Origin of the sequence: Pseudomonas sp. Irchel 3A5 (assembly GCF_900187575.1) — a bacterium.
Classification (GTDB): domain Bacteria; phylum Pseudomonadota; class Gammaproteobacteria; order Pseudomonadales; family Pseudomonadaceae; genus Aquipseudomonas; species Aquipseudomonas folii.
On the sequence record NZ_FYDU01000025.1, the window covers coordinates 1 to 48,878 of the forward strand.

Genomic DNA, 48,878 nt, shown 5'->3' on the forward strand with positions numbered 1-48,878 from the left:
TGAGTAATTCAATTCAACGACCAGGCGAATAGCCTCGGCTTTTTCTTCGGCTGTAACGACCCGAAATCCCATGATGCTTCCTTAGGTTGATACTCCTACATCATGGTCCATAAATATTGAGCCACAATAAGGGTTGCTGTTGGAGCGAGGCTTGCCCGCGAAGAACGATAACGCGGTGCTTCTGACCTACAGAGTCCTCCTACAGGGAGTTGCATTTCTCCATTGCGGCCGCGATATGGCGTCTATCTATTTTTAGCTGCCGCATAGGCCTCACTACGCTCTCGCTTCCCAACCGCCACAACAGTAACAACCACCCGATTATCTTCGACCCGATACACCAGTCGATAACCTGCGCTGCGCAGCTTGATCTTGTAGTGGTCCGGCATGCCATGCAGAGCGTCTGCCGAGATTCTTGGCAGGCCGAGTCGCTCTCGAAGCTTCTTCTTCAACTGGTCACGAATTGTATGGCCCAGCTTTTCCCACTCTTTCAATGCTGATGGCAGAAACTCAAGCTTAAAGGTCATCAATGTCCACCGGCATGGGCTTCTCATGTCGGCGCGACTTAATAAGGTCGGCTAGGTCAAGGTCATCAAGACGCTCCATCATCGCCTCGAATATTTCTGCCGGAACCATATACCCCATCACCTTGTTGTGGTTAAGGACCGCGACAGGCAATCCGTGGGCACCGCTCAGTACGGCGGAAGGATTTTTCTTCAGTTCGGATACGCTGACCGCAATATCCGCCAAAATATTTTGCATGATTTGGTACTCCAGTTTGGTCGATATTTTGGTCTTTATCCGGTCTTTGTGCAACAGGGTTAATGATTCCTTGCCTCTGATAAATTCCTTCATTCGATAGAGACGGTCGTCACAAGTAACCTTGATCTGCGACAATCCCCGCCTTTGCACCTTTCAAAAAGACCCTGCGCACCTGATGACCGATCAAACGCCCTCGATTGACCAACTCCTGAAGAACCTCGACCACGCGATGATCAGCGATCGTCATCGCTTGCGCCGCCAGTTGCATGAGCTGCGCAAGAAGCCCGATGAGGCGAAGCTGGCGCAGTGGGTGGCGAAGGTGCAGGCGTCGTGTGCTCAGGTGACGGCGCGGCGTGAAAGCGTGCCGGTGATTCGTTACGACGACAGCCTGCCGATTGCCGCCAAGCGTGACGAAATCAAAGACGCACTGCTGAAGCATCAGGTGCTGATCATTGCCGGTGAGACCGGGTCGGGTAAAACCACTCAGTTGCCAAAGATCTGTCTGGAAATCGGTCGTGGGCAACACGGTCTGATTGGCCACACCCAGCCACGTCGAATCGCGGCGCGCAGTGTCGGCAGTCGCGTCGCGGAAGAGCTGGGAACGCCATTGGGCGCGCTGGTCGGTTACCAGGTGCGGTTCGAAGACCAGAGCGACAGCAGCACCCTGATCAAGCTGATGACCGACGGTATTCTGCTGGCCGAAACCCAGCATGACCGCTTTCTTGAGCGCTACGACACGATCATCGTCGACGAAGCTCACGAACGCAGCCTCAACATCGACTTCCTGCTCGGTTACCTGAAAACCTTGCTGCCCCGTCGCCCGGACCTGAAAGTCATCATCACGTCGGCGACCATCGACTTGCAGCGGTTTTCCGAGCACTTCAACGACGCGCCTATCGTCGAAGTTTCCGGTCGGACGTTCCCGGTGGAAACCTGGTATCGCCCGTTGACCTCCCAGCAGGACGAAGAGGGCAACAGCGTTGAAGATGACCTGACGGTTGATCAGGCGATTCTGGCGACGCTGGACGAGCTGGCCGCTTTCGAACGCAGCGAACGCAAGAGCCCCGGCGATGTGCTGGTGTTCCTGCCCGGCGAGCGTGAAATCCGTGACGCTGCAGAAATGCTGCGCAAGGCGCAGCTCAAACACACCGAGATTCTGCCGCTGTATGCGCGCCTGTCGCCTGCCGAGCAGCAGCGCATATTCCAGTCACATCCAGGACGGCGTGTTGTACTGGCGACCAACGTCGCGGAAACTTCGCTGACCGTACCGGGCATCCGTTACGTGATCGACACCGGGACCGCGCGCATCAGCCGTTACAGCTATCGCGCCAAGGTTCAGCGTTTGCCCATCGAGGCCGTTTCCCAGGCCAGCGCCAACCAGCGTAAAGGTCGTTGCGGCCGGGTCGAGCCGGGCCTCTGCGTGCGGCTGTACAGCGAAGAAGATTTCAACGGGCGACCGGAATTTACCGATCCGGAAATCCTGCGCACCAACCTCGCCGCGGTAATCCTGCAGATGCTGCATCTGCGCCTGGGCGAGATCACTGACTTCCCATTCATTGAGCCACCAGACGGCAAAGCCATCAGCGACGGCTTCAATCTGTTGCAGGAGCTGTCGGCGGTTAATCGCGAAAATCAACTGACGCCGCTGGGCCGCCAGTTGGCGCGCTTGCCGGTGGACCCGCGCATGGGGCGCATGTTGCTGGAAGCAGCAAAGCAGGGCAGTTTGCAGGAAGTGTTGATCGTTGCCAGCGCCATGTCCGTGCAGGACGTGCGCGAACGTCCGCCAGAGCGTCAGCAAGCGGCGGATCAGGCTCACGCCCAATGGAAAGACGCCGACTCGGACTTCGCCGGGCTGGTCAATCTGTGGCGTGGTTTTGAAGAGCAGCGCCAGGCCTTGACCGCCAGCCCGCTGCGCAACTGGTGCCGTCGCAACTTCCTCAATTACCTGCGTCTGCGTGAATGGCGCGACGCCCATCGGCAATTGGGTCTGATCTGTCGCGACCTGCAACTGACGGTCAACAAAGAGCCCGCCGACTACCCGAAATTCCACAAGGCGATTCTCTCCGGCTTGCTCAGTCAGATCGGGCAGAAAGCCGACGAAGGCGATTACCTTGGCGCACGGCAACGGCGCTTCTGGATTCACCCGTCGTCCGGGCTGGGCAAGAAGCGTCCGCAATGGTTGATGACCGCTGAACTGGTGGAAACCACCAAGCTCTATGCGCGGATGGTCGCCAAGATTGATTCCGACTGGATCGAGCCGCTGGCCGGGCATTTGATCAAGAAGAACCACTTCGAGCCGCATTGGGAAAAGAAGCGCGGCCAGGTCGTGGCATTTGAACAGATCACCTTGTTTGGCCTGATTGTGGTCGGTCGTCGGCCGGTGCACTACGGACCGATTGATCCAGTGGTGTCCCGCGAGCTGTTCATCCGCGAAGGGCTGGTGCGTGGCGAGATCAACTCTCGCGCCAAGTGCCTGAGCGCCAATACCCGGTTGCTGGAAACCCTCGACGAGCTGGAAGCCAAAGCGCGCCGCCGTGACATTCTGGCCGACGAAGACACGCTTTACGGCTTCTACGAAGCACGAATTCCTGCCGAGATTCATCAAGCCGCGACCTTCGATCACTGGTACAAGACGGAAAGTCAGAAGAACCCGCAATTGTTGATCATGCGTGAAGAGGACGTGTTGGCCCGCGAGGCCAATGAAGTCACCGCGGCGTACTACCCGGATACCCTCAAACTGGGCGATCTGACCCTGCCGCTGACCTATCACTTCGAGCCCAATCATCCTCGTGATGGTGTGACCGTGCGTGTGCCTGCGCCGTTGTTGCTGTCGTTGCCCGCCGAGCGCCTGGAATGGTTAGTGCCGGGTTTGCTGGAAACCAAGTGCATCGCGCTGGTCCGCAACCTGCCCAAGGCGATTCGCAAGAACTTCGTGCCGGTGCCGGACTTTATCAAGGCCGCGTTGCAGCGCATTACCTTTGGCGAAGGTTCTTTGCCTCAGGCGCTGGGCCGCGAATTGCTGCGTATGACCGGTGCGCGAGTCAGTGACGAGGCTTGGGCTGAAGCCGCGCAGCAGCTCGAAAGTCACCTGAAAATGAATCTGGAAATTGTCGACGGCAATGGCAAATTCCTCGGCGAAGGCCGTGAGCTGGACGAATTGACTGCACGCTTCGCCGAGGCCAGTCAGGCTGCTTTGGCAGTGCCGCAGTCAGCGAAAAGCCAACAGCCGGTGGAAGCGAAAGTCTTCGCGCCGGTGGCGGAAAAAACCCAGCAGAATATTGCCGGGCTTTCCATGACGGTTTACCCGGCGCTGGTGGAAGAGTCGGGCACGGTCAAGGAAGGGCGCTTCTCGACGTCCGCCGAAGCCGAATATCAGCATCGCCGTGCCTTGCAGCGTCTCCTGCTGCAGCAACTGGCAGAACCGGCCAAGTTCCTGCGCAGTAAGCTGCCGGGGCAGACCGAACTGGCATTGCTGTATCGCGAGTTGGGACGCATCGACGCGCTGGTCGAAGACATTCTGCTGGCCAGCCTTGACAGCTGCGTGCTGGAAGGCGAGGACAATTTGCCCCGTGACGGTGCCGGGCTGCTGGCATTGGCCGAACGCAAGCGCGGCGCATGGACAGAACACGCCGAACGTCTGGCGAAGCTGACTCTGGATATTCTCAAGCTCTGGCACGGTCTGCAAAAGCGTTTCAAGGGCAAGATCAATTTGGCCGAGGCGGTCGCGCTCAATGACATCAAGTCCCAGCTGGGGCAGTTGGTCTATCCGGGCTTCGTTCGCGAAACCCCGGCGCAGTGGCTCAAAGAGCTGCCGCGCTATTTGAAAGCCATCGAAATGCGTTTGGAGAAACTTCCGGGTCAGGTTCAGAAAGACCGGGTCTGGAGCATCGAGCTCGCCGGGCTTTGGGCCCAATACCAGGCCCGCGCCAGCAAACACGCCCAGGAAGGCAAGCGCGACCCGGAGTTGACCGCCTATCGCTGGTGGCTGGAGGAATACCGCGTATCGCTGTTCGCCCAGCAACTGGGGACCAGAATGCCGGTGTCCGACAAACGCCTGAGCAAGCAGTGGTCGCAGGTGGAGGGGTAGGCCGTTCAAACGGATGTCTGTAGGAGCTCACGAGCAACGCGAGGCAGCGATGACGGTGTGTCAGGCAAATCGCGATCGCTGCCTCGCGGTGCTCGTGAGCTCCTACAGGTCTTCTGTTCAAACTCCCCAATATAGGGGCCGATATGGCACACTTCGGCTCTTGAACCCCTGAGCGTTGCCAAAGCTTGTCCGCACCAAGGGTGTTTTACCGTTTTGCATTGGTACGTCGGTCCACAAAAAAAGTGGGCCGCCGCCATGCCCGAGCAGGTCGTTACCTGCATTGATCAATAAGAGAGGAACGACCGTGCACAACGTCGTCATCAGCGGCACAGGCCTGTACACCCCGGCCAACAGCATTTCCAACGAAGAGCTGGTGCAGTCTTTCAATACCTGGGTTGCTCACTTCAACAGCGAAAACGCTGCCGCCATCGAGCGTGGCGAAGTGGAGGCGCTGACGGAATCCAGCGCCGCCTTCATCGAAAAGGCCTCGGGTATCAAAAGCCGCTTTGTCATGGACAAGGACGGCATCCTCGACCCGCACCGCATGAAGCCGCGCTTGCCCGAGCGGTCCAACGATGAATGGTCGATCCTCTGCCAGATGGGTGTTGCTGCCGCTGAACAAGCCTTGCAACGTGCGGGCAAAACCGCTGCCGATGTCGACGGTGTCATTGTTGCCTGCTCGAACCTGCAGCGTGCTTACCCGGCGATTTCCATCGAAATTCAGGCAGCATTGGGCGTTCAGGGTTTCGGCTTTGACATGAACGTCGCCTGCTCGTCGGCAACCTTCGGTATTCAGGCGGCAAGCAACAGCGTGCAACTGGGGCAGGCTCGCTCCGTATTGGTGATCAGCCCGGAAATCTGCACGGCGCACCTCAATTTCCGTGATCGCGACAGCCACTTCATCTTCGGTGACGCCGCCACCGCTGTGCTGGTTGAGCGTGCCGATCTGGCCACGTCGGCGCATCAGTTCGATATTCTCGGGACCAAGTTGCTGACCAGCTTTTCCAACAATATTCGCAACAACTTCGGCTTCCTCAACCGTACGGCAGAAGAGGGCGAGGGCGCGCCCGACAAACTGTTCGTACAGGAAGGCCGCAAGGTGTTTCGTGAAGTCTGCCCGATGGTCGCCGAACTGGTGGGCGCACACTTGCAGGAAAACAGCCTGAACGTCAGCGATGTGCAGCGCTTCTGGCTGCATCAGGCCAACCTCAGCATGAACCATTTGATCGTCAAAAAACTCCTGGGCCGCGATGCCTCGGTCGAAGAAGCACCGGTGATCCTCGACACTTATGCAAACACCAGCTCGGCGGGTTCGGTGATCGCGTTTCACACCTATCAGGATGATCTGCCAAGCGGCGCGCTAGGCGTACTGAGTTCGTTTGGTGCGGGTTATTCGATTGGCAGCGTGATTCTGCGCAAGCGTTGATCGTATTGGCCGAATCGACATTGCTAGCGGGTCATAGCCCGTTAGCAGGTCAATGCCGCTGGCACCTCAAAAAAAAGCTGATGTGATACATGGCTATCTCACCGGCTTGAATCCGATCAATACCTTGTATGGCTTCCTAGCCAGTCATACAAGGTACTCAATATGTCTGCCAATCAAAGCCAGACCCATGAACCACGCAGCGATTCTCTACCCTTCGACTCGGGGCATCTGAACCAGCAATTGCTCAAGACACGCCTGCCAGCCTGGTTTTATAACGCGCCGCGAGAGCTGCGCGAAGCCTTGCGGCGAAGTCTGTTACAGGGCCAGTTTTCTCGCCGGGCCGTGGAACCACTACGCACCAGGCTCCTCCCCGTAGAGCAGTTTGCCAGGCCTTTGCTGGAGCAGGCGCTGTACAAACGCTTCAACGTGCAACTGGACGTCACCGCTCACCAACTGGTGACTATGCGCTACGAAGAAGTGTCGCCTCTACGACGACTCGCGCCCTTCAAACAAACCTTGCTGGAGGCGGCGTTACACAACTTCGAAGAGTCTGAGGCCAACCCCGGTTATTTTCAGCCGGGTTCGGCGCTGCTGCCGGTTGATGGCCTGCAACTGCAGTTGGTAGAGGGCACGGGGACCAAGGGGACCGCTCCTCGTTTCAGGTATGAATATAGGGGCGTGCTCGCTATCAAGCCGGAGCCGTTCGCCGAGCTGTGTCACGGCCTGGACCTGGGGGGCAAATATCAGGCTCATCTGGATAGCGTGTTCAAACCTGTGCCCAGCTCAGGCCAAACCCGGGAGGCAGCGGCACAGGCGGTTGCCGAAGCGTTCATGAACTGTGAGCGTGATGCACTGGAAGTATTGGCACACATCGCAAGAATGAAAAAACACCTCAGTGCAGCGGCCTGGCAAATGCTCCAACAGATGGTGAAAACCAATGGCGAGCCGCGTTGGGACGGGCAGCCAGTACGATATCGCCAGTTGCACATGCTCGGCGACCGGACCTTCGAAGGCAGCCCGCTGTACGGCGCGTTACTGATCGAGCTGGATATACCTGACGTCGAGAACGGCCCGTGTGTGGTGTACATGCCGGGCGAACCCGAGCATCCGCTCAAGGAATATCCGTCACTGATGGCGCTGCTGGTGGTGCTGCGGCGCAAACTTCTGGACAAGGAGTACCAGCAGTACTTCCGCCGATTCGTCAGTCTGCGTCACAGCCAGCATTTTTTCACCCGGCTCAATGAGCGCCTGACGCCCCTCAGCCGGGTAGAGGGCAGCAGCCTGCTCAAGCCCCTGTATGAATATCGCTTCAACCCGGCTGCTGATCTGGCGTTAGAGGCCCAGGACGTCGGTCAGCCCCCTTTCGAAATGCTTTATGAGCATCTGCGCAGCAAGACGTATGACGATTCGCGGCGGGTTGCCGTTCCATCACGCGACGAAGACCAAAATGCGCGTCAGCGACGAATGCAATATTTCGAATCGCAAGGCCTGAACCTGCTCAATGTCATGGGTTTTTTCGTTCCCGTACTGGGTGAAGTGATGAGCGTCCTGGCTGCGGGGCAGTTATTGCACGAAGTCTTTTTTGCTGTTGAAGAGTGGCGCCATGGAGACCTCAACGAAGCGTTGGATCATCTGTTCGAAATTGCTGAAAACCTCGCGAGCGTTGCGGTATCGGGCGCGGCGACGGGTATCAGGCCGCAGCTTGAGCCCTCGGGATTCATCGAAAGCCTGACACCTGTGACGTTGCGCAACGGTCAGACTCGGCTCTGGAAACCCGAGCTGACACATTTCGCCCATGAGATTGCCCTGCCTGCCGGGTTGCCGGCCGATTCTCATCGCCGTATTGAAGCGCTGGGTAAAACCTGGCTGACGCTGGCGGGGCGTCACTATCGGATTGAATTGGACGCCGCTCTGCAGCAATGGCGCGTCAGGCATCCTCATGACATCCAACGCCACGGCCCTGTGGTTGAACACCATGGCGGTGGCTGCTGGCGCAGCGAGTTTGAGAACCCTTTGGGCTGGGATGAGATCACGGCGTTCAGGCGGCTGGGGACTGCCGAGCAATCCTTGACTGATGAAGGCATGCACAACGCGCTGAACATAACTGGTGCTGATGAAGCGTTGGTGCGTCAGGTGCATGTGGAGAGGATGCGGTCGCCCGCGCTGCTCAATGACTGCGCACAGCGTCTGTTGATTGATCAGCAGATTGACCATTGCATCCAGGCCATGCGGAGCGGCCACCTTTACCAGGTTGTCACGCCCAACATCGAGCCCTGGATCAAGCTACTGGCAGGTGCACCCCGTTGGCCGACAGGGCGCGCGTTGCGCTTGATTGATACGCAAGGCGCTGAGGTGGCCAGGTGGGGCGTAGTGAACGAGGCAGCGTCCTCGGTGATCGATATCACGTGGCAATCGGGTGGCCTGGACACCTTGCTGCGCACCGTGGCCGATGGGCTGGAACCCCATGAGTTGCAGGCCTTGCTGGACACTCGCATGACGCAGACAACTGTGTGGGTTCAACGACTGGCCAGTTACCTGGCTCAGTGCGCCGAAATGGACCGGGCCCAGCTATTGGAAGACATCTATGCCGTGCCAAACCGCTCCAGCGACCCACACGTGAATGTGGTGCAACGGGACTTCCAGACGGTTCCTGTTGTGGTTGCCAACGAACTGCTCAGCACTGCCAACACTGTGCAGTTGCAACGCATGACTGAGTCAGGTCGACTGCCGCTGGAAATTGCAGAGCATGCTCGGGAGTATGTGCAGCAATTACGGGTAAACCGCACCAACGAAGGATTTTACCTGGAGGCTACGGCCAACCCGGATACCGCCAAAGTGGGCCTGCAATTGCTTGAGCATTTGCCGGGCTGGCCGGGGGGCATCGCCATTGAATTGCGCCAGGACAGCGCTGCGGGTGAGTTGCTCGACAGTATGGGCAACCATCAGACCGCTCAGGTACAACTGACCATTGCCAAAACCTCGTCAGGTTATCTGTGCCTGGGCGGTGAGGGGACTCCTGATGCTCTGTTTTTCGATGCATTACTCAGGGCGCTGCCTGACTCGGTGCGCAGTCGTATCGGTTTGTCGTCCACTGCAACCGAGCAGCATCTACGCAGGTTATTAGGCGACCTGGCCGTGACCCGGCGCGAAACAGTGGCAGACATTCTCGATCTGCAAGCGATCAAACCAGGCTTTAAATGGCCTTTGCGTCTGGCCGATGGTCGTGTGGGGTACCCGTTGAGCGGTCGCTTGCGCGGCTTGTTCAATCGGCTTGGATTAGCGGCATCGCGCTACAGTCCCGAACTTGCAGTGAAAAGTCTGTTCCCCCGGTTTACCGACGAACAGGTCAGCGCATTCCTTGCCGACCTACGCCGCGAGCACCTGGGCTCATCCGCACAACTGAACCTGTTCCTGAAGCAGCGCCTCGATGAAATGGCGGCCGAATACAAGGTTCTGAAAACGACCCTGTCTAGCTGGGTCGATGAAATGCCCACTTCGTCCTCGATGCACTCGGCGAGAGTCGTGGCGGCGGATCGTCTGCGCCGTTGCTGGACCCGGATTGGCACGTTAATGCATGGCGAGGGTGGCGAAGTCCTCGGCTATAGTCTTGACCTCTGTGACCTGACGATAGGCCGACTCCCAAGGATTTCCGCCCGCTTCGACCACGTGGCATTTTTGACCCTGAAAAATACCTACCTGACGAACGCTCAGGTTGACGTATTCCTTGGCCTTTTCAAAAATCTGGTTTACCTGAGCTTGCAACGCAATCGCCTCTTCACGTTGCCAGCCGCTGTCGGCGGACTGAGTCGCCTCAAGCGATTATGGTTGAGCCACAACCCCCTGACGCTCAATGCCGAAAGTCTCGGGCATCTGCAGCGCCTGCGCCAACTGCATTTACTGGATCTCAATTACTGCCCTCTGGACCCCAATGTGAGTTTTGCCGGGATCCACCCGTTGCGCTGTCTGCTATTACGCTCGACCGGCATCAATTGGGTGCCTGAGCATGTGTTGGACTGGCCTGAACTGACCGAACTGGACCTGCGCGAAAACCAGATATCCACCTTGTCTCTGGATGTTTTGCGCAGGTTGGACCGCGTGGGACTGCGTGCACGACTCCATGACAATCCTCTGAGTGCGGTGACGCTGGAGCGAGCCGATAACGCATTGGGCGCCTATGCTCAAACCCGTCTGGGCTTGAACAACACACGGCGCCATGCCTCGCTGCTGTTGCCGACCGATACGCCATGGTTTGTCCGCGTTGAGAACAACGTGCCGCAGACACGCCTCCAGCAATGGATTGATTTGGCGACAATTCCGGAGTCTTCGGACTTTTTCCGGATTCTGAACGATCTGGCCCTGTCCGCCGACTTTGTCGGACACCGTGAGGCGCTCATCCAGCGGGTATGGGGGCTGCTTGATGCTGCGTCCGCCAATAGTGAGTTACGCGAGCAGTTGTTCAGCTTTGCGGCCCATCCGCGAACCTGTGGTGACGGCATCAGCATCATTTTTAGTGAGCTGGAAATCCAGGTTCTGATCTTTAACATCAAGACGTCCACGTCCAGAGCCAGGCAGCCTGTGCAACTGTTCAAACTGGCCAGAGGCCTTGATCGTCTGGATGAGCTGGAAAAGATCGCTCAAGCAGATATTGCTGCCCGATTACTCAGGGGGGAAACCGTCGATCAGGCCGAAGTCAGGCTTGGATATCGAGTGGGGTTGGCAAAGGCGCTGGAGTTACCGGCTCAGCCCCGCAGTATGCTTTTCAGTAACCTGTCAGGTGTGACCCCGGCCAGACTTGCCATAGCGCAGCGGCAAATTCTCGACAGAGAGCGCACGTCGGCGTTCATGCAGTCACTGATCGAGCGCGATTTCTGGATGGACTATCTGCAAGAGCATTTCGCAGCGAAGTTTGCGTCGGTGAAGGACCCCTTTGTGGAAAGAATCGTCGCGCTGGATAGTCGTGAAGAATCACTCCTGTCTGATCAGCAGTATCTGGACGAAGTGGCAACCATCACCCAAGAGCGCCGTGAGGCTGTTGAGGGTCTTGCGATAAGGTTGTCTGAGGCTGTTGCGGATCAGGTCCTGGAAGAGGCAGGGGTACAAAGCGTTGTTCGCTTGGCTGAGCCCGCTACGGCGCAGGAGTAAAAAACAGCCCGGCCTTGCCCTGGCGAACGGATGATGGGGATCGCCAGGGCAATGTCGAGCTGTCAGACGTCTGTAAGCCCCGAGCTAGAGCCTTTGTGTGGGCAGTGGATGAACATTGTCGACTGATGGGGGATACTGCTGCGTCGCTCGATCCAGTTGGGGAAGTCCGTATGCCCGTCCAGATATCTACCCTTGAAAACGTCGTGCCTGCCCAATGGGACGCACTGGTTCCGGGTGGTCAGCCGTTCGTGCGCCATGCCTTTCTCAGTGCGCTGGAAGACAGCGGCAGCCTCGGGCCGCGCTCTGGCTGGCAGGCTGAACACCTGCTCAATTACCAGAACGGTGAACTGGTTGCGGCAATGCCCGCTTATCGCAAGTGGCACTCCTATGGTGAGTACGTGTTCGATCACAGTTGGGCCGATGCGTGTCGTCGCGCGGGCATCGCGTATTACCCCAAACTGCTGGTGGCGGTGCCGTTCAGCCCGGTGAGTGGCGCAAGGATTCTGTCGGCGTCGCCTGAGGCCGGTATTGAATTGCTCAACGCGGTGCCCGGACATCTCCAGGACCAGCAGCTGTCCAGTGCACACGTTAATTTCACCGATCCCTTGGCCGATGCGTTTCTGGACGAGCAGCCTGGCTGGCTGCAGCGGTATGGCTGCCAGTTTCATTGGCAGAACCGTGGCTACCGGGATTTTCAGGATTTCCTCGACGTGCTGAGTTCGCGCAAGCGCAAGCAGATGCGCAAGGAACGTGAGCAGGTGGCGGGGCAGGGCATCGAGTTTGACTGGCTCGAAGGCCATCAGTTAAGCGAGCTGCTGTGGGATTTTGTTTACGCCTGCTATTCCAATACCTACGAGGTGCGCGGGCAATCGCCGTATCTGACGCGTGAGTTTTTCAGCCTGTTGGCGCAGCGCATGCCTGAGGCCATTCGGGTGGTGTTGGCGCGACAGGGCTCACGGCCGGTGGCCATGGCGTTCAGCTTGTTGGGCGGTGACAGTTTTTACGGGCGCTATTGGGGATGTCTGGCGGAGTTCGACCGCCTGCACTTCGAGACGTGCTTCTATCAGGGCATGGACTACGCCATTGCTCACGGGCTGAAACGCTTCGATGCCGGAGCACAAGGTGAGCACAAATTGATTCGCGGCTTCGAACCGGTGATCACTCGCTCATGGCACTACTTGACCCATGAAGGGCTGAAGGACGCGGTGAGTGATTTTCTTGATCAGGAAAGGGTTGGCATCCTGGCCTATGCCGAAGATGCCAAAGGGGCGCTGCCGTATCGGCAGGTTTGATAGGCCAGACCTGTGCAAGCCGAGCGTGTGTTGTCCGCAAATGACGTGGGACCGGCTTTAGCCGGGAAAGCGATGTTTCTGACGACACATTTCAGTGATTGTCAGTGCCTCCTCTCGGCTAAAGCCGGTCCCACGTCATTGCGCCAATACCTGAAATTGCGCAGACCAAACTCGGCTCTCATCAAACAAAATGCAACCTACTGGATTGAAATGCATTTTCTGCAGGCGCTGCCGAAGGCTGCGAAGCATTCATCCTGACGCACCGCGATCGCAGCCTTCGGCAGCGCCTACAGGTCGATGTTTGCCGCGAGACAGCGCGGTGCCATGGGCACCGGGGCAGCCTCAATCAATTCCCACAAACCCACCCGTCTGATGTTGCCACAGCCGTGCATACAACCCACCGTGGGCCAGCAGTTCAGCATGGGTGCCGCTTTCAGCAATGCGGCCGTTTTCCAGCACGACCAGCCGGTCCATTCGGGCAATGGTCGACAGGCGGTGGGCGATGGCGATCACGGTCTTGCCCTGCATCAGGGTTTCCAGACTTTCCTGAATGGCTGCTTCGACTTCCGAGTCCAGTGCCGAAGTGGCCTCGTCCATGATCAGAATCGGCGCGTCCTTGAGCAGCACCCGGGCGATAGCGATACGTTGGCGTTGACCACCTGACAGCTTCACACCACGTTCCCCCACCTGAGCATCAAAGCCCTCGCGGCCTTCGGAGTCCGTCAGCAGCGGGATGAACTCATCCGCCCGAGCCTTGCGTACCGCTTCCCAGAGTTGCTCGTCAGTCGCCTCCGGTTTGCCGTACAACAAGTTGTCGCGAATCGAGCGATGCAGCAGCGAGGTGTCTTGAGTGATCATGCCGATCTGTTCGCGCAGGCTCTCCTGAGACACATGGGAAATGTCCTGACCGTCGATCAGGATCTGTCCGCCCTGTACGTCGTACATGCGCAACAGCAGGTTGACCAGCGTTGACTTGCCTGCACCCGACGGCCCGATCAGGCCAATCTTCTCGCCGGGTTTGATGTCCAGGTTCAGGCCATGGATGATCCCGTTACCGTTGCCATAGTGGAAATCCACACCGTCGAACTTCACGCCGCCCTTTTCCACGTTCAGGCGCGGTGCAGGCTTGCGATCGGTGACGCTGACCGGTTGGGAAATACTCGCCAGACCGTCCTGGACCATACCGATATTTTCGAAGATGCCGTTGACCACCCACATGATCCAGCCGGACATATTGACGATACGAATCGCCAGACCGGTAGCCAGTGCAATGGCGCCGACCGAGATCAGGGACTGGGTCCACAGCCACAGCGCCAGGCCGGTGGTGGTAACGATCAGCACCCCGTTCATGCTGGTAATCACCGTATCCATGGCGGTCACCACGCGACCGGCCAGTTGGGTTTTTTCGGTCTGCTCGACGATCGCTTCCCGGGCGTACTGTTGTTCGTAATTGGTATGAGCGAACAGCTTAAGGGTGGTGATGTTGGTGTAGCCGTCAACGATACGCCCCATGAGTTTGGAGCGTGCATCGGAGGACACCACCGAGCGTTCTTTCACGCGGGGGACGAAGTAGCAGAGCGCGGCGATATAGGCAGCAATCCACGCCAGCAGCGGGATCATCAGGCGCCAGTCTGCTTCGGCGAACAACACCAGGGCGCTGATGGCGTAGATCAACACGTGCCAGAGGGCATCCACGGCCTGAACGGCAGAGTCGCGCAATGAGTTGCCGGTTTGCATGATGCGTTGAGCGATGCGCCCGGCGAAGTCGTTCTGGAAGAAACGAACGCTCTGCTTGAGCACGTAGCTGTGGTTCTGCCAGCGAATCATGCTGGTCATGCCGGGGCTGATGGTCTGATGCACGAGCAGGTCGTGCAGACCGACGAAAATCGGTCGTAACAGCAGGGCAACCACGGCCATCCAGATGAGCTCATTGGCGTGGATGCTGAAAAAGTCTTTGTCGGGCGTGCCCTGGGCCAGATCGATGATTCGGCTCAGGTAACTGAACATCGCGACTTCGATCAATGCGCCAATCAAGCCGACTACCAGCAAGGCTGCAAAGCTTGGCCAGACCTGGCGCAGGTAGTAGATGTAAAAGGCTAGAACGGTATTGGGCGGGGCATCGGTGGGGGCGTCACGGAAGATATCGATCAGTTTTTCGAAACGACGATAGAACATTGGCAATGATGCCCACGAGTTAGGCGGGCTCTCCTTACTGAGCGGATATTCCCTTGATCGGACCGCACGAAATCAGGAATGCTTAAACTGATTTCATGCGGTGCGTCTGAGTTTATTCGACGCGCTTGGCAGACTTGATATAGATCGGGTCGAGAGGGACGTTCTGCATGCCTTGCTTGTTGCCGGACTGGGCGTTGACGATCTGGTCGACGACGTCCATACCCTTGACCACTTTGCCGAACACGGCGTAACCGAAATCGCGCACGCCGTTGTCGAGCATGGCGTTGTCGGCAGTGTTGATGAAGAACTGGCTGGTGGCCGAATTGACCTGCGAGGTGCGCGCCATGGCAACGGTGCCACGCACGTTATGCAGGCCGTTGTTGGCTTCGTTCTTGATCGGGTCTTTGGTCGGCTTCTGCTGCATTTGCGCAGTGAAACCACCGCCCTGGGCCATGAAGCCCGGGATCACACGGTGGAAAATCGTGTTGTTGTAGAAGTTGCTGTCGACGTAGCCCAGGAAGTTCGCGGTGCTGATCGGAGCCTTCTGGTCTTCGAGCTGGATTTCAATCGCGCCGAAGCTGGTGTCGAGCACGACGCGGGTCGGCTTGGCAGGTGTTGCAGCCATGAGGTTAGCGGCGAACAGCACGGAGCAGGCGGCGATGACGATTTTTTTCAGCATGGGTCAGTTGATCCTGATTGATGGTTTCGACTGCGATCGATAATGCAGACACATGAAGCGATGCAGGCTGCAAGGTAATCACGTTTGGCTTTTTTTGCCCAGCGTGAAAGCGCTTTAGGCGTTCACGTCAGGCGGGTGCGGAATCGATGAATTCCAGGGCGATACGGTTGAACTGCTCCGGGTGCTCAAGCGGTGTGGCGTGACGCGAGTCTTTGATGACCACCAGTCGCGCGTTCGGGATCAGCCCTACGTATGCCTCTTTAAGCGCGACCGGTGTGTAATCCCGATCGGCACTGATCACCAGTGTAGGGCAGGTAATGCGCGACAGCTTGTGCTCGACGCCCCAACCGACGATTGCATCAAAGCTGGCCAGATAAGCGCGTTTGTCGTTGTTCGCAAAGCGTTCGGCCATGAGGCGGCGTAAATGCGCATGCTCGGGTTTGGGGAACAGGTTGTGGCTGACCGCGTTACCCAGGGTGCGCATGCCCAGCAGCCGCGCCAGCACCCAGCGCTTGGCGTACTGCCAGACGTCGTTGGCGCTGCGCACTTTGACCTGGGGCGCACTGTTGACGATGCACAGGCTTTTCAGCAAGTGAGGATGATTGACCGCCAACTGGAAGCCGATCATCCCGCCCATGGACAGCCCGAGTACATGCACCTGGCCCAGATTGAGATGCTCGATCAGCGCTTCGACGTCGGCACTGAAACCACGAATGCTGTAACGCTCCCGAGGCTTGTCGGAGCGCCCGTGACCGCGCATGTCCATGGCAATGACACGATAACGAGCAGCAAACGCCGGGATCTGATATTCCCAGTCCCGGCAGCTCGAGCCCAGCCCATGCAGCAACAGCAGGGGTGTGCCCTGGCCATATTCTTCGTAATGCAGTGAGCAGCCATCATGTTCGAAATGGGCCATGGACAGGTCCTTGTCAGGCTTGTTGGGGGGCGGCGAAAGCGGCGGTTAGCGGCGCGGTGTCAAAGGTACGAATCAATTCGATGAGAATCTGCGTCGCGGGCCCCAGTGGTTTGTCTTTGCTGGAGTAAAGATAGAAGGTCGGGTTGCGACTGCCACCTTTGTCCATCGGCAATGCCTTGAGTACACCTTCACGCAGTTCGCGCTCGATCATGTGACGCGGCAACCAGGCAAAGCCTAGACCACTGCTGACAAAAGTCGCAGCGGTCGCCAGGCTGCCGACCGTCCAGCGCTGCTCAGCGCCCAGCCAGCCGACGTCTCGGGGTTGCTGACGGCCGGAATCGCGGATCACTACTTGCAGCTGACTTTCCAGATCCTGAAAATTCAGCTCGCGGTGCAGTTGATGCAGCGGGTGTTCCGGGTGGGCAACGGCGACGAATTCCACGCTGCTCATTTCATTGCCCAGATAACCGGGAATACTGAAACCGCTGATCGCCAGATCGGCTACGCCTTCGAGCAATACTTCTTCTACCCCTGACAGCACCTCTTCCCGCAGCCTGACTCGGCAGCCACGGCTTTGCGGCATGAATGCGGTCAGTGCGCGGACCAATCGCGCGTTGGGATACGCGGCATCCACCACCAGTCGCACTTCGGCTTCCCAGCCTTGCTCCATGTGATGGGCAAGGTCTTCGAGTTGGCTGGCTTGTTTGACCAACTGTCGGGAGCGGCGTAACAGGACGCCGCCCGCTTCGGTCAGCACGGCCTTGCGCCCGTCGATGCGTAACAGCGGCACCCCAAGCTGCTCTTGCATGCGCGCAACCGTGTAGCTAACGGACGATTGCGAACGGTGCAGCACATCGGCTGCCTGGGCGAAGCCGCCATGATCGACCACGGCCTGCAAGGTTCGCCATTGATCGAGAGTGACGCGGGGGGCTTTCATGTGATGCTCCTCTTTTGCTGCGCTTTATCCTAATCTGCAATCCCTTCTGGAGACTGCCGATGAACAGAATCTGTTGTGTGTTGCTGGCGCTGTTGCCATTGACGGTTTGGGCCTACCCCATCGAGGTAGAAAAAAGCTACGAGGGCGTTCAGGTCGACTACACCGCCCACGATACTTTTCACGACACCGGGTCCATCACCGTGAACAACTACGGCGACGTCGACGCCAGGTGCAACGTGGTATTTCGCAACGGCCCCGAAGCCCCGCGTACCCGCCGTATCACCGTCGCCGCGAAAAAAAGCACCGACGTGACCGCCAAGTTCAACCGCAGCATCATCAAGCTGCGCATCAGTCTTACCTGCAAAGCCGAGTAACCGCCAACACCCGATTTTTTGAATTGGAATGCATCCCCTGTGGGAGCGGTGCTTGCCCGCGATAAGGCTGGACGCAGTTTACTTTGGATCGCGTCCAGCCTTATCGCGAGCAAGCTCGGCTCCCACAGGGATTTGGCGCCTGAGAAAAAGTTGCAGTTCCACATCGAAACCCGCAGTTCCAATATGTGCTGCATGACAGCGTGATCCCAGAGTAAACGAGCTTTAGGACAAAACAAATTATTAGATGTTTTGTAGCAGGTTTTTACGCTTTTTAATCGATATGGCCATGTTTACTCTTCACTCCATCGAACACATCTTCTTCGTTGGAGCCATACATCATGTCCCGCGTACTCATCATCGAAAGCAGCGCCCGTCAGCAAGACTCGGTTTCCCGCCAACTGACTCAACAGTTCATCGGTCAGTGGCAAACCGCGCATCCGGCTGATCAAGTGACGGTTCGTGATCTGGCCGCAGATCCGGTGCCGCACCTGGATTCGACATTGCTGGGTGGCTGGATGAAGCCCGCCGATCAGCGCTCGGCGCCCGAGCAGGCAGCACTGAAGCGCTCTGACGTGCTGACCGACGAGCTAGTCGCAGCTGACGTCCTGGTACTCGCCGCACCGATGTACAACTTCGCAATCCCCAGCACCCTCAAAGCCTGGCTGGATCATGTGCTGCGTGCCGGTGTGACCTTCAAATACGGCGAAACCGGTCCTCAGGGGCTGCTGGTCGGCAAACGCGCCATTGTCCTCACGGCTCGCGGCGGTATCTATGCCGGTAGCAGCCTGGATCATCAGGAACCGTATTTGCGTCAGGTACTGGCATTCATCGGCATCCACGACGTGACCTTCATCCACGCTGAAGGTTTGAACATGGGCGGTGACTTCGTTGAGAAGGGCATGAATCAGGCCATCGCCAGACTGGCTCAGGTGGCCTGATCTGAAGTATCGCTGCACGCTTTTTTGAACCGACTCCCCTTGGCACCTCCCGCTCCTGGGTGCATGGCCCGATAGACCCCCGGATAGGGTGGTCATCGGGCTTTTTTCTTTGGCGCGTTGTTCCGCGGTGACTTCGTCTGAATTGCATTTCCTGTTTTCCGGCATTTTGACTAGACTCGGTTGTTAGCTGAATCGATTAATCCGATTCAGCCTGATGCTGCAGCGAATCCAATAATTCCAATAAGGACTACCCCAATGAAACCTCTTGCCTGGCTTTTCGGCCTCAGCGCAATTGCCGTCGCTACACAGGCTGCCGCGTGGGACTACGTGCTGCTCGACACCGACAAGCCCGCCCGGAATCAGCAAATCACCAGCGCCCAACTCGGGGTCAAAACCGACAAACCGTTTTCCATCACAATGCGCACCCTGCATGGCGGACGGCAGGAAGGTGTCAGCGTGATTGATATCGACAACGGCACAATGAAGCTTTCGGTGGTGCCCACTCGTGGCATGAACGTGCTGCAAGCGTCTGTGGGTGACGTGCGCATGGGCTGGGATTCGCCAGTAAAAGACATCGTCAATCCGGCCTTTATCGAACTCAATGGCCGTGGCGGCCTGGGCTGGCTGGAAGGGTTCAACGAGCTGGTGACTCGCTGCGGGTATGAATGGGTCGGGCATCCGGGCGTGGATAACGGCGAACTGCTGACCCTTCACGGCCGCGCGGCCAACATTCCGGCCAGTAAAGTGACGTTGCACATCGATGAGAAGCCGCCGTTTGCCATCCGTCTCAAAGGCGAATTGAAAGAACAGGCGTTCAAGAAGGTCGACTTCTCGGTGCAGACCGAGCTGGTGACTGATGCCGGTAGCACGCGCTTCACCCTCAACGACACGTTGACCAACAACGGTGACTACCCGAAGGAATATCAGGCGCTGTATCACAGCAACTTCAGCACGCCGTTCCTGGAGCAGGGCGCTCGTTTCGAGGCGCCGGTGAAACAAGTGTCGCCGTTCAACGAGAAGGCCAAGGGTGACCTTGCCGACTGGCAAACCTACCGTGCCCCAACCCCTGACTACGACGAAACCGTTTACAACGTGGTGCCTTATGGCGATGCCAAGGGCGAGACCCTTGCTGTCCTGCATAACAAGGGCGGTAGCCTGGGCGTGTCACTGGGCTTCAATACCCAGCAGTTGCCGGTGTTCTCACTGTGGAAAAACACCGACACCCAAGGTCAGGGTTACGTGACCGGTCTGGAGCCGGGCACCAGCTTCTCCTACAACCGCCGCTACCAACGCCCGCTGAATCTGGTGCCGACCATTGCTCCAAAAGAGCAGCGTCAGTTCCAGATCAGCTACAGCTTGTTGGCGGATAAGGCTGCAGTCGATACCGCGCTGGGCAAGGTCAAGGATATTCAGGCGGGGCGTGCGACTGAGGTGCGTCAGGAGCCGTTGGTGGATTTGAGTAAGGAGTAAGTCTGTTCAGGCGGGCAGATGTTTCTTCTGTAGCGGCGACTGCTTCGTCTTCGCCGCTGCGCTGTCTCACGGCAAGCTCGGTTCCATGTGGGAGCGGTGCTTGCCCGCGATAAGAACACCGCGATTTGTCCTCCGACCGCGCCGCCCTTATCGCGGGCAAGCACCGCTCCCACAAAAAAACCGTATTTATTCAGTGAGTTATATTTTGTTTGATAGGCACGCCCGAGCTACATGAATTGAATTTGCCCGTGCTTTATGGACACCGCTGACACCAACCCGTTAAGGTCGCCGCCTTCAACGGGGGAGCATTCATGGTTTATCTACTTATCGTGACGCTGATTCAGGCGTTTTCATTCAGCCTGATCGGCGTTTTTCTGGCAGGGCATGTCGATAGCTACTTCGCCGTGCTGATCCGCGTCGTATTGGCGGGGCTGGTATTTATTCCGCTGACTCAGTGGCGACGGGTAGAGCCGGGTTTCATGCGTGGCATGCTGGTCATCGGCGCGCTGCAATTCGGCATCACTTACGTGTGCCTGTACCTGAGCTTCCGGGTGCTGACCGTGCCGGAAGTCCTGCTGTTTACCATCCTCACCCCGTTACACGTCACGCTGATCGAAGATGCTCTCAACCGGCGCTTCAACCCGTGGGCTTTGGTGGCTGCACTGGTTGCCGTGCTGGGTGCAGGCGTGATTCGTTGGGACGGTATCGACGGCAACTTCCTTGGCGGTTTCCTGTTGCTGCAAGTGGCCAACTTCACCTACGCCGCAGGCCAGGTGCTGTACAAACATCTGGTCGCCCGCTACCCCAGTGACCTGCCGCACTACCGGCGCTTCGGCTACTTCTACCTGGGTGCATTAATCATTGCCTTGCCCGCGTTCCTGATGTTCGGCAACCCGCAACGTCTGCCGGACGCAACGGATCAATGGGCAGTGCTGCTGTTCCTCGGGTTTTGCTCCACGGCGCTGGGCATGTATTGGTGGAACAAAGGAGCGTGCCTGGTCAACGGCGGCACGCTGGCAGTGTTCAACGTTCTGCATGTGCCGGTCGGGCTGCTGATCAATCTGCTGATCTGGAATCAGGACGAGCCGCTGGGGCGCCTGGCTTTTGGCGGGGTACTGATTCTGTTGTCGTTGTGGGTTAGTCGGCTGGGAGCAAAAAAGGCAGTAGCGTAGGTTTCTGTAGGAGCTGCCGAAGGCTGCGATGGCGGAGTGTCAGAACGAATGCTTTCGCAGCCTTCGGCAGCTCCTACAGAATGATTACTCAGGTCTTCGCCAACCCCACCCGCATATCCGACCCACTCGGCTGTTGATAAACCCCCAGCCCGAAGTCCGGCAGCACCGCCAGCAGGTAATCGAAAACATCACCCTGAATGCGCTCGTAGTCGGCCCATACGGTGGTGCGGGTGAAGCAGTAGATTTCCAGCGGTACACCTTGGGACGTAGCTTCCAGCTGGCGGACCATGCAGGTCATGTCCGGGTGGATATCGGGATGGCTTTTCAGGTAGGCCAGCGCATAAGCGCGGAAGGTGCCGATGTTGGTCATGCGTCGACGGTTGGCGGATAGCGCTGCGACGTTGCCCTGAGCCTGATTCCAGGCGAGCAACTCGGCCTGTTTGCGGCTGATGTAGTCGGTCAGCAGGTGCACCTGGCTGAGCTGCTGTTCTTCGTCATCGCGCACGAAACGTACGCCGCTGGCGTCGATGAACAGGCTGCGCTTGATGCGTCGTCCGCCGGATTGCTGCATGCCGCGCCAGTTTCTGAACGACTCCGACATCAGGCGCCAGGTCGGGATGGAAACAATGGTCTTGTCAAAGTTCTGCACCTTGACCGTGTGCAGAGTGATGTCGACGACATCGCCGTCGGCGCCGACCTGCGGCATTTCGATCCAGTCGCCCACCCGCAGCATGTCATTACTGGTCAGTTGCACGCTGGCCACGAACGACAGCAACGTATCCTTGTAGACCAACAGAATCACGGCCGACATGGCGCCCAGACCCGAAAGCAGCAATAACGGCGAGCGGTCGATCAAAGTGGCAACGATGATGATTGCGGCAAAGATATACAGAATCATCTTCGCCAGTTGCACGTAGCCCTTGATCGAGCGGGTACGGGCGTGAGTGGTGCGAGCGTAGATATCGAGCAGGGCGTTCAGCAGCGTACCAATGGCCAGCGTCATGAACAGAATGGTGAACGCCAGCGCGATGTTGCCGATGACGTTCTGACCCGTCTTGCTGAGGTCGGGCACCAGGTTCAGACCGAACTGGATAACCAGCGACGGGACCATTTGCGCCAGCCGATGAAAGACCTTGTTGTGGCGAAGGTCGTTGACCCAGTGCAAGGCGGGTTGGCGGCCGAGTATTTTTGTGGCGTGAAGAATCAGAAAGCGCGCCAGTCGACCAGCGACCAGTGCAACGACCAATAGCAACAGCAGGCCAAGACTCGCATGCAGGACGGGATGTTGATCCAGAACCGCCCAGAGGTCCTGGGCGCGGCGCCATAACGATTGAATATCCATAGGTGATCTTAAAATCCGGTAGAGAAAAGCGCCGCAATTAGAACATTCATGAGCCTGGTAAAGGGTTACGTTGGAAAATTGCGTAACAAAATCAGCCATTGGTGGTAAAGAAACTCGGCTCGGGCGGCCGAAACCGTTACGCTATGCGCCGTATTTTTGTATTTCGTCGAGGTAACACCCGTGTTTTCCCAATTCGCCCTGCATGAACGCCTGCTTAAAGCCGTGGCCGAGCTTAAATTCGTCGAGCCCACGCCAGTGCAAGCTGCAGCCATACCTCTGGCGCTGGAAGGGCGTGATCTGCGGGTGACGGCGCAAACCGGTAGCGGCAAGACTGCTGCATTTGTATTACCAATCCTCAATCGCCTGATGGGCCCGGCCAAGGTTCGCGTCGACATTCGTGCCGTGATCCTGCTGCCGACCCGAGAGCTGGCGCAGCAGACCCTCAAGGAAGTTGAGCGTTTCTCGCAGTTCACGTTCATCAAGTCCGGCCTGATCACCGGCGGTGAAGACTTCAAGGTGCAGGCCGCCATGCTGCGCAAGGTGCCGGATATCCTGATCGGCACCCCAGGCCGTTTGCTGGAGCAACTGAACGCCGGCAACCTGGACCTGAAGAACGTTGAAGTGCTGGTTCTCGACGAAGCTGACCGCATGCTGGACATGGGTTTCTCCGAAGACGTCGAGCGTCTGGCGAATGAATGCGCCAATCGTCAACAGACCCTGCTGTTCTCGGCCACTACCGGCGGTGCCGGCCTGCGCGAGATGATCGGCAAGGTGCTGAATAATCCGCAGCACCTGCAAGTCAACAGCGTCAGCGAACTGGCCTCCGGTACGCGTCAGCAGATCATCACCGCTGACCACAACAGCCACAAGGAACAGATCGTCCACTGGCTGCTGGCCAACGAGACGTATCAGAAGGCGATCATCTTCACGAATACCAAGGCTCTGGCCGACCGTCTTTATGGCCGTCTGGTAGCGCTGGATTACAAAGCCTTCGTGTTGCACGGCGACAAGGATCAGAAAGACCGCAAGGCCGCTATCGACCGTCTGAAGCAGGGCGGCACCAAGGTGCTGGTTGCGACCGACGTCGCCGCTCGTGGTCTGGACGTTGAAGGCCTGGATCTGGTGATCAACTTCGACATGCCGCGCAGCGGCGATGATTACGTTCACCGTATTGGCCGTACTGGCCGTGCGGGTGCAGAAGGCCTTGCCATCTCGTTGATCTGCCACGGCGACTGGAACTTGATGTCCAGCGTCGAGCGCTACCTCAAGCAGACCTTCGAGCGTCGCACCATCAAGGAAGTCAAAGGCAGCTACGGCGGGCCGAAGAAGGTCAAGGCGTCAGGCAAAGCCGTTGGCGTGAAGAAGAAAAAGACCGACGCCAAGGGCGACAAGAAGAAAACCGGTGCCAAGGCTCCGACCAAGCGCAAAATCGCTAACCGACCGAAGACCGACGCGTTGTCGCTGGTCAGCAAAGACGGCATGGCCCCGCTTAAAAAGCGCAAGACTGAAACCCCTGCGGCTGAGTAACACGCCCGCAATTCTCTCGTAGGAGCGGCTTTAGCCGCGAGATCTGTTCTCCCGGCTGAAGCCGGTCCTGCGCTGAGAGTTCTCGCCCACATTCTCCCCCATCCAACCACCACCGGGCTGCTTAGGCTGAACGGGGCGCGTCAGCACCTGTCACATTTTTAGCTGCAAGCCTGATGGCTGGACGTCACGAGCCATTCACCCATGTTGACTGGAGGTAATAACAATGGACAAACCTTATGACTGGGATCTCGTTGAGCGCCTGTTGCACGAAGTGCAGAACAGCGCTGACGACACCTTCAAACCCCGTGAGTACGCAGAGGAGCACGCTGCGGCATCAGCCGCAGTGGGTGAGCCGGTGGCAAATCTGGATCACCTGAAGGCAGTTGCCAGTGAATACGAGAAACTGCTGCTGGATCGCGGATTCATCCAGTCACGTCCGGAAGCAGAGGGCGGGAACGGCGAAAACTTTGTGCTGACCCCGCGTGGCGCACAGTTGCTGGCGTTGATCGACAGCAGCATCCCCGGTAATGACCACCCGCGTCAGGTACAGGATGAGCAGCAGGACGCTCTGGATCCGGCAACCTTTGAAGAGGTTGCGGCCAAAGCGCAGATTGCTTGAGGTTAAGAATGTTATGAAGATTCTGTAGGAGCGCACGAGCAACGCGAGGCCGCGAATGCGGTTATCAGGCAGACCGCTATCGCTGCCTCGCGTTGCTCGTGAGCTCCTACAGGTAATGATTACCCTGCCTTGACCGCCTTCAAACAGCTCAAATCCGTAAAGTCTTTCCTGGTATCGGCAATCTTGCTCAACAAGCGCTGGCGTTGTTCAGGTGTGCTCTGCGCCATCAGGTCCACGAGCAACGAGATAGCTGCCTGTTCGGTCTGGTCGTAAGCCTCGCGATACTCAGGCGTCCAGAACGTCTCGCGATCCTGCAGCAGTTTGGCGATTCTGTTGGAAAAGTCTGGCGCTTTGCGATCCTGCACCGTCGCAACAAACCGCTTCTGCCAACTGGCCCGGTTATCAAGCCACGCCCGGTTCTGTTCGCCGAGCGATTCCGACCAACTCTGAATGCGTTGCAGCTGTGCGGCGTTGAGTTTACCCATCCACGGACTCAGGCGTTTTTCCATGCGTTCGGCACGGTCGCTGATCTGTTTGGGCACTGGCTCTTTAAGGTATTCATTCTCACGCTTGCGCTGATCCTTGGCGAAGGCGTTCTGCATTTCCAGCACCTGCTTATCGTCCAGTTGGGCGAGCAGTTCGACGGCCGACGGGGTGATCTGTCGTGAAATCTGCCCAATCGCCAGCTTGGCCTCATCGGTGCGTGCCTGCAGTTCATCTGGCGTGACCTGATTGGTTTCAACCATGCGTTGCAGGCGGTCCAGCCATCCCAGATAACCCGGCAACTGAGTGGTGCAGTGCCAGCTCAAATGCTCTTTGAGGCGCTCATCGAACCAGTCTTTTTGCGCTGCGTTCATCTCCAGATAGTCGCTGAGCGACCAGGGAATGATGATGTCGAGATTGCGGTATGCCAGCCCCACGCGGGTACAACCGCCAAGAATGACCACGGCCATCAACAATGATATGAAGGCTTTGAACGGGGTGCGCATAACGACTCCTCAATGGACCTGCCTGTTTGTGTAGAGCGGGTCAGAGAGTAGCAGTTCACTGCATTAGAAGAATGAGCGCACGGCCTTGAGGGTCAGAGTACCTTCGCAGTTGGGATTATGTCCGCTGTAAGCGCTGCAGCCGTCACCGGTCAGGCTTGAGCCGCTGTAGATCAGGTTCATGTCGACACCCAGCCAGGGACGCGACAGATTCAGCGACCAGTCATTGAAACTAGTGACCATGCTGCCATCCGAAATTTGCTGCGGCGCATCGTATTGATGATTGGCGTACTGCATGCGAACGCCCAGTCCCAGCTGTTCGATTCCGCCCAGATCGACGATCAGGGTGCTGTCACGACGCCCTATGTCGTTGCTGAAGGCTGCGCCGATGCGGCTGTCGAGAATGCGCAGGCCAGCATAAAACTCGTGGGTATCGATCTGGCTGGTGTCCGGGTAGCTGTAGCGGATCATGCCCAACTCGTAGCCAAGGGTCTGGTCGAACGGCTTTTTGAATCCCATGTAGGAATCCAGTTCCAGCGTGCTGTCCTCGGTAACGCCAGCATTGGGCGTCCACTGGCCGAAATAGAAGCCACTGTCGTGGGTCAGGTCCAGCCCGCCATGGAATGAACCCGAGCCACTCTGGGTCACCAGGCCTTGCGCCATGCTGCGCGTAGGGGATGTACCCAATTTCAGGCTGAAGTCGCCCAATTCCCGCTCAATCAACTGGGCGGAGGCATGCTGACAAACAAGCAGGGCGCTTACAGAAAGCGCGTAATGGCGAAAATTGAGCATCGTGCTCACTCCTTCATGTTACGGAGGGGGCAGGTTGAAATGGCCAAAGGCCCAGTAGGAACAACAGGGGAGCCGCGATCTAGAGCCTCGCAGCATACCTACGAAAGTCGTAGAGCGAACACCGTTCGTCGATCCACAGAAGAATCAGTTCGAGGCGGTCGCTCGAGCCGAGGGAATAATCAAGCCGCGAATGACCACCAAAGCCTGATCGAACGAAGGGTAGCCACTCTTGGCAACATCCAGTTCAGCGTACTCGGCGCGGTATTCTTCGGACTTCTTCTGATCCGTCATACTGAGCTGTTGGGATAGCAGCGCAATTGCCAGCGGGTGCTTGTGTCTCGCGGCATCCTCCAGCAATTCGATCACCCGGGGCTGGTCTGACTGTTGGCGAATCAACAGCACCGCAAGGTAAAACTCGGCTTCACCCGACGCATCATTCACGCCCGCACGGCGAAGCATGGCTTCGGCCAGTTCGTAATTCTCCCGGTCGGCTTCACTGATCAACAGCTTGGCTTGCAGCATGTCGTTCTGATACAGCAAATGCTCTGCACGACAGTCGCTGCCGGAAGGGTGGCCGCCATCTGGAACCGTGTTGCAATTGTGAGACGCGCAACCTGTCAGGTAAATCAGTGCGCCGAACAGCATCCAGTTCTTCATTCGTGCATTCCGCAAAAGGCTGGCTTCAAGACATCATCCTGCCCGTCGTCGAGCGACTAGGCAATGGGGCCTTGCAGTCAGGATGAAACGGGTGTGTGCAGCGAAGCTTAGCAAGCTCTGGCGCCTTGAGAGCCAAGACGCATAGAGATCGATAACTGGAGCGGGGGGGAATTACTTTTTGCCGAGGGTGATCTGTTTGGACGGGCCGAAAGTCTGGCCGCTGACGCCTTTGGCAATCTGCTGGATTTCGCCACCGGACTTGAGGAAAGCAGCAATCTGGGCGTTGATCGAGTCGCTCGTTTCAACGGCTGGAGCTGGCTTGGCTTTCGAGTTGGATGCTTTTACACGCATGGCTGCCATTAACCTATATAAACTTGATACGGCCAGCAATGGTACACGAATGGCTTGACAATTGCTTGGGAAATATCCCCTTGAACACCGGGTTAAATCAGCCCGGCTCAAGCCTTAAATAATTAATGATATCGAGCTAAGCAGTTGTTTTGATTCATAAGTTATTTTCAAAATTAATTCTCTTCACTTGAAAAGCGCACCGTTAAAACCGCTGCTCATCTGACGAATGGAGCGACTGAGGGGCTCATGGCCATCAGGCAAATATTTGATTTTTCTTGTCTTTTTGAGCGCCCGGTGCAGCGACATTCTGCGCCAGCATCATCGCCTGCAAACTCGGGTAGAATGCCGCCCACGTAATGAGGGTATTTGCACATGGCTTTAATCGGGCGTTACAACAGCTTGCAAGTGGTTAAACACACTAACTTCGGTCTGTATCTGGATGGCGGGGCGGACGGCGAAATTTTGCTGCCCAATCGTTATATTCCCAAAGATATTCCCAGCGAAGATGAAGACTGGCTCAACGTTTTCATTTATCTGGACAGCGAAGACAAGCTGCTGGCTACTACAGAAAAACCCAAGGTTCAGGTCGGTGAGTTCGCCAGCCTGAAGGTGGTTGAAGTCAACAGTATCGGCGTGTTCCTGGACTGGGGCCTGCCCAAGGACTTGCTGCTGCCGTACTCCGAAGAGAAGCGCACGTTGCAGGCCGGTGATTATTGCGTGGTGCATGTCTATCTGGACAAACACACCCGCCGCATCACCGCGACTGCACGTCTGGACCGCTACCTGGACAAGACACCGGCCAGCTACAGTGTCGGCCAGGAAGTCGACCTGTTGGTGGCTGAAGCGACCGATATGGGCTTCAAGGCAATCATCAACAACAAGCACTGGGGCCTGATTCACAAGAATGAAGTCTTCAAGTTCATGCGCGCCGGCAAGCAGGAAAAGGGCTACATCAAGGAAGTCCGTACGGATGGCAACATCAGCCTGAGTCTTCAGCCAGTGGGCGAGCAAGCTGCCAGCAGCCTGAACAGCAAGATCCTCGGCAAGCTCAGGGACAATAACGGCGTATTGCCGGTCAGCGACAAGAGCGATCCGCAAGTGATCAGTAACCTCTTCGGCGTCAGCAAAGGCAACTTCAAAAAAGCCATTGGCGCGTTGTACAAGCAGGGCCAGATCGTGATCCACGCAGACCGCATCGAGCTGGTCTGACGTTCATCGGTTAAAGCAGGGACGATGGATCGTTCCTGCCTGGTCTGGGGTCCAACCCGTCAACGCTCATCGGGGCGCTTCGCGCACTGCGGGCCCACTCAGACAAGGACGCCTTTCATGAAAAGAACCCTTACGGCTTACTTCAGTATCTTGCTGACCTTTTTGATACTGGACGGCATCTGGTTAGGTGTGTTGATGGGGCCGAGTTATCGGGCATGGCTGGGGCCATTGATGCTCGACAAACCGGTGATTGCCCCTGCCGTGGTTTTTTACCTGCTTTACGCCTTTGGCTTGCTCGTCCTGGCGGTTCAGTCAGGGCTGCGTCGCAACAGCATCAGCCATGCGGCTAAACGAAGCGGACTTGTTGGGCTGGTGGCTTACGGCACCTATGACCTGACCAACTGGGCCACGCTGCAAGGCTGGCCTGCGCAGTTGGCGTTGGTGGATCTGGCGTGGGGGACGTTTGCGTCGGCGGTTGCGGGGACGGTGGGCTTTCTGGTTGCCAGGCGGTTTGCTTGATGTCTGGCGCAGAACTGGACTGAAATGCTGCCTGATTGTGGGAGCGGTGCTTGCCCGCGATAAGGCTGGACGCGGTTCGCATTAGAACTGAGGTTTCCTTATCGCGGGCAAGCACCGCTCCCACAGGATTTAGGTCGCCCGCGGACCTCTATCAAGCTAGGGCTGCAGGAAGTCCGCGAAGCTCAGATTCGCACCCAGCGGCCTTACATCCTTCAGGTAGGAATCCTTGTCCGCGCTCAACTCCAGGCTGACGGTGGATTTGCGCTGACCTTTATTGCGAATCACAAGACCCTCCATGTGATCCCGCAGGAATACAGTGGTGACTTTCAGGTGCAGTAACTGATCGCTGCTCGGCGTGTACAGCAGCAGATGCATCCATTCGTACTGACCCACCGCCAGGCGCGGCACGGGCAGGTCGAACCACCAGATGTTCTTGTTGGTGTTCAAGGTTGCGAAGTGGGTGTTGTTGGTACCCAGCACGGCACCGCCCAGTTCCTGGTTTCGGCGTGCGATGGCCTGCTTTTTATCGAATTTCATAATGTTCCTGCGGATCGTTGTCTTCAGCGCGACGAGCGTTGGCCCGGTGCAGCCGGATTGCGTTGCGCATTCTCGTGGGTTGCTGTGCAAACTTAAAGGCAAAGTTTCTCGACTCCCGGATTTACAGGCCAGCAGGCAAGCCGACGAACGGCTACGACGCTGGTGAAAATAGTTGAAACTCCCCGCAAATGAGTCAGGTCAACCATTACGTCGAGGCGATGACCTCTCATTGATTCTGCGGAGTAAGACCTATGAGCAGCACTGGCGATAAAGTTAAAGGCATGGCTAACGAAGCAGTCGGTAACGTCAAGCAAGGCGTGGGTAAGGCGACCGACAACACCAAACTGAAAGCTGAAGGCAAGGCCCAGGAAGTCAAAGGCGAAGCCCAGCAGGCCAAAGGCAAGGCCAAAGACGCAGTGAAAAAAGGCGTCGATAAGGCGTGAGCATGACTTCCCGAGGTGATCTCGGGAGTTGATGTTTGAATAACGGCCATCTTCGGATGGCCGTTATCATTTTCAGCGTCTGGAAATTAAGGTTTTGAAACCTTTTTCAGGCCGTTCAGTCCACTGAATTAAGGTAAAAAGCCCGTATCTGCGAACAGCTTGTGTGAGAGGCGCAGTGCCCATCAATGTGAATGTGTAAGCTGCGTCAGTTATGTAGCGAAGGAGACGCCATGATTTTCCCGGAATTGCGCCAACTGCCACTGGGCAAGGTGATGGTCCGTACGGTTAGCGAATTTCTCGATGACGAGATGTCCACCTACGCGTCAGCGTTGGCCTACCAGATGTTGTTTTCGCTGTTTCCTTTCCTGCTGTTTCTGATTGCCCTGATCGGTTTTCTGCACCTGCCGGATTTCTTTTCCTGGCTGCGCTTGCAGTCAGAGCTCGTCCTGCCGCCTCAGGCACTGGAGCAGGTCAACCCGGTGATCGATCAGTTGCAACAATCCAAAGGCGGGTTGCTCTCGATCGGTATCGTCATCGCGTTGTGGACGGCTTCGGCTGGCGTGCGCTTGATGATGAGTGCGATGAACGCCGCCTACGACGTGGTTGAAGCTCGCCCGGTCTGGAAGCGCATTCCGCTGTCGGTGGCGTACACCATCGGTATCGCCATGATGATGCTGGCGGTGGCCGCGTTGATGGTCACAGGGCCGCAGGTCATGAACTGGATTGCCGCGCAAATCGGCATGGAAGACTTCATCGTCACGCTCTGGACCATCCTGCGTTGGCCGCTGATCGTCATGCTGCTCATGGTGGCCGTGGCATTGATTTATTACGTCATGCCGGATGTCAAACAGGAGTTCCGCTTTATCACCCCAGGCTCTGTGTTGGCGGTTGTGGTGTGGATCCTCGCCTCGTTGGGATTCGGTTATTACGTCAAGACATTTGCTGACTACAACGCCATGTACGGCAGCATCGGGGCAATCATCGTCCTGCTGCTGTATTTCTACATTTCTGCAGCGGTGCTGTTGCTGGGCGCGGAGATGAATGCGGTGGTCGAGCACATGTCTGCTGAAGGCAAGGACAAGGGCGAAAAAGTCGAAGGTGATGGTGCAATTGAGTCGACAGAGAAGCAGCACGTTTCCGGTTTAGGTCGTGATCATTCTCTGCCACTGCCTGCCAAGGCCGGGGAATCCTGAGCCGGACTGTGGCAGCATGACGTTTTTTCCTTACGGAGCCCGGCCCGCATGATCCGCCCCATTTTGAAGATGGGTGATGAGCGTCTCTTGCGCATCGCCCCACCAGTGCCTCAATCGATGTTCGGCAGCGCCGAGCTCAAAGCCCTGATCGCCGACATGTTTGAAACTATGGAAAGCGTCGGCGGTGTCGGTCTGGCGGCTCCGCAGATTGGCGTTGACCTGCAATTGGTGATTTTCGGTTTTGAGCGCAACGAGCGCTACCCGGACGCTGAAGCCGTGCCGCAAACGATCTTGCTCAATCCGGTGATCACACCATTGCATCCGGCCGTTGAAGAGGGCTGGGAAGGGTGTCTGTCCGTGCCGGGCTTGCGTGGCGCGGTCAACCGCTTTCAAAGTATTCGCTACGAAGGCTTTGATCCGGACGGCCAGCCGATCCGGCGCGAAGCCCTCGGCTTTCACGCCCGCGTGGTGCAGCACGAATGCGATCACCTGATTGGCCGCCTTTACCCTTCGCGCATTACCGATTTCAGCAAGTTCGGGTTTATGGATGTGATGTTTCCGGATATGGATCCGAATGCGGATGAGTGAGCCTTTGGTAGGCGCGATCCTCTGAATTGAAATGCCTTCTCCCTGTAGGATCGCACGAGCACCGTGAGGCCGCGATGGCGGTATATCAAGCAGGACGCCATCGCGGCCTCGCGTTGCTCGTGCGCTCCTACAGGTCAATGTCTACCGCACCCAGCGCATGGCTACCAGATCTTTGGTCCGCTGATACTGCGCCAGCTTGTCCGCCAGCATCGGCGGTAAATCTGTTGTGGGCGTAAACCCTGATCGCTCGTAAAACCTCGTCAGGTCCGGATGGCAAAACAGCCAGACCGGCCCGTTCAGCGCCTCCAGCGATTTGGCGATCAAGGTTTTTGCAATCGCCTGCCCTCGCCACTGCGGCGCCACGAACAGTCCAGTCAACCAATGTCCTTCAGCCACCTGATTAAGACTCAGTGCGCCGATGATTTCCGGATGCCGTGCCACCCACATCTGTGCTGCACCGGACGAACGCATTGGCGAGCGATGGGCGCGGTAGAACTTGTCCAGCAGGGGCTGGCAGAGCGTCGAAAGCGGGCAGAATTCAATCTCGGACATGGGGCAGGGCGCACTTCAGAGGGGCGGCGGGAATGGCCGGGTATCATAGCGTCGAATGGGTGTATAACAGAGGTCAGATCCTTGACCCTGGAGCATGCATCATGAGCAAAGGTATGGATTCAAAGAAAGCCGCGAAGAAAAAGCCCGCCAAGACCGCCGACGAAAAACGCGCTGACAAAAAAGCCAAGAAATCCGATACCGGGCTTTTTGGGCATTGACCCGAGCGGCTGAAGATGATCATTTGTTCGGAGCTGAAAAAAAACTGTGGGAGCGGTGCTTGCCCGCGATAAGGCTGGACGCAATTTACTTTGGACCGTGTTGTTCTTATCGCGGGCAAGCACCGCTCCCACAGGAATGCGTTCCACTTAAGCATTTGTGGTGTTTGCGACGCGTCTCCGGTTGCTCATAGGCCATTGTTTATTCGCTTCCTGCGCATGCTCCGCATTTTTCATCTATGGTTGGCTCAACCGTTTTGACCGGATTTACCATGATTCAGGGTTTCGCCGAATTATCGATGTACACCGCACCAGAGCGCGTTGCGCAGGCCAGTGAGGCTTGGCTGGCGCGGATCTTTGAAGTGCTCGGCGCGCAGCGTTTGCACGGCGCGCTCGATCTGCCAGAGCTCTGGCTATCCAATCAGTTACTGCTCGCACAGACCTGCGGTTATCCGTTGATGACACTGTTGCGCGGCAAGGTTCGACTGATCGGGCGGCCTGTCTATGAATTGCCCAACAGCGCCGATGGCCTGCATTGCAGCCTGCTGATGGTGCGGGCTGATGACCCTCGACGCTCGCTCGAGGACTTTTTCGGCAGCCACGGCCTCGTCAACAGTGAAGACTCCAACTCAGGCATGAATCTGTTGCGTCACACCCTTGCACCGCTCCAGCAAAACGGGCGGTTTTTCTCGCAAGTGTCCCTTACCGGTGGCCATCGCCACAGCCTGCGCTGGCTCAAGGAGCGGCGGGGTGATATTGCCGCCATCGACAGCGTGACCTTTGACTATCTGGCCCGTGATGCCAGCGAAGAAGTCAGTGGCTTGCGTATCCTGACGCGCACTGCACATGGCCCATGCCTGCCCTTCATCACGGCGTTGAGCGTTGATGTCGCTCAGGCCGAAGTCATCCGTCACGCCATGAATCAGGCCTTGTCGGACTTGCCGGATGTCGCACAGGCGCTGGCGATCAGTCAGGTATTGGCAGCCCATGAAGATGATTATCAGATATTGCTCGACTATGAACGTCAGGCGGGCGAGCAAGGGCTGCCTTCATTAACTTTTTAAGGTAGGAGCCAACTTGTTGGCGAGAGGGGCCTGACGCGATTCTTCAGATGCGCCGCCTCGCGAACAAGTTCGCTCCTACCCAGGGATTGCGCGTTTTTTGAAGGTAGGAGCCAACTTGTTGGCGAGAGGGTCTGAAGCGATTCTTCAGATGCGCCGCCTCGCGAACAAGTTCGCTCCTACCAAGGGATTGCGCATTTTTTTGAAGGTAGGAGCCAACTTGTTGGCGAGAGGGCCTGACGCGATTCTTCAGATGCGCCGCCTCGCGAACAAGTTCGCTCCTACCCAGGGATTGCGCGTTTTTTGAAGGTAGGAGCGAACTTGTTCGCGAGAGGGTCCTGACGCGAATCTTCCGGCACGTCGCCTGGACATGAGTACAACTTATGGTCGTCTTGAGATGTCGTACCTTTCAACCCTACATATCACTGTATTCCCATTCAGGCCGGGCCCGGCCATTCAGAGGTGACCATGACATCAATCAGAACCCTGCTCGGCTGTTCGCTCCTGGCCCTTGGCCTGTTGGGTCAGCCTGCAGTGGCGGCGGAAAAGACCGCACCGATCAACTTCGGCGACATCACGTGGGAAAGCGGCAGCCTGATCACAGAGATCCTGCGCACCATCGTCGAGAAAGGTTATGGCTACCCCACTGACACGTTGCCGGGTAGCACGGTGAGCCTGGAAGCCGCCCTGGCGAAAAACGATATTCAGGTCATCGGCGAGGAATGGGCCGGGCGCAGTCCTGCCTGGGTCAAGGCAGAAGCTGAAGGCAAGGTGCACGGTCTTGGCAACATCGTCAAAGGCGCGACCGAAGGGTGGTGGGTGCCGGAGTTCGTGATCAAGGGCGATCCGGCCAAAGGCATCAAGCCGCTGGCCCCGGACCTCAAGTCGGTGGCTGACTTGCCACGCTATAAAGACGTCTTCAAAGACCCGGAGTCGCCGGACAAGGGCCGTTTTCTCAACAGTCCCACTGGTTGGACGTCAGAAATCGTCAACACCCAGAAGCTCAAGGCTTATGGCCTGAACGACAGCTTCGTGAACTTCCGGACCGGTTCGGGCGCGGCGCTGGATGCCGAGGTCAGCTCTTCGATTCATCGCGGCAAGCCTGTCCTGTTTTACTACTGGTCGCCGACTCCGCTGCTGGGCCGCTTCAAGCTGATCAAGCTGGAAGAGCCGCCGTTCGACGCCGAAGCCTGGAAAACCCTGGCCGACGCCAACAACCCGAGTCCACGAGGCACGCGTTCACTGGAGCCGCGCCTGAGCATTGGCGTCTCGGACGCATTCCACAAACAGTATCCTGACCTTGTCGCGTTCTTCGAAAAAGTCGACCTGCCGATTGATCTGCTCAACCAGACCCTGGGACAGATGAGCGAAAAACGTCAGCAGCCCAAAGAGGTTGCCCAGTTGTTCCTCAAGCAGCATCCTGAAGTCTGGAAGTCCTGGGTGCCCGCTGAAGTGGCCGGAAAGGTCAGCAACGGCTTGTGAACATCTGCGCTCCAGGCAGAATCCGGAAAGGCTGATGGTTGAGCCATGAAGACTGATGTTGTTCTACAGACGGAGCGCATGACTCTGCGCCAGCTAAGCAGCGCAGATGTGCTGCCAATGGCGCAGATCCTCAGTGATCCTGAGGTTATGCGTTATTCGGTGCGGGGTATTCTCAGCGAGAGCGCAACGGCTGAATTCGTTGACTGGTCTTCGCAATCCTATGCGCTTCACGGTTTTGGGCCGTGGGCGGTGGTCGAAACAGCCAGCGGTGTGCTGATGGGATTTTGTGCGCTGAATCAGGAGACCGTCGACGGCGCGGAAGAAGTGGAGATTGGCTATCGCCTGGCACCGCAGTTCTGGGGGCGAGGCCTGGCCACTGAAATAGTCCGTGCGACCCTGACCTACGGCTTCGAACGCTTGGAGCTGCCCTCGATCATTGCCATCGTACAGCCCGCCAACGTTGCTTCCGTGCGCGTGATTCAGAAGGTGGGTTTCAACGCATTTGTTTACAGCCAGTACCACCGGTTGGGCGTCAAAATCTATCGCTTGAACCGGGAGGAATGGTTGACGGAGGAGGCTTCATGACCCTGCACAAGTCGGTTGCCGGCAACCTGTTTTTTGTCTTGCTTCTTGGCCTTTGGACAAGTGTTGAACAGAGTGCCCAGGCTTCGGAGGTGGAAGACAGCGCGTTGTCGTATGTCGAAGACCGACACTTGGGCGAAAGCCTTGGCTGGCTGGGCTATCAGGTCGCTTCGCGTACTGCTACGTTCGGCAGCATCGTCGAATCGGTTGGCAAAACGCAGGCGCAAGAGCTGGTCAAGGATGAGTTGCAGCGGTTGCAGCCGCAGTTCCAGTCGCAATGGGATCGCAACATGGCTGCCGCCTATGCGCAGTCCTTCAGCGCTGATGAATTGCGCGCACTCAACCGCGGCGACAACGAACCACAGCTGGCCAATAAACTCCGGGCCAAACAGAATGACGTCGGTACCGACATGAAGGCGCGCTCGGCCGACCTGCTCAAGGAGTTTGTTTCGCAAGCGCTGAATAGCGCTATGGCAAGGCTGCCACAATGATGCACATTACTTTTTTTCAGACTCAGGCAACGAGGTAGAACCATGGACCCATTCATGCAGGCCGCAATCGACGAAGCTCAACTGGGGCTGGCCGAGGGCGGTATTCCCATCGGTTCGGTTATCGTTCATGACGGTCAGATCATTGGCCGCGGTCATAATCGTCGTGTTCAGGAAGGCAGCGCCATCAAGCACGGGGAAATGGACGCGCTGGAAAATGCCGGTCGCCAGCCTGCCAGGGTGTATCGCGACGCCGTGCTCTACACGACACTGTCACCTTGCTCGATGTGCAGCGGGGCGATTCTGCTGTACGGCATCCGGAAAGTTATCGTCGGTGAAAACCAGACGTTCATGGGCGAAGAAGAACTGCTGCGCTCGCGTGGAGTGAATGTCGAGGTGATCGACAACCACACCTGCGTCGACATGATGAAAGGCTTCATCGCCAGCAAGCCTGAACTGTGGAATGAGGATATTGGGGAGTAGGGCGCTGCTGCCCCTCACCAACAAGATGCAATCACCTGATTTGGAATGCTTTTCTGTAGGAGCTTACGAGCACCGCGAGGCAGCGATGCGGTCTGTCTGATATACCGCCATCGCGGCCTCGCGGTGCTCGTGCGCTCCTACAAGTCCAATCTTTACTGCGAGACAGCGTTGCGTCGTCGACGGGGCGGGACGTCCGACAGGGGGGCTTTTACTCGTCGGCCACCTTCGCCACCCCAAACAGCGAAACCTGCAGTTCTCCATTGTGCTCTTCCAGCCTTACGGGTGCCGTTCCGCCCGGCATGTTGACCCGAACCAATCCTGATTCCACCAAACCGGCATGCCAGGCAGCGCTGGCCACGGCGCTGGCGCTGGTGCCCGAGGAGGCTGTGGGGCCTTCGCCGCGTTCGAAGACCCGGGCCATGACTTGATTGGCGGACTGCACCCACGCCCATTGCAAGTTCACGCCGGCCGGGCAAGGCTCGCCGGTGCCGAGTTCACCTTTGGCAAAGGCGATGCGCGTCAACGCTGCGTTCAATGCTGATTCATGCAGCGCATCGAACGACGGCAAGTCTGCTTGATCATTCACCAGCGTGACGCAATGCGGATTGCCAATGCGCACGAAAACGCTGTGATCCCACTGGGCGTTAATCTGCGCCAAAGGCTTTACCCGACTGACCGTGCGATGGTTGAGCTGCACGGGCTCCAGACTGTCGCCAGGCGCGCCAACCGTCTGCGGCCCGAAAGCCGGATTTCCAAGTGCCAGCCAGAAACCATGCTCGCCATTCACCGAAGCCGGCTCTACCTGAGTGCTGACCGGCGTGGCTGTGCCGTGGTTATCGTGATGAACCCTCAGTTCAAAGCCTTGCGAACCGGCATAAGCAGTGTCGGTCAGGAACCGGGCGAAGATGGTCATGCCGTTGCCGCTGCGTTCGGCCAGCGTGCCGTCAGTGTTGATGATCAACAGGTCAAATGGCGCTGCCTGCTGAAAAGGACCGAGCAATAACCCATCCGAACGATGCGCCTTTGCGCCAGGCGGGCGGGTGCCTTCTGGCCAGTTGCATAAGGCATGCACTGCTGCGGTGGCCCACTGGTCTCGATTCAACGCTGCATCGGCCGCGTTTTCAGCAATCGCGATGCCCCGTTCGCGCAAGGTTTGAGGCGTGCAGACGATATAGATATTGCCGCGTGCGTCGTAAATCTGACTCATGAGCGGTTCACAGTTTGTTTAAAAACAACCATTGAGAAGCAGCGCCGAGTACCGAAGCAAGCTTTTTGATGAAACAGATGCTTTTGTATGAGTGGTTCCTGTCTGGAACGATGCTAATCTCGTTGAATTCATTAGTGGCAATCTGATCACTTTTAGGGTCAGCGTTGGAGGAATACGGATGTCGGTGCAGTTACGCAATAACGTCAGGGTCACGGGGGAGGGGCCTGCAACCCTCGTTTTTTCCCATGGCTTCGGTTGCGACCAGAACATGTGGCGGTTCATGGCGCCGTATTTCGCCGAGCGTTTCAAGGTGGTGGTGTACGACCTGGTTGGCAACGGCCAGTCGGATCTGTCTGCCTACTACAAACGCAAGTACGACTCCCTGGATGGCTACGCCAGCGATTTGCTCGAAGTCGTCAAGGAATTTGCCGGGCCAGGCCCGGTGATCCATGTCGGCCATTCGGTCGGCTCGATGATTGGCGCGGTCGCAGACCTGCGCGACCCCGGCCACTTCGCGGCTCACGTCATGGTCGGCCCGTCGCCGTGCTACATCAACGACGGTGACTATGTGGGCGGTTTCACCCGGCAAGACATCGTTACCCTGCTCAGCACACTGGCGGCCAACTATTTCGGATGGGCCAGCACCATGGCACCAGCCATCATGGGGGCTCCATCGCAACCTGAGCTGAGCGAGGAATTGACCCAGAGTTTCTGTCGCACCAACCCGGAAGTTTCCCAGCAGTTCGCCCGCGTCACGTTCACGGCGGATAACCGCAAGGATGTGGCGCAGTTGCCCACCAAAACCCTGGTATTGCAGTGCAATCAGGATTTTATCGCGCCACTCGATGTGGGGGATTATCTGCAGCGGGTGATGCCTGACTGCACGCTGAGGGTCATCGATAACATTGGCCATTGCCCGCACATGAGTAATCCTGATGCGTGTATTGCCGCGATGGATGAGTTCTTCGGCGCGTCTGGAGTGGTGCCTCTTGTCGGTTGACGTCGAGTTGAGCGCTGACAGCGATCTGCTGTTCGAGGGCGCCGCCTGTGGTCTGCTGCTGACTCGCGAGGACGGCACGATCCTGCGAGCCAATAAGACGTTCTGCCTGTGGATTGGCACCGAGTCGGCGAGTCTGACCGGGACCCGTTTCCAGGATCTGATGAGCGTGGGGGACAGGATTTTCCAGCAGACCCATTGGGGGCCCTTGCTGGTCATGCGGGGCTCCGTGTCGGAGATCAAACTCGATCTGGTGGGGCCTGATGGTCAGGCCATGACCATGATGCTCAACGCCATACGTCGGGAAACGCCTGAGGGCGTGGTGCATCATCTGTCCCTGATGAGCGGCGAGGAGCGCAATAAATATCAGCGCGAACTGGCCGAGACTCGTCAGGCGGCTGAAGAAATGCTGTTGCAGCAACTGGCCTCACAAAAGGAACTGTCCTCGGTGCAGAACCGGCTACGGCTGGCCCAGACCGAAGCGGACATTCGAGCCACGTTCGCCGAACAGATGGTGGCCATCGTCAGTCACGACCTGCGCAATCCGTTGGCCGCGATCAAGATGGCGGCCGGGCTGATCGGGCTGGAACCGCTCAGCGAGAAACAACAGCGCAGCCTCGGGCTGGTGAATCAATCGGTAGGGCGTGCGCAGCGTTTGATTGTCGACCTGCTGGACTTTACTCAGGCGCGGGTGGGTAGCGGTATTTCCGTGCTGCCCCAACCGGTGCAACTGCATGAAGTGATTGCTGCGAGCGTGGCGGAACAGCGGCTGTTATTTCCCCGCCGCGTGCTGATCCATGAGTGTATCGGCGAGGGCCTGTGTACGGCTGACGCCGACCGGCTGTTCGAGCTGGTGGATAATCTGGTGAGCAACGCCGTGGCTTATGGCTCGGCGACTGGGGTCATCACGATCACGTCGGCATTCGACCCTCAGTGGATCCGGATCGCGGTGCATAACGTCGGTCCGCCGATACCGCCGGAGCGGCTTGAGGGCCTTTTCGAACCGATGCCCCACGGCGTGGCCGATGATGATCCGAGTCGCAGTATCGGCCTTGGCCTGTTTATCGTCCGCGAAATCGCCCGCGCCCATTGGGGCGACGTCAGCGTTACCTCCAACGCCGAGGAGGGCACGACCTTCACCATCAACCTGGCGCGGCCGGTGAGTTGATACGGTGCTTGGCAGTCTCTGACAGTGCTCTGTATCGCGGTAAAAATGGGATCTGTAGGAGCTCACGAGCAACGCGAGGCAGCGATAGCGGTTTGTCTGACACTCCGCCATCGCTGGCCTCGTAACCTCGGTGAGCTCCTACAAAAGCGCATTTCCACTCAGTAAGTTATGGTTTTGATAGCCCCTTGCTCGTCCCTCGTGGGTGCCAATCAAACCCACACCGTCATCCACGTCGACACCAGCAGCAACAGCGCCATGCTTCGGTTGAAGCGTTGCATGCCTTCTGGCGACCGGCAAAACCGTGCAGCGCTGACGCCCAGCCAGGCCCACGCCGTCATGCAGGGGATCGCGATCAGGAAGAACATCAGCGACAGGTAAACCACGCGCATACCTCTGTCGGCTTCGGTCCCGGCGAAAACGCTGACCACCGCCAAGGCCATCATCCACGTCTTTGGGTTGACCAGTTGCAGGCTGGCGGCACCGAGCAGACCCAGTCGGGCGCCCTTACTGTCTGTGGCATTTTTATTGTTCATGGCGTTCGGATCGATAGCTGCGGCCGGGGCTTTGAAAATCTGCCAGGCCATCCAGCTCAGCCAGGCAATACCCACCCACGACATTGCAGTCTGAATATCCTGATGCCGGGCCAACACATCGCCAATGCCGGTGCCGACCAGCAAAACCAGCGCCGCCGCGCCGCCACAGGCACCTAGCACGATAGGCGCGACGACAGCCCAGCCGTGCCGCGAGCTATGGGTCATGACCAGAATATTGGTCGGGCCGGGGGTGATGGATGACACGAAGGCAAACAGTACGAAGGGCAAAAACGTGTCCATGGAGCGCTCACTGGTGATTGATCGTCAGTCGATCATCGCCATTGGCGGTTCCTCAGTCTGGAAGGTTTGAGCAACGTTTGCGGTAATCGGCCGGGGTCATTCGGTAAGCACGCTGAAACCAGCGCCCCAGATGGCTTTGGTCGGCAAAACCCAGCGCGGCCGCGACTTGAGCAGGAGATTGGCCGCCTGCCAGCAGCCGTCTTGCCTTGGCCAGTCGCAGCTGAATCAGGTAGGCGTGCGGGGCGATGCCGAAGGCCGCCTTGAACGCTCGGGTCAGCCGGAACCGATCAACCCCTGTCACGCGCGCCAGATCATCCAGACCGATATCGTGGCTGGCGTGGCTGTGGAGAAAGTCGCGGGCTATCTGCGCCACCCGTGGCAAACGCGGGTCGGGCGAGACCTGAGTACGCCAGCGCAGATGGCGAGTCAGGTTCGACAGCAGGTCATCCAGCGCAGTCTGGCGCACGATGCGCAGCTCGGCACCGTGCAGCGTCTGGAATGCCGTGGCGGTGGCAGTGGCCAGACGCGTGTCATCGGCCTGCGTGTCTGCGAAACTGATCTGACAGTCAGCCGGCGTCTGTTCGAACAGCGAACGCAATTCCCGGTCCAGCCACATCGGGTCCACATACAGGGTGAGGTAGGTGAAGCCTTCTGGGGCTGGCGCGTCCCCGTCGTGGATTTCGCCGGGCTCAAGCAGGAAGATCCGCCCGGGTGTGCTGACATAGCGTTTTCGTCTGCAATGGAATTGCTGCACGCCCTGTTCGGTGATGCCCACCAGATAGCTGTCATGCCAATGCGGATCGTAGGCATGACCCTCAAAATGCGCGCGAATCGTCTCGATGCCGGACTCGCTGTCCTGCTTCAGATCGATCCAGTTGCTGTTGGTCATGGCAAGGTCCTGTTAGCGCGGTGTTACGGGGCAGTGCAGTTGATCAATTGTCATTCTGAAAGATTTTCGCCAGATGATGCGCTGATGTCTGGAAGATTTGTGCAAGTCAGGCTTATTGTTGTTGTCAGGCACAGTTCCCGACTCTCTGTTTTACGGTCATGGCATCGGGCCGCTACAATGCCGCCGATTTTCTCACTTTCACGTTGATGACAGGAACGCCATGAGGCAGACCATTGCCGAAGATGTCGCATTAATCAGCCGAATCAGTGCGGTTCCCGCCATGCTTCAGGTGATCAGCGAAACCACAGGCATGGGGTTCGCTGCCGTTGCGCGCGTGACCGATACTTCATGGACCGCCTGCGCGGTGCTCGACAAGCTGAATTTCGGCCTCAAGCCCGGTGGCGAGTTAGAGCTGACCACCACTATATGCCACGAAATTCAGTCCTCCCATCTGCATGAGCCGGTGATCATTGATCACGTCAGTGAAGATGATCACTATCGTTCGCACCATACGCCCCGGATTTATCAGTTCGAAAGCTATATTGCCGTACCGGTATTCCTGTCCGACGGATCGTTTTTCGGCACCATCTGTGCGCTGGACCCCAAACCTGCCCAGCTAAAGTCCACAGCCATCGAGGCATTGATGACCTCGTTCGCACGGTTGTTGGCGATTCAGATCGAGGCCGAGGAAAATCTGGAACAGGTCAGGGCCGATCTGCGAGCCGAACGCGAAGTGGCAGAGTGGCGTGAGCAGTTCATTGCCGTGCTGGGCCATGACCTGCGCAATCCGTTGTTTGCGATTACTGCCAGCGCCGAGCTGCTGTTACGGCGGTCTCTGGATGAAAAGTCCGAAAGAATCGCGGGTCACATCCTCACCTCTGGACGGCGCGCCTCACAGTTGGTGGACGACGTGCTGGATTTTGCCCGGGGCCGGTTGGGGCATGGTATTCCGCTGAGCCTGCATGAGTGCGGGGATCTGGGCGCAGCGCTCAGCCATGTGGTTTCCGAAGTCCAGCGTGTGCATCCGGCACGCTCTATTCGATCCTCTATTGGCGTCCTCGACAGCATTCGTTGTGACCGCGAGCGGCTGGCGCAACTGCTGTCCAATCTGGTCGCCAACGCAATTTCCCACGGTGACAATGACGGGGTTGTGGAGGTAGCCGCCCGGGTTGAAGCGGGGCACTTCCTGATGGCAGTCACTAACCAGGGCGTGCCGATCCCCGAAGACGTTTTGCCCCATCTCTTCCAGCCTTATTCGCGGCCCGGAGCTGAAGAACCTCAGGCCGGGCTTGGTCTTGGCCTTTACATTTCCAGCCAGATCGCGCTGGCCCATGGCGGCATGCTGACGGTGCATTCCAGCCATGAAGACGGCACGACATTCACCTTCCGCATGCCGTTGAGCTGACTCACGGCAGCAGTTCGAAACGACTGCTGGCCAGGCATTCGCCGTTGATCAGAACGTCCAGTTCATGCACTCCCGGGTAATGCACCCGGGTGGTGAAATTACGCACCTGAAGTCTGCGCGCCACGGTCACTGACTCGCCGGGCCCGAGCTCAAGCGTCTTGAGCTTGAAGACCTTGGCAGAGGTACCGCCAGACTTCTTCACGTAATGAATCGCGTAATCGATGATCAGCCGTTGGCTTTGTTCGGCGGTCGACGTCACTTGGAACGACAGGCTCAGGTCGTCACCCAGACGAATCGTGCCGGGAGTAACGCTGATCAGCTCGACACGCACCTGAGGCTTGTGTCCGGCACCCATGATCGTCAGCGCGCGGCGATCACCTTTTTTGATCAGCGAGCGCAGTGCGTGGCGGGCGATCCAGGCGGTATGCGGGTTTTCCAGCGACCAGCCTTCGATTTGCGCGAGTACCCAGTCGGGGTTGTCCTTGGTGATGTCATTCAGGTGATTGGCCACCGACTTGCGCACATACAGGCTGCTGTCAGCCTTGAGGTTGTCGAGGATCGGCAGCACTGGCGTCGGGTCGACCATCAGCGTCTCAAGACGGAATGACCACGGCAGCCGCGGCCGACTGCCTTCGCTGGCCAGTCTGCGTACGTGTTCATTTTCGTCCAGTGCCCAGCCTTGCATGACCAGCAGCGCACGCTGGAAATCCAGACGCAGGAAGTGCCGCACCGCAAACTCCGATGAGCCAAAGGTCGTGAAGAACTTCAACGCCTGCATCGAGCGCTCGAAGTCGTGCTGACCATAGAGCGCCACGTATTCCGGCAGGATCAGGCTGACAAAGCTGCTGTTCAGACGCGGCGCGAGTTCGTAAAGAATTCCCAGTGCCTCGGGGTAATCCGCAGGCAAACCAGCATGCAGCCCGCGACTGACACGGTTGAGCCGTTGCATCAGCGATTGGCTGTCCAGGTCATGGGCCACATGCGCCAGAAACGCTTCGGTGTCGAAAGCGGGGTAAATCGCCGTGGTCTGTTCGGCAATGTGCTGCAGCCGCGCTCGATTGAAAATCTCCTTCAAAGCCGGCGCGGCCTGGGGGGTGTCGGTCATGGGGATAGCGTTCTCTTGAAGGGACAGATTATCGGTCGCGATCTGCAGTGAATGTACTGGCCCCCTCCCGGCTAAAGCCAGCCCTACAGATCACATGCATCCCTAAGACTGGCTTTAGCCGGGAGAGGGCCGTCACGTCCGCTGCCTCTATAGCAGCATGAATACGAGGCTCGCTGCACATCCTTGTTACAAACTCAAACCCGCGCGGGTTGCTCATCCACCCTGTTGGAGGCGAACCTAGTCGTGCAATCGCCATCAAACACCCGGATCGTTACCGTTTCCAACAGAAGGTAAATGATGAACAGTTTTGCGCGACGCATTGTATTCCTCACCTTGGGCGGCCTGATGACAGCAGGTTTGACCAGTCTTGCCCAGGCCCAGACCCTGCCCAACAGCACGCTCAATAACGGCAATTCGAATAACAGCCCTATTCACCGCGCCAATCCCAATAGCCGACAGGGCACCGTCCCGGCAACACCGCCCGTACGCGGCCCGAGTACGGCACCCAATCCGCGGCCGCCTACTCTGGAAAACGGCGGTATAGGCAACGGTTACCCGACCCGACAACAAGCGCCTCGCCCGGCAGACAACAACACCGGGCAAAACCGTAAAAGCACTGATTGAGACCCGCGTCCCCCTCACTTTGGGGGCTTTTTCATGACATAAGGAATCGTCCATGCATTGCAAAACCCTGATCGCAACGTTGTGTGCCAGCGCATTGCTGAGTCTGCCGCTGAGCGCGGCTGCAGGTCCGGTTCAGGACTTCAAAACCGAACAAGGCACCCTCAGTGTCGAAGAAGTAGTCAAAGGGCTCGCCCATCCATGGGCTGTGGCTTTCCTGCCGGACAACAAGGGCATGCTGGTCACTGAAAAACCGGGCAACCTTCGGGTCGTGTCCCCTGACGGCACCTTGTCCCAACCGTTGTCCGGCGTTCCGAAAGTCTGGGCAAACGGGCAGGGCGGTTTACTGGACGTAGTGCTGTCCCCGGATTTCGCCAAGGATCGTATGGTTTACCTGACTTTTTCCGAGGGCAGTGAGGACGGCAAAACAGCCGGAACTGCGGCAGGGCGCGGGCGTCTTTCCACGGACCTGACCCGGCTGGAAGATTTCAACGTGATTTTCCGTCAACAGCCGAAGCTGTCAGTGGGCAATCACTTCGGTGCGCGGATTGTCTTTGATCGGGATGGCTATCTGTTTATCGCCTTGGGCGAGAACAACAACCGGCCCACCGCTCAGGACCTGGACAAACTTCAGGGCAAAATCGTGCGCCTGTTTGCCGATGGCAAAGTCCCGGATGACAACCCGTTTGTGGGTCAGAAAAACGTGCGTCCGGAAATCTGGTCGTACGGGCATCGTAACCAGCAGGGGGCGGCACTCAACCCATGGACCGGCACTTTGTGGACCAACGAACACGGGCCTAAAGGTGGCGATGAGGTAAATATCATCGAGCGTGCCCAGAACTACGGCTGGCCGCTGGCAACTCACGGTATCAACTATTCGGGAGAGGCGATTCCGGAAGCCAAAGGCAAATTCGTCGAAGGCACCGTCAAACCTTTCCACGTCTGGGAAAAGTCCCCCGGCATCAGCGGCATGGCGTTTTACGACGCGTCACGCTTCAAGGCGTGGGATCACAACCTGTTCATTGGCGGGCTGGCATCGGAAGATTTGATTCGGCTGGAGTTTGAAGATGGCAAGATCGTCCACGAAGAACGTCTGCTGAGCGAACTGAAGAAACGCATTCGTGATGTGCGTCAGGGACCGGATGGGTATATCTATGTACTCACCGATGAAGATAACGGGCAGTTGTTGAAAGTAGGTTTGAAACAATAACTTCTGTTAACCCCACATAACGGTAGGACCGGATTTATCCGGGAGGGCATTCTTCAAGGCAATAAATCAAGTTGCCTGAAGAAATGACTCCCGGCTAAAGCCGGTCCTACCAGTGCAGAATGTATTAGTTATCCTGCTTGTCCTTCACGATCGCACCCGTCTTGGCGTTCACGTCCACATCCCATTCCACGCCTTTGGCATCGCGTAGTTCAACTTGATAGATGTAGTTGCCTTGCGCGTCCTTATCCAGCTCGGTGTCATGGATGGTGAAGCCTGGGTGCTTGTCCTGCGCCAGTTTGTTCAGCTTTTCGAAGTCCATGATCGCACCGGACTTGAGCAGGCCCGGGATTTCGTCAGGACGTACGTCAGCTTGTGCAGCACCGGCAGCGGCAGTAAGGGCAACAGCAGCAAACAAGGCATTCAACGTTTTCATGGGTATTCCTTTTGATTGATCTGATGTTATTGATCTGGAGGCAACTGATTCGTTCCGTTGCCTGTTGAAGCCAGATTATCCATCGATACTTAATTCATGCTTAATCCTTCATGGGAAAACGTTGCGAGACACTAAAGTCTTTTGCACCACCCCTCTCGATTAACCGGATTGAAATGCTGTCCTCATAGGAGTGCCATGTTTGTTCGCCAACTGATATGCGACGTGGGACCGGCTTTAGCCGGGAAGGGGGCATCAGAATGCTCACAGTTGTAGTGTCCGAAATGACGCCTTCCCGGCTAAAGCCGGTCCCACGTCTCGTCTGCAACAGTTGCAATCCGGCTGACATGCTAGCGATCACTTACCGGACCCCCTAGCCATTACCCCCCATTTTGCTATTCTTCGCGCCCTGCGACGCTGTGTCGCGTCTTTACTCTTCCGTTTCCGGGGTCCTTATGACGGCCATTGTTCGACCACGTCCTCAGCCGCTGTCCCGGGCTGACTATAAAACCCTGGGCCTTGCGGCGTTGGGCGGGGCGCTGGAAATCTATGACTTCATCATTTTCGTGTTCTTCGCGCTGACGCTGAGCCAGCTGTTTTTTCCGCCGGAAATGCCCGAGTGGCTGCGTCTGCTGCAAAGCTTCGGGATTTTCGTGACCGGGTATCTGGCGCGCCCGCTTGGCGGGATTCTCATGGCGCACTTCGCCGATCGACTGGGGCGCAAGCGGGTATTCAGCCTGAGCATCCTGATGATGGCGCTGCCATGCCTGTTGATTGGTGTGATGCCGACCTACGCTGAAATCGGTTATTGGGCGCCGCTGATCCTGCTGGCATTGCGCATCCTGCAAGGCGCCGCGGTGGGGGGCGAAGTTCCGAGCGCCTGGGTGTTCGTCGCAGAGCATGCACCGAAAGGTCATCGCGGTTATGCCCTGGGCGTGCTGCAGGCTGGTCTGACCTTTGGATACCTGCTGGGCGCGCTGGTCGCCACCTGGCTGGCGAAGGTCTTCACCCCGGCGGAAATCCTCGATTACGCGTGGCGCATACCTTTCCTGCTGGGAGGCGCATTCGGCGTTCTGGGTGTCTGGTTGCGCCGTTGGTTGAGCGAAACGCCGGTGTTCATGGCCATGCATGCCCAACGTGAAGCCGCTACGGAATTTCCCCTGACCGCCGTACTGCGCAAGCATCGCGAATCCTTGTTGCCCGCTGCGTTGCTCACCTGTGTGCTGACCTCCGCCGTGGTCGTGCTGGTGGTCATCACCCCGACAGTCATGCAAAAGCGCTTTGGCATGAGCGCCAGCGATACATTTGCCCTGAGTAGCGTGGGCATCGTGTTTCTGAATATCGGCTGCGTGCTGGCCGGCATGCTGGTGGATCGCATTGGCGCATGGCGTGCAGTGATTATCTACAGCTTGCTGCTGCCGTTAGGCATTGGGCTGCTCTACTCAAGTCTGATCGTTCAATGGCTTGTGCCGGGCATCGCATATGCGCTGGCGGGGCTGGCCTGCGGCATCGTCGGTGTGGTGCCTTCCGTGATGGTCGGCCTGTTTCCAGCCGACATTCGCGTGTCGGGCATCTCATTCACCTACAACATTGCCTACGCGCTATGGGCCAGTACCACGCCGTTGCTGCTGATCGCTCTGATGCCATGGAGCCCGTGGGTGTGTGTTGGTTACGTCGCGATCATGGGCGCTGTTGGCCTTGGGACAGCTGCAATATTCGGTTGGCGTCGCGGGATGAAGGTCGACGCGATGCTGGCCAGCAACTGAATGGACGCGCCCTGACACAGCGCTTTCGCACGGCAAAACATAGAAAACCCGTAGGAGTGCACGAGCACCGCGAGGCCGCGATGGCGGTGTATCAGACAGGACGCATCGCTGCCTCGCGATGCTCGTGAGCTCCTTATCTGTTAGCAATCTGTCAGATTAGGTGCCGAGAGTCGACGTGGACGATCGCTCGCTCCTCGATTTAGCCGATCGTTCTGTAGCAAGGTCTCCACGTCGATATCTCCTCACACACGCCC

General features: G+C 57.7%; 44 protein-coding genes. 26 read left to right on the plus strand and 18 right to left on the minus strand.

Features of this window, described 5'->3' with window-relative positions; translation table 11 throughout:
* Positions 1–242: 242 nt before the first annotated feature.
* Positions 243–524 (minus strand): type II toxin-antitoxin system RelE/ParE family toxin, encoded by a 282-nt coding sequence (locus CKW31_RS28255; protein WP_095102261.1) that lies wholly within the window; start codon positions 522–524, stop codon positions 243–245.
* On the minus strand, positions 514–759 hold the full coding sequence (locus CKW31_RS28260) for a type II toxin-antitoxin system Phd/YefM family antitoxin (protein WP_095102339.1): 246 nt from the start codon (positions 757–759) through the stop codon (positions 514–516). Before CKW31_RS28260 ends, CKW31_RS28255 begins: the two co-directional genes overlap by 11 nt.
* 175 nt (positions 760–934) lie before the next feature.
* Between CKW31_RS28260 and hrpA the strand changes: the two genes are divergently transcribed.
* From hrpA to CKW31_RS28280, 4 genes are all read left to right on the plus strand, one after another.
* Positions 935–4,846, plus strand: coding sequence for an ATP-dependent RNA helicase HrpA (gene hrpA / locus CKW31_RS28265; RefSeq protein ID WP_095102263.1), 3,912 nt, complete (start codon positions 935–937; stop codon positions 4,844–4,846).
* Between the two features lie 304 nt (positions 4,847–5,150).
* Positions 5,151–6,272 (plus strand): beta-ketoacyl-ACP synthase III, encoded by a 1,122-nt coding sequence (locus tag CKW31_RS28270; protein WP_095102265.1) that lies wholly within the window; start codon positions 5,151–5,153, stop codon positions 6,270–6,272.
* Positions 6,273–6,434: 162 nt separating this feature from the next.
* Complete coding sequence (locus CKW31_RS28275; protein ID WP_095102267.1) at positions 6,435–11,414, plus strand: NEL-type E3 ubiquitin ligase domain-containing protein; 4,980 nt, start codon at positions 6,435–6,437, stop codon at positions 11,412–11,414.
* Positions 11,415–11,584: 170 nt separating this feature from the next.
* Positions 11,585–12,706: a GNAT family N-acetyltransferase gene (locus CKW31_RS28280; RefSeq protein WP_095102269.1), complete on the plus strand. Its 1,122-nt coding sequence runs from the start codon at positions 11,585–11,587 to the stop codon at positions 12,704–12,706.
* 342 nt (positions 12,707–13,048) lie between these two features.
* Here the strand turns inward: CKW31_RS28280 and CKW31_RS28285 are convergent, their stop codons facing one another.
* The 4 genes from CKW31_RS28285 to CKW31_RS28300 form a co-directional block, all read right to left on the minus strand.
* Positions 13,049–14,881 carry an ABC transporter ATP-binding protein gene (locus CKW31_RS28285; protein ID WP_095102271.1) on the minus strand — a complete coding sequence of 611 codons (1,833 nt, stop codon included), beginning with the start codon at positions 14,879–14,881 and terminating at the stop codon, positions 13,049–13,051.
* A 112-nt stretch (positions 14,882–14,993) separates the two neighbouring features.
* On the minus strand, positions 14,994–15,560 hold the full coding sequence (locus tag CKW31_RS28290) for a peptidylprolyl isomerase (protein ID WP_027902946.1): 567 nt from the start codon (positions 15,558–15,560) through the stop codon (positions 14,994–14,996).
* 127 nt (positions 15,561–15,687) lie between these two features.
* A complete protein-coding gene (locus tag CKW31_RS28295; RefSeq protein ID WP_095102273.1) occupies positions 15,688–16,476 on the minus strand; it encodes an alpha/beta fold hydrolase in 789 nt (262 codons plus the stop codon).
* A 13-nt stretch (positions 16,477–16,489) separates the two neighbouring features.
* Positions 16,490–17,413, minus strand: coding sequence for a LysR family transcriptional regulator (locus tag CKW31_RS28300; RefSeq protein WP_095102275.1), 924 nt, complete (start codon positions 17,411–17,413; stop codon positions 16,490–16,492).
* A gap of 59 nt (positions 17,414–17,472) precedes the next feature.
* On the opposite strand from CKW31_RS28300, the gene CKW31_RS28305 reads away from it, so the two are divergent.
* The 4 genes from CKW31_RS28305 to CKW31_RS28320 all read left to right on the plus strand — a co-directional run bounded on the left by CKW31_RS28305 (position 17,473) and on the right by CKW31_RS28320 (position 21,367).
* On the plus strand, positions 17,473–17,787 hold the full coding sequence (locus CKW31_RS28305) for a 3-phosphoglycerate kinase (protein ID WP_095102277.1): 315 nt from the start codon (positions 17,473–17,475) through the stop codon (positions 17,785–17,787).
* Positions 17,788–18,125: 338 nt separating this feature from the next.
* Positions 18,126–18,725, plus strand: a complete 600-nt coding sequence (locus tag CKW31_RS28310; RefSeq protein WP_095102279.1) for an FMN-dependent NADH-azoreductase — start codon at positions 18,126–18,128, stop codon at positions 18,723–18,725.
* A gap of 255 nt (positions 18,726–18,980) precedes the next feature.
* Positions 18,981–20,195 carry an aldose 1-epimerase family protein gene (locus tag CKW31_RS28315; protein WP_095102281.1) on the plus strand — a complete coding sequence of 405 codons (1,215 nt, stop codon included), beginning with the start codon at positions 18,981–18,983 and terminating at the stop codon, positions 20,193–20,195.
* A 311-nt stretch (positions 20,196–20,506) separates the two neighbouring features.
* Entirely contained in the window at positions 20,507–21,367 is an 861-nt protein-coding gene (locus CKW31_RS28320; RefSeq protein ID WP_095102283.1) for an EamA family transporter, read from the plus strand.
* Positions 21,368–21,455: 88 nt separating this feature from the next.
* Here the strand turns inward: CKW31_RS28320 and CKW31_RS28325 are convergent, their stop codons facing one another.
* Positions 21,456–22,709 (minus strand): mechanosensitive ion channel family protein, encoded by a 1,254-nt coding sequence (locus CKW31_RS28325; RefSeq protein WP_095102285.1) that lies wholly within the window; start codon positions 22,707–22,709, stop codon positions 21,456–21,458.
* Positions 22,710–22,889: 180 nt separating this feature from the next.
* Between CKW31_RS28325 and CKW31_RS28330 the strand changes: the two genes are divergently transcribed.
* Entirely contained in the window at positions 22,890–24,236 is a 1,347-nt protein-coding gene (locus tag CKW31_RS28330) for a DEAD/DEAH box helicase (protein ID WP_027898061.1), read from the plus strand.
* Positions 24,237–24,459: 223 nt separating this feature from the next.
* Positions 24,460–24,855: a transcriptional regulator gene (locus tag CKW31_RS28335; protein ID WP_095102287.1), complete on the plus strand. Its 396-nt coding sequence runs from the start codon at positions 24,460–24,462 to the stop codon at positions 24,853–24,855.
* A gap of 119 nt (positions 24,856–24,974) precedes the next feature.
* Here CKW31_RS28335 and CKW31_RS28340 read toward each other — a convergent pair whose 3' ends face one another.
* The 4 genes from CKW31_RS28340 to CKW31_RS28355 form a co-directional block, all read right to left on the minus strand.
* Positions 24,975–25,844, minus strand: a complete 870-nt coding sequence (locus CKW31_RS28340) for a DUF6279 family lipoprotein (RefSeq protein WP_095102289.1) — start codon at positions 25,842–25,844, stop codon at positions 24,975–24,977.
* Positions 25,845–25,907: 63 nt separating this feature from the next.
* Positions 25,908–26,633 (minus strand): TorF family putative porin, encoded by a 726-nt coding sequence (locus tag CKW31_RS28345; RefSeq protein WP_095102291.1) that lies wholly within the window; start codon positions 26,631–26,633, stop codon positions 25,908–25,910.
* Between the two features lie 144 nt (positions 26,634–26,777).
* Positions 26,778–27,290, minus strand: a complete 513-nt coding sequence (locus CKW31_RS28350) for a hypothetical protein (RefSeq protein WP_095102293.1) — start codon at positions 27,288–27,290, stop codon at positions 26,778–26,780.
* Between the two features lie 171 nt (positions 27,291–27,461).
* Positions 27,462–27,650, minus strand: a complete 189-nt coding sequence (locus tag CKW31_RS28355) for a hypothetical protein (RefSeq protein ID WP_027898056.1) — start codon at positions 27,648–27,650, stop codon at positions 27,462–27,464.
* A 363-nt stretch (positions 27,651–28,013) separates the two neighbouring features.
* On the opposite strand from CKW31_RS28355, the gene CKW31_RS28360 reads away from it, so the two are divergent.
* Positions 28,014–28,850 carry a S1 RNA-binding domain-containing protein gene (locus CKW31_RS28360; RefSeq protein ID WP_095102295.1) on the plus strand — a complete coding sequence of 279 codons (837 nt, stop codon included), beginning with the start codon at positions 28,014–28,016 and terminating at the stop codon, positions 28,848–28,850.
* Between the two features lie 117 nt (positions 28,851–28,967).
* Complete coding sequence (locus CKW31_RS28365) at positions 28,968–29,369, plus strand: DUF2177 family protein (protein WP_095102297.1); 402 nt, start codon at positions 28,968–28,970, stop codon at positions 29,367–29,369.
* A gap of 156 nt (positions 29,370–29,525) precedes the next feature.
* Here CKW31_RS28365 and CKW31_RS28370 read toward each other — a convergent pair whose 3' ends face one another.
* Positions 29,526–29,906, minus strand: coding sequence for a hypothetical protein (locus tag CKW31_RS28370; protein WP_095102299.1), 381 nt, complete (start codon positions 29,904–29,906; stop codon positions 29,526–29,528).
* A gap of 251 nt (positions 29,907–30,157) precedes the next feature.
* Here CKW31_RS28370 and CKW31_RS28375 point away from each other — a divergent pair, with 251 nt between their 5' ends.
* The 3 genes from CKW31_RS28375 to def all read left to right on the plus strand — a co-directional run bounded on the left by CKW31_RS28375 (position 30,158) and on the right by def (position 32,130).
* On the plus strand, positions 30,158–30,349 hold the full coding sequence (locus tag CKW31_RS28375; RefSeq protein WP_095102301.1) for a CsbD family protein: 192 nt from the start codon (positions 30,158–30,160) through the stop codon (positions 30,347–30,349).
* A 230-nt stretch (positions 30,350–30,579) separates the two neighbouring features.
* Entirely contained in the window at positions 30,580–31,542 is a 963-nt protein-coding gene (locus CKW31_RS28380) for a YihY/virulence factor BrkB family protein (RefSeq protein ID WP_095102303.1), read from the plus strand.
* Positions 31,543–31,590: 48 nt separating this feature from the next.
* On the plus strand, positions 31,591–32,130 hold the full coding sequence (gene def / locus CKW31_RS28385) for a peptide deformylase (RefSeq protein WP_095102305.1): 540 nt from the start codon (positions 31,591–31,593) through the stop codon (positions 32,128–32,130).
* A gap of 141 nt (positions 32,131–32,271) precedes the next feature.
* Here def and CKW31_RS28390 read toward each other — a convergent pair whose 3' ends face one another.
* A complete protein-coding gene (locus tag CKW31_RS28390; protein WP_095102307.1) occupies positions 32,272–32,682 on the minus strand; it encodes a GNAT family N-acetyltransferase in 411 nt (136 codons plus the stop codon).
* A gap of 487 nt (positions 32,683–33,169) precedes the next feature.
* Between CKW31_RS28390 and CKW31_RS28395 the strand changes: the two genes are divergently transcribed.
* The 5 genes from CKW31_RS28395 (at position 33,170) to CKW31_RS28420 (ending at position 36,993) form a co-directional block, all read left to right on the plus strand.
* Positions 33,170–33,961, plus strand: a complete 792-nt coding sequence (locus CKW31_RS28395) for a phosphate/phosphite/phosphonate ABC transporter substrate-binding protein (protein WP_095102309.1) — start codon at positions 33,170–33,172, stop codon at positions 33,959–33,961.
* A gap of 465 nt (positions 33,962–34,426) precedes the next feature.
* Positions 34,427–35,440 carry an ABC transporter substrate-binding protein gene (locus CKW31_RS28405; RefSeq protein ID WP_095102311.1) on the plus strand — a complete coding sequence of 338 codons (1,014 nt, stop codon included), beginning with the start codon at positions 34,427–34,429 and terminating at the stop codon, positions 35,438–35,440.
* 45 nt (positions 35,441–35,485) lie between these two features.
* Complete coding sequence (locus tag CKW31_RS28410; RefSeq protein WP_095102313.1) at positions 35,486–36,025, plus strand: GNAT family N-acetyltransferase; 540 nt, start codon at positions 35,486–35,488, stop codon at positions 36,023–36,025.
* Positions 36,022–36,513, plus strand: coding sequence for a hypothetical protein (locus tag CKW31_RS28415; RefSeq protein ID WP_095102315.1), 492 nt, complete (start codon positions 36,022–36,024; stop codon positions 36,511–36,513). The genes CKW31_RS28410 and CKW31_RS28415 overlap by 4 nt, the downstream gene beginning before the upstream one ends.
* A 42-nt stretch (positions 36,514–36,555) precedes the next feature.
* Positions 36,556–36,993: a nucleoside deaminase gene (locus CKW31_RS28420; protein WP_095102317.1), complete on the plus strand. Its 438-nt coding sequence runs from the start codon at positions 36,556–36,558 to the stop codon at positions 36,991–36,993.
* Between the two features lie 208 nt (positions 36,994–37,201).
* Here the strand turns inward: CKW31_RS28420 and CKW31_RS28425 are convergent, their stop codons facing one another.
* Positions 37,202–38,200, minus strand: a complete 999-nt coding sequence (locus CKW31_RS28425) for a diaminopimelate epimerase (protein ID WP_095102319.1) — start codon at positions 38,198–38,200, stop codon at positions 37,202–37,204.
* 178 nt (positions 38,201–38,378) lie between these two features.
* On the opposite strand from CKW31_RS28425, the gene CKW31_RS28430 reads away from it, so the two are divergent.
* Entirely contained in the window at positions 38,379–39,200 is an 822-nt protein-coding gene (locus CKW31_RS28430; RefSeq protein ID WP_095102321.1) for an alpha/beta fold hydrolase, read from the plus strand.
* Positions 39,136–40,365: an ATP-binding protein gene (locus CKW31_RS28435; protein WP_371856830.1), complete on the plus strand. Its 1,230-nt coding sequence runs from the start codon at positions 39,136–39,138 to the stop codon at positions 40,363–40,365. The genes CKW31_RS28430 and CKW31_RS28435 overlap by 65 nt, the downstream gene beginning before the upstream one ends.
* 209 nt (positions 40,366–40,574) lie before the next feature.
* Here CKW31_RS28435 and CKW31_RS28440 read toward each other — a convergent pair whose 3' ends face one another.
* On the minus strand, positions 40,575–41,198 hold the full coding sequence (locus CKW31_RS28440; protein WP_095102325.1) for a LysE family translocator: 624 nt from the start codon (positions 41,196–41,198) through the stop codon (positions 40,575–40,577).
* A gap of 52 nt (positions 41,199–41,250) precedes the next feature.
* The gene (locus CKW31_RS28445) at positions 41,251–42,087 is read right to left on the minus strand and encodes an AraC family transcriptional regulator (protein ID WP_095102327.1); all 837 of its coding nucleotides are present in this window, start codon (positions 42,085–42,087) and stop codon (positions 41,251–41,253) included.
* 220 nt (positions 42,088–42,307) lie between these two features.
* On the opposite strand from CKW31_RS28445, the gene CKW31_RS28450 reads away from it, so the two are divergent.
* The gene (locus tag CKW31_RS28450; protein ID WP_095102329.1) at positions 42,308–43,492 is read left to right on the plus strand and encodes a GAF domain-containing sensor histidine kinase; all 1,185 of its coding nucleotides are present in this window, start codon (positions 42,308–42,310) and stop codon (positions 43,490–43,492) included.
* Position 43,493: 1 nt separating this feature from the next.
* On the opposite strand, the gene CKW31_RS28455 is transcribed toward CKW31_RS28450, so the two are convergent.
* Complete coding sequence (locus tag CKW31_RS28455; RefSeq protein WP_095102331.1) at positions 43,494–44,597, minus strand: DNA alkylation repair protein; 1,104 nt, start codon at positions 44,595–44,597, stop codon at positions 43,494–43,496.
* A gap of 297 nt (positions 44,598–44,894) precedes the next feature.
* On the opposite strand from CKW31_RS28455, the gene CKW31_RS28460 reads away from it, so the two are divergent.
* On the plus strand, positions 44,895–45,221 hold the full coding sequence (locus tag CKW31_RS28460) for a hypothetical protein (protein WP_095102341.1): 327 nt from the start codon (positions 44,895–44,897) through the stop codon (positions 45,219–45,221).
* Between the two features lie 52 nt (positions 45,222–45,273).
* Positions 45,274–46,428 (plus strand): PQQ-dependent sugar dehydrogenase, encoded by a 1,155-nt coding sequence (locus CKW31_RS28465; RefSeq protein ID WP_095102333.1) that lies wholly within the window; start codon positions 45,274–45,276, stop codon positions 46,426–46,428.
* A 124-nt stretch (positions 46,429–46,552) separates the two neighbouring features.
* Here the strand turns inward: CKW31_RS28465 and CKW31_RS28470 are convergent, their stop codons facing one another.
* Positions 46,553–46,861 carry a PepSY domain-containing protein gene (locus CKW31_RS28470; protein WP_095102335.1) on the minus strand — a complete coding sequence of 103 codons (309 nt, stop codon included), beginning with the start codon at positions 46,859–46,861 and terminating at the stop codon, positions 46,553–46,555.
* A gap of 452 nt (positions 46,862–47,313) precedes the next feature.
* On the opposite strand from CKW31_RS28470, the gene CKW31_RS28475 reads away from it, so the two are divergent.
* Positions 47,314–48,624, plus strand: coding sequence for an MFS transporter (locus CKW31_RS28475; protein ID WP_095102337.1), 1,311 nt, complete (start codon positions 47,314–47,316; stop codon positions 48,622–48,624).
* Positions 48,625–48,878 lie beyond the last annotated feature (254 nt).

Bases quoted from the DNA above. Each gene is read 5' to 3' on its own strand.
- CKW31_RS28395 (WP_095102309.1), top strand. From the start codon at position 33,170: ATGATTCAGGGTTTCGCCGAATTATCGATGTACACCGCACCAGAGCGC.
- CKW31_RS28290 (WP_027902946.1), bottom strand. From the start codon at position 15,560: ATGCTGAAAAAAATCGTCATCGCCGCCTGCTCCGTGCTGTTCGCCGCT.
- CKW31_RS28410 (WP_095102313.1), top strand. From the start codon at position 35,486: ATGAAGACTGATGTTGTTCTACAGACGGAGCGCATGACTCTGCGCCAG.
- CKW31_RS28260 (WP_095102339.1), bottom strand. From the start codon at position 759: ATGCAAAATATTTTGGCGGATATTGCGGTCAGCGTATCCGAACTGAAG.
- CKW31_RS28355 (WP_027898056.1), bottom strand. From the start codon at position 27,650: ATGGCAGCCATGCGTGTAAAAGCATCCAACTCGAAAGCCAAGCCAGCT.
- CKW31_RS28380 (WP_095102303.1), top strand. From the start codon at position 30,580: ATGATTTTCCCGGAATTGCGCCAACTGCCACTGGGCAAGGTGATGGTC.
- CKW31_RS28430 (WP_095102321.1), top strand. From the start codon at position 38,379: ATGTCGGTGCAGTTACGCAATAACGTCAGGGTCACGGGGGAGGGGCCT.
- CKW31_RS28440 (WP_095102325.1), bottom strand. From the start codon at position 41,198: ATGGACACGTTTTTGCCCTTCGTACTGTTTGCCTTCGTGTCATCCATC.
- CKW31_RS28285 (WP_095102271.1), bottom strand. From the start codon at position 14,881: ATGTTCTATCGTCGTTTCGAAAAACTGATCGATATCTTCCGTGACGCC.
- CKW31_RS28375 (WP_095102301.1), top strand. From the start codon at position 30,158: ATGAGCAGCACTGGCGATAAAGTTAAAGGCATGGCTAACGAAGCAGTC.
- CKW31_RS28435 (WP_371856830.1), top strand. From the start codon at position 39,136: ATGCGTGTATTGCCGCGATGGATGAGTTCTTCGGCGCGTCTGGAGTGG.
- CKW31_RS28275 (WP_095102267.1), top strand. From the start codon at position 6,435: ATGTCTGCCAATCAAAGCCAGACCCATGAACCACGCAGCGATTCTCTA.
- CKW31_RS28305 (WP_095102277.1), top strand. From the start codon at position 17,473: ATGAACAGAATCTGTTGTGTGTTGCTGGCGCTGTTGCCATTGACGGTT.
- CKW31_RS28300 (WP_095102275.1), bottom strand. From the start codon at position 17,413: ATGAAAGCCCCCCGCGTCACTCTCGATCAATGGCGAACCTTGCAGGCC.
- CKW31_RS28450 (WP_095102329.1), top strand. From the start codon at position 42,308: ATGAGGCAGACCATTGCCGAAGATGTCGCATTAATCAGCCGAATCAGT.
- CKW31_RS28315 (WP_095102281.1), top strand. From the start codon at position 18,981: ATGAAACCTCTTGCCTGGCTTTTCGGCCTCAGCGCAATTGCCGTCGCT.
- CKW31_RS28370 (WP_095102299.1), bottom strand. From the start codon at position 29,906: ATGAAATTCGATAAAAAGCAGGCCATCGCACGCCGAAACCAGGAACTG.
- CKW31_RS28420 (WP_095102317.1), top strand. From the start codon at position 36,556: ATGGACCCATTCATGCAGGCCGCAATCGACGAAGCTCAACTGGGGCTG.
- CKW31_RS28405 (WP_095102311.1), top strand. From the start codon at position 34,427: ATGACATCAATCAGAACCCTGCTCGGCTGTTCGCTCCTGGCCCTTGGC.
- CKW31_RS28470 (WP_095102335.1), bottom strand. From the start codon at position 46,861: ATGAAAACGTTGAATGCCTTGTTTGCTGCTGTTGCCCTTACTGCCGCT.
- CKW31_RS28325 (WP_095102285.1), bottom strand. From the start codon at position 22,709: ATGGATATTCAATCGTTATGGCGCCGCGCCCAGGACCTCTGGGCGGTT.
- CKW31_RS28390 (WP_095102307.1), bottom strand. From the start codon at position 32,682: ATGTCCGAGATTGAATTCTGCCCGCTTTCGACGCTCTGCCAGCCCCTG.
- CKW31_RS28320 (WP_095102283.1), top strand. From the start codon at position 20,507: ATGGTTTATCTACTTATCGTGACGCTGATTCAGGCGTTTTCATTCAGC.
- CKW31_RS28460 (WP_095102341.1), top strand. From the start codon at position 44,895: ATGAACAGTTTTGCGCGACGCATTGTATTCCTCACCTTGGGCGGCCTG.
- CKW31_RS28350 (WP_095102293.1), bottom strand. From the start codon at position 27,290: ATGAAGAACTGGATGCTGTTCGGCGCACTGATTTACCTGACAGGTTGC.
- CKW31_RS28340 (WP_095102289.1), bottom strand. From the start codon at position 25,844: ATGCGCACCCCGTTCAAAGCCTTCATATCATTGTTGATGGCCGTGGTC.
- hrpA (WP_095102263.1), top strand. From the start codon at position 935: ATGACCGATCAAACGCCCTCGATTGACCAACTCCTGAAGAACCTCGAC.
- CKW31_RS28365 (WP_095102297.1), top strand. From the start codon at position 28,968: ATGAAAAGAACCCTTACGGCTTACTTCAGTATCTTGCTGACCTTTTTG.
- CKW31_RS28475 (WP_095102337.1), top strand. From the start codon at position 47,314: ATGACGGCCATTGTTCGACCACGTCCTCAGCCGCTGTCCCGGGCTGAC.
- CKW31_RS28415 (WP_095102315.1), top strand. From the start codon at position 36,022: ATGACCCTGCACAAGTCGGTTGCCGGCAACCTGTTTTTTGTCTTGCTT.
- def (WP_095102305.1), top strand. From the start codon at position 31,591: ATGATCCGCCCCATTTTGAAGATGGGTGATGAGCGTCTCTTGCGCATC.
- CKW31_RS28255 (WP_095102261.1), bottom strand. From the start codon at position 524: ATGACCTTTAAGCTTGAGTTTCTGCCATCAGCATTGAAAGAGTGGGAA.
- CKW31_RS28335 (WP_095102287.1), top strand. From the start codon at position 24,460: ATGGACAAACCTTATGACTGGGATCTCGTTGAGCGCCTGTTGCACGAA.
- CKW31_RS28295 (WP_095102273.1), bottom strand. From the start codon at position 16,476: ATGGCCCATTTCGAACATGATGGCTGCTCACTGCATTACGAAGAATAT.
- CKW31_RS28345 (WP_095102291.1), bottom strand. From the start codon at position 26,633: ATGCTCAATTTTCGCCATTACGCGCTTTCTGTAAGCGCCCTGCTTGTT.
- CKW31_RS28445 (WP_095102327.1), bottom strand. From the start codon at position 42,087: ATGACCAACAGCAACTGGATCGATCTGAAGCAGGACAGCGAGTCCGGC.
- CKW31_RS28455 (WP_095102331.1), bottom strand. From the start codon at position 44,597: ATGACCGACACCCCCCAGGCCGCGCCGGCTTTGAAGGAGATTTTCAAT.
- CKW31_RS28465 (WP_095102333.1), top strand. From the start codon at position 45,274: ATGCATTGCAAAACCCTGATCGCAACGTTGTGTGCCAGCGCATTGCTG.
- CKW31_RS28280 (WP_095102269.1), top strand. From the start codon at position 11,585: ATGCCCGTCCAGATATCTACCCTTGAAAACGTCGTGCCTGCCCAATGG.
- CKW31_RS28310 (WP_095102279.1), top strand. From the start codon at position 18,126: ATGTCCCGCGTACTCATCATCGAAAGCAGCGCCCGTCAGCAAGACTCG.
- CKW31_RS28425 (WP_095102319.1), bottom strand. From the start codon at position 38,200: ATGAGTCAGATTTACGACGCACGCGGCAATATCTATATCGTCTGCACG.
- CKW31_RS28360 (WP_095102295.1), top strand. From the start codon at position 28,014: ATGGCTTTAATCGGGCGTTACAACAGCTTGCAAGTGGTTAAACACACT.